This is a genomic window from Streptomyces armeniacus (genome assembly GCF_003355155.1).
Lineage (GTDB): Bacteria > Actinomycetota > Actinomycetes > Streptomycetales > Streptomycetaceae > Streptomyces > Streptomyces armeniacus.
Genome location: NZ_CP031320.1, coordinates 8,033,414 through 8,083,249, shown reverse-complemented (window position 1 = coordinate 8,083,249; position 49,836 = coordinate 8,033,414). Strand labels below are relative to the sequence as shown.

Sequence of the window (49,836 nt, the reverse complement as noted above, 5' to 3'; positions counted from 1 at the left end):
AGTAGCGCCGTCCGCCGAAGGCGGTGCCCACGGCGTCCGGCGCGTGCAGCTGCAAGGCGGAGTGCCGTCCTCGTAGTGGGCTACTCGGACGGTGCGACAACGCAGCAGATGTGCGTGCAGGGCGTCGCGGGCAAGGCGGGACTTTGACGACAGGCCCTAGTCTTCTGAGTCGGGAATTCCGTTCAGATGTGTAGGGTTGCCTGGTGGCGCGTATTGGGCGGCCGAAGGCCGAGTTGATTCTGTCGGAGGAGGAGCGGGCGGCACTGGAGGGGTGGGTGCGGCGCCGTTCCACGCCGCAGGCATGGGCCCGACTTACCCTGGGCAGATCAGCTTGACCCAGGAACCCTTAGTCAATCGGCGCACACGTTTCCCACGTGCGTATCGCTACTCATGCCTGCATTCTCACTCGCGAACCGTCCACAACTACCTTACGGTGCTGCTTCACCCGGCACACGACGCTCCCCTACCCATCACAACCCTCGTTAAAGGTAATGCTGCAATGACACGACTTCGGCGGTGTGCTTGAGCCCCGCTACATTATCGGCGCGGAATCACTTGACCAGTGAGCTATTACGCACTCTTTCAAGGATGGCTGCTTCTAAGCCAACCTCCTGGTTGGGAGCATGACGATGGAGTCCTTGCCGCCGGAGTAGAGGATCACCGGGCGTTCGAACTCCCCGGCGACCTCCCGGAAGACGTGCACCGCCTCCGACTCCAGCGCGTCCAGATGCGACAACGCGTACGGCTCCAGCGGCGTCGCCGCCGCGGCCTCCGCTTCCGGCTCCCGTTCCGGGCCGGTGCCGTCCGTCGTCCGGTCCGTGCCGCTCATGCCAGTCCCCTCTCAGCGAGCAGCGCGTACAGTGCGGCCGCCGACTCCTCGGCCGTACGGCCCTGGGTGTCGATCCGCAGGTCCGGGTCCTCGGGCAGCTCGTACGGGTCGTCCACGCCGGTCAGCCCCCGACCCACTGCGCCCCCTGACCCGGGAACACAAACACCGGACCACGCCCCGCACCGTCCTCCGGCACCGCACGCGACGGAGCAGCAGCCACCTCACCCAGACGCGCCACCAACGCATCCAGATCAGACCCCGCCACCACCGCACGATGCTCAAACACCGCACGCGAAGTCAGCAGCGAAAACCCAACCCCCGCCACATCCACACCACGCTCCGACACAAACACAGCCAACCGCTCCGCCTGCGCCCGCAACGCCTCCCCCGAACGCGCCGACAACACCCACGGAACCACCCCACCAGAAGCAGAGACCCCAACAGCCTCCACCCCCACCACCGGCGGCTCCTCAACAATCAAATGCGCATTCGTACCGCACGACGAAACCCTGGAGACCCGCCAGGTGCGCTACCGCACCGTCGGCGACATGTCCTGCACCGGCGCCGTCGACTCCGACGCCGACACCGTGGACAAGGTCATCACCGAAATCACCGCCTCCCGCCTGACCGAACGCGGCGCCACCCGCGCGGATGACAAACTCTCCGAAGCCGCCATGGAAGACCGCAAACGCGAGGGGTACTTCTGACCATGACCTCCACGAGCACCATCGACACGGGCGACGCCGCGCTGGCCGCGACTTCGCTGCTGCGTTTCGCCACGGCCGGGAGTGTGGACGACGGGAAGTCCACGCTCGTGGGCAGGCTGCTGCACGACTCCAAGTCGGTCCTCAGCGACCAGCTCGAAGCCGTCGAACGCGCCAGTCCCCTCTCAGCGAGCAGCGCGTACAGTGCGGCCGCCGACTCCTCGGCCGTACGGCCCTGGGTGTCGATCCGCAGGTCCGGGTCCTCGGGCAGCTCGTACGGGTCGTCCACGCCGGTCAGCCCGGACAGGTCGCCCGCGGCCTGCTTGGCGTACAGGCCCTTCACATCCCGCCGGGAGCAGACCTCCACCGGGGTGGCCACGTGCACCTCGAGGTAGCCGGTGCCCGCCTCCTGGTGCCGCTTGCGCACGGCCTCGCGGCTGTGCGCGTACGGCGCGATGACCGGCACCAGGGCCTTCACGCCGTGCGAGGCCAGCAGTTCGGCGACGAAGCCGATCCGCCGCACGTTGGTGTCCCGGTCCTCGGCGGAGAAGCCCAGCCCGGCGGAGAGGAACGTGCGGATCTCGTCCCCGTCCAGTTCAACCGCTCCCACCCGGAGGAGCAGACCTGCTTCGCCGGGCAGGAGCTGTTCGAGCAGGCCCTCGCCGCGCCGCCCACGACGGATCCCGAGTACCGGGCGATGCGCGCCGAGTTGAAGGACCTCTCCCGGCGTTCCATCGACGAGACGATGAACGAGCACCGGCTGGACGCCATCGCCTCACCGACGAACCCGCCCGCCTGGACGACCGACTGCGCGCGGGGCGACGACGACGTGATCCCGTCGTCCACGCCGGCGGCCGTGGCCGGGTACCCGTCGCTGTCGGTGCCGGCCGGGTTCGTGGACGAACTGCCCGTCGGCGTCCTGCTGATGGCGGGCGACCGGCAGGACGCGAAGCTACTGTCCCTGGGCGCGGCGGTGGAGCACCGCCTGGACGCCTGGCGGGCCCCGCGCTACCTCCCCTCGGAAGATCCAGGTGGGGCCGGTGGCCGTGGGTGGTGACGCGCCGGTGTCCGTGCAGTCGATGACGACGACGCAGACCGCGGATGTGGGTGCGACGTTGCAGCAGATCGCGGAGTTGACGGCGTCGGGCTGTCAGATCGTGCGGGTGGCGTGTCCGACGCAGGATGACGCGGACGCGCTGGCGACCATCGCGCGGAAGTCGCAGATTCCGGTGATCGCGGATATTCATTTCCAGCCGCGGTATGTGTTCGCGGCGATTGATGCCGGGTGTGCGGCGGTGCGGGTGAATCCGGGGAACATCAAGCAGTTCGACGACAAGGTGAAGGAGATCGCGGACGCGGCGTCGGCGGCGGGGACGCCGATCCGGATCGGGGTGAACGCGGGGTCGCTGGACAAGCGGCTGCTGCGGAAGTACGGGAAGGCGACTCCGGAGGCGCTGGTGGAGTCGGCGTTGTGGGAGTGCTCGCTGTTCGAGGAGCACGGACCTCGGCCAAGATCGTGGTGGCTGGTGGGTTCGGCGTGGGTAAGACGACCTTCGTCGGCGCGGTTTCGGAGATCAATCCGCTGCGTACCGAGGCTGTGATGACGTCGGCTTCGGCGGGGATCGATGATCTGACGCATACGGCGGACAAGACCACCACGACGGTGGCGATGGACTTCGGCCGGATCACGTTGGATCAGGATCTGATTCTGTATCTGTTCGGTACGCCGGGTCAGGACCGTTTCTGGTTCATGTGGGATGACTTGGTGCGGGGTGCCATCGGTGCGGTGGTGCTGGTGGATACGCGCCGGTTGGCGGACTGTTTTCCGGCGGTGGATTACTTCGAGAACAGTGGTCTGCCGTTCGTGATCGCGTTGAACGGTTTTGACGGGCATCAGCCGTATACGCCGGAGGAGGTGCGGGAGGCGTTGCAGATCGGGCCGGACGCGCCGATCATCACCACCGACGCCAGGCACCGCGCCGACGCCAAGAGCGTCCCGCGCCAGCCCCACCACCGCACGATGCGTGACCGCCACACCCTTGGGCACACCCGTCGAACCCGACGTGTACATCACATACGCCAACGCATCCGCCGACACCGCAGGCATCTCGACCAACGGCCTGGCGGACTCCACCGCCGCCGCCGTCTCCGCCGCATCCAGCACCACGAACGGACAGAAACCCCCCGGCAACCGCCCCGCACTCGCACGATCCGTCACCACCAACGCCGGCGACGCGTCAGTCAGCATGAACTCCAGCCGCTCCACCGGATACTCCGGATCCACCGGCACATACACACCCCCCGCCTTCACCACCGCCAGCAACACCGCGACCACATCCACCGACCGCGGCAACGCCACACCCACCACCGACTCCGGACCCACACCCCGCGACACCAACACCGCCGCAAGCCGGTCCGACCACGCCCCCAACTCCCCATACGTCAACGACGCCCCACCGCACACCACCGCCACCTCATCCGGCACCGCGGCCACCCGCGCACCGAACAACTCCGGGATTACGGCGACACCCGAACTCCCCACCGCGCCCTTCGTCGGCGGCGTCAGGTGTGTATAAGCGACAGTCCCCGGTGTCCGCTTCCGCCCTCCGCCCCGGCTGTGGTTGAGTTGAAAACGCAGCTGGTTCGCGCCGCCCGCCAGGCGGAGGCGACGACAAGAGGGAACCCGGTGCGATTCCGGGACTGCCCCGCAGCGGTGAGTGGGAACGAACGCCGTCACGTGCACTGGGTGCGAGACCTGGGAAGCGACGGCCAGTAGGCGCCGGACCCGTCCGGTGTGCCCGCGAGTCCGAAGACCTGCCACTGCCCGCGTACGACCCCGTACGCGGTGATCTCGGTGACCTCGAGGGCGGGTCGGCGGATGGGCGGGCACGGCGTTCCGTGTGCCGCTCCGGCTGCCGTCTCTCCCTCCTGACCGGTCCGCCGCGCCCGCCGCCGCAGCACCGCGGCGCACAGGGACCGGCGTGCCCGCACCGAGTCCGTTCCGCGACTCGCGAAGGAGAGTCTGTCCCTTACACAAATCGGACGCCGCCGACGAAGGTCTAGCGCAAGATCATGGCGACTCAGTGCGCACGGAGACGGTGGTGTGGGCGACTGTGGCGTGGCGGGCGAGGACGGCTTCGATCTCGCCGGGCTCGACACGGAAGCCACGGACCTTCACCTGGTCGTCGCTACGGCCCAGATACTCGACCGTTCCCTCTGCCCTCCAGCGGGCCAGGTCGCCGGTGCGGTACATCCGCTCACCCGGGCCGCCGAAGGGGTCGGCGACGAAACGCTCGGCGGTCAGCCCGGGTCGCTCGAGATAGCCGCGCGCGAGCTGCACACCCGCGAGATACAACTCCCCCGCCACGCCCGGCGGTACGGGACGCAGACCTGCATCGAGAACGTACAGACGCGTGTTCCACACCGGGCGGCCAATCGGCACCACCTCGGCACCGGGGCTGAGCTGGATGGCGGTGACGTCGACGGACGCCTCCGTCGGGCCGTAAAGGTTGTGCAGCTCAGCAGACAACAGGGTGTGACAGCGAGCGGCCAGCGAGGCGGACAGTGCCTCACCACTGCACAGCACACGCCGCAGACCCGTGCACCGGGCGACAGTCGACTCCTCCAGGAACAGCTGAAGCATCGACGGCACGAAATGCACCGTCGTCACAGCCCGTTCCCGGCTGATCTGGATGCGTTGGTGGCGCGTCTGGGTGAGGTGGCTGCTGCTCCGTCGCGTGCGGTGCCGGAGGACGGTGCGGGGCGTGGTCCGGTGTTTGTGTTCCCGGGTCAGGGGGCGCAGTGGGTCGGCATGGGGCGTGAACTCCTCGACAGCAGCCCCGTGTTCGCGGCGCGGTTCGCTGAGTGTGATGCGGCGCTGGCCCGGCATGTGGACTGGTCGCTGTCGGGTGTGTTGCGGGGTGTGGACGGTGCGCCTGGTTTTGACCGGGTGGATGTCGTGCAGCCGGTGCTGTGGGCGGTGATGGTGTCCCTCGCGGAGGTGTGGCGCTCTCACGGTGTGCAGCCTGCTGCTGTGGTGGGTCATTCGCAGGGTGAGATCGCCGCCGCGTGTGTGTCCGGTGCGCTGTCGCTGGAGGACGGTGCTCGTGTGGTGGCGTTGCGGAGCCAGGCCATTACGGCGCTGGCGGGTCGTGGCGGGATGGTGTCGGTCGCGCAGCCGCGTGCGGATGTGGATGGGCTGATCGCCGCGTGGGACGGCCGTATCTCGGTCGCCGCCGTCAACGGGCCGTCCGCGGTGGTCGTTTCCGGTGACGCGGACGCTCTGGATGAGCTCATGGTGACGTGTGAGCGGCGGGAGATCCGGGCGCGCCGTATCGAGGTGGACTACGCCTCCCACTCCGCTCACGTGGAGGAGATCCGCGAGGCGATCCTGACGGCTCTGGCGCCGTTGGAGCCCAGGACTCCTGTGGTGCCGTTCCCGTACGCGTTGTCGCATCTGGACGCGCTGGAGTCGGAGGCGGTGCACGTCTTCCGGGAGGTCGCCGGGGAGTTCGAACGCCCGGTGATCCTCTACTCCGGCGGCAAGGACTCCATCGTCATGCTCCACCTGGCACTCAAGGCCTTCGCCCCCGCACCACTGCCCTTCGCCCTGCTGCACGTGGACACCGGCCACAACTTCCCCGAAGTCCTCCACCACCGCGACCACACCGTCACCACCCACGGCCTGCGCCTCCACATCGCCCACGTCCAGGACTACATCGACGACGGACGCCTGCGCGAACGCCCCGACGGCACCCGCAACCCCCTCCAGACCGTCCCCCTGCTGGACGCCATCACCGGCAACCGCTTCGACGCCGTCTTCGGCGGCGGACGCCGCGACGAAGAGAAAGCCCGCGCCAAAGAACGCGTCTTCTCCCTCCGCGACGAATTCGGCGCCTGGAACCCCCGCCGCCAGCGCCCCGAACTCTGGCAGCTCTACAACGGCCGCCACTCGCCGGGCGAGCACGTCCGCGTCTTCCCGCTGTCCAACTGGACGGAGCTGGACGTGTGGCAGTACATCGCCCGCGAGAAAATCGAACTCCCCGCCATCTACTACGCCCACCAGCGCCCCGTCTTCCACCGCGCCGGCATGTGGCTCGCCCCCGGCGACTGGGGCGGCCCCACCGACGACGAAACCCTGGAGACCCGCCAGGTGCGCTACCGCACCGTCGGCGACATGTCCTGCACCGGCGCCGTCGACTCCGACGCCGACACCGTGGACAAGGTCATCACCGAAATCACCGCCTCCCGCCTCCGCGCAGAACGGGCGGGACGTACGGCGCGGGGCAAGGCCCGAACGGCGGTCGCGCTCGTACACGCGCGTGGCCGAACACGCGCGGGTGACCGTACAGCGGGCGTGCGTACGCGTGGCCGTACGACAGGCGCACATACAGCGCCCGACACAAGTCAACGGCACGTCGACGCAAACATACGCGGCACAGCCGACAACACCACGACCGACGGGCCCGGTTCCGCCAGCGCCGCAGCCAGATCTGCACACAACCGCGCGGGCCGGGTGCGGACCGCGGGGACGCCGAACGACTCGGCGAGGGCCGCGAAGTCCGGGCGTGCCAGCTCGGTGCCGGTGGCCGCGCCGAACGACTCGTTCATGTACTCCCGGAGGATGCCGTAGCCGCCGTCGTCGACGATGAGCCAGGTGACGGGGAGGGCGTGCTGGCGTGCGGTGGCGAGTTCGGCGAGGGAGTACATGGCACCGCCATCGCCGGAGACCGCCAGCACGGGACGGGGCGCGGCGGCATCAGCCGAACGCCCCCCGACCGCCGCCGACTCCGCCACCGCCGCACCGAGCGCCGCGGGAAACGCATAGCCGAGGCCGCCCGCCCCCTGCGCGGAGTGCATCGCTCCGGCGCGCGGGTCGAAACCGGACCAGGCCCAGTAGCCCAGGATCGTCATGTCCCAGAAGCTGGGCGCGTCGTCCGGCAGCGCAGCCCGCACTGCGGCCAGCAACTCCCGTTCCAGCGCCAGGTCCTGGGCCTGTCCCTTATACCCCTCTCCCGCCCCCCCCCTCCTGATAGGCTACGATCCAGTAGGGAGGGGCGTCACGCAAGAATCTTCACCGGACGGCTCGCCCTCGACACCCACCCCTGGCTCGCCGACCACGCCGTACTCGACACCGTCATCCTCCCCGGCACCGCCTACGTCGAACTCGCCCTCCACGCCGCCCACCACACCGGCTGCGACCGGATCGAAGACCTCACGCTCCAGGCACCGCTCGTACTGCCCGAACAGGGCGCCCTGGACTTTCAGGTCGTCACCGGACCGGTCAGCGACGCCGGATTCTGCGGCGTCACCATCCGTTCACGGCGCGCCAACGCCGACGGCGCACGCGAGGCGGCCTGGACGCAGCACGCCACGGGCAATCTGGGCCCGGCCGGCGAGCCGCAGCCGCAGCCCGCCGCGTACGAGGCGGCGTGGCCGCCCGCAGGTGCGCAGGCGGTCAGTACCGAGGGCCTGTACGAGCGCCTGAGCAGGTGCGGTCTCGACTACGGCCCTGCCTTCCAGGGCCTGCACACCGCCTGGCAGCACGGCGACACCCTCTACGCCGAAATCAGCCTCACCAACGACACCAACCCCACCCACTACACACTCCACCCCGCACTCCTCGACGCAGCCCTCCACACCCTCTTCCTCCACCCCGACCACCAACTCGACCCCACCAACTCCAACATCCCCCTCCCCTTCGCCTGGAACGGCGTCACCCACCACACCCCGACCAGCAACCAGCCCACTCACCACCTCCGCGTCCAACTCACCACCAGCACCCACCACACCGCCCTCCACCTCACCACCACCACAAACCAACCCCTCGCCACCATCACCAACCTCACCACCCGCACCATCACCCCCCAACAACTCCAGCAGGCCACCTGTTGCGGATCCGGATTGTGCGGTGCGGGATGTGGAGGTGCTGGCGGATTCCGAGCGGCGTGTGGTGGTGGGGGAGTGGAATGCCACCGGGCGTGTTGTTGAGGCGGTGACGTTGCCGGAGTTGTTCCGGGCGCAGGTGGCTCGTACGCCGGATGCGACTGCCGTGGTCTTCGAGGATCAGGTGGTGACGTACGCGGAGTTGGATGCGCGGGTGGAGCGTATGGCTCGGGTGCTGGCGGGGTCGGGTGTGGGTCCGGAGAGTGTGGTGGGGGTTGGGCTGTCGCGTTCGGTGGAGCTGGTGGTGGCGTTGCTGGCGGTGCACCGTGCGGGCGCGGCGTATGTGCCGGTGGATCCGGAGTATCCGGTGGAGCGTCGGGAGTGGATGCTGCGGGACGCGGGTGCGGTGTGCGTGCTGGACGGGGTGCTTCCGGCGGGGCCGGAGGGTGAACTGCCGGTGTTTTACGATCCGTTGAGTGCGGCGTATGTGATCTACACGTCCGGTTCGACGGGGACTCCGAAGGGTGTGGTGGTTCCGCATCGGGGGATTGTGAACCGGTTGCTGTGGATGCAGGACACCTACGGGCTGGACGCCGGGGATCGTGTGTTGCAGAAGACGCCGTCCAGTTTTGACGTGAGTGTGTGGGAGTTCTTCTGGCCGCTGATCACGGGTGCGGGTCTGGTGCTGGCGAAGCCGGAGGGCCACAAGGACCCGGCGTATCTGGCCGGGCTGATCCGGGAACGGGCTGTGACGACGGTGCATTTCGTGCCGTCGATGCTTCAGCTGTTCCTGGAGGAGTCGACTGTCGCCCGGTGCACGGGTCTGCGGCGTGTGCTGTGCAGTGGTGAGGCACTGTCCGCCGCGCTGAGTGAGACCGGGTTTACGCAGCCTGCGTTGTTCGCGTTCGAAGTCGCCCTGTTCCGGCTGGTGGAGTCTTGGGGTGTGCGTCCGGACTTCCTGGTGGGTCATTCCATTGGTGAGTTGGCGGCGGCGTATGTGGCGGGTGTGTGGTCGCTTGCGGATGCGTGTCGCTTGGTTGCTGCGCGTGGGCGGTTGATGCAGGCGCTTCCGTCCGGTGGCGGAATGGTGGCTGTGGAGGCGTCCGAGGGTGAGGTGCTGCCGCTGTTGGAGGGCCGTGCCGATCGGGTGTCGATTGCCGCTCTGAACGGGCCCTCTTCGACGGTGGTTTCCGGTGCCGAGGACGCGGTGGAGGAGATCGCGGGGTACTTCCGTTCGGAGGGTCGCCGTACGAGTCGTCTCTCTGTCAGCCATGCGTTTCATTCGCCGTTGATGGAGCCGATGCTGGCGGAGTTCCGTCGGGTGGCGGATTCGGTGTCCTATGGGGTTCCTTCCGCTGCTGTGGTGTCGAATCTGACGGGTGGGCTGGCCTCTGCGGAGGAGTTGTGTTCGCCGGAGTATTGGGTGCGGCATGTGCGTGAGGCGGTGCGCTTCGCGGACGGTGTGACCACGCTGGCGGAGCGCGGCGTGCAGCGGTTTGTGGAGATCGGCCCGGACGGCACGCTGACGGCGATGGCGCAGGCGTCGGCTCCGGCCGAGGCGGCCCTCGTGCCGCTGCTGCGGAAGGACCGTCCGGAAGCGGAGGCGTTGCTGACGGGTGTCGGCCGGCTGCATGTGGATGGTCTGTCGCCGGACTGGGGTGTGCTGTTCGCGGGTGCCCGTACGGTTGCGCTGCCCACGTACGCCTTCCAGCGGCAGCGTTTCTGGCTCCCATCGTGTTCCTGACGGCGTATTACGCGCTGGTGGATCTGGGTGGTGTGCGTCGGGAGGAGTCGGTGCTGGTGCATGCGGCTGCCGGTGGTGTGGGCATGGCTGCCGTGCAGTTGGCCCGTCATCTGGGTGCGGAGGTGTTCGGTACGGCGAGTCCGGGGAAGTGGGACACCCTCCGGGCGTCGGGTCTGGACGAGGCGCATATCGCGTCGTCGCGTGATCTGGAGTTCGAGGAGCGGTTCCTGGCGGCTACGGGTGGCCGTGGTGTGGATGTCGTGCTGGATTCGCTGGCGCGGGAGTTCGTGGACGCGTCGTTGCGGCTGCTGCCGCGTGGTGGCCGGTTCCTGGAGATGGGCAAGACCGATGTCCGGGAGCCGGAGAAGGTCGCCGCCGACCACGAAGGCGTCGCCTACCGCGCCTTCGACCTGTGGGAGGCCGGACACGACCGCATCGGCGAGATGCTCGGCGAACTCGTCGCCCTCTTCGAAGCGGGCGTCCTCCGCCCCCTCCCCGTCGCCACCTGGGACGTACGGCGCGCCCCGGAGGCGTTCCGCTTCCTGTCGCAGGCGCGGCACGTGGGCAAGGTCGTGCTGACCGTTCCGGCGCCGCTCGACCCGGCGGGCACGGTGCTCGTCACCGGCGGCACCGGGGGTCTGGGCGCGCTGGTGGCCCGCCACCTGGTCACCGAACGCGGCATGCGGCACCTCGTACTCGCCTCCCGGCGCGGCGAACAGACGCCGGGTGCGGCCGAGTTGGCGCAGGAGCTGCGTGCGGCGGGTGCGGAGGTCACCCTGGCGGCCTGCGACGCCGCTGACCGTGACGCGCTGAAGGGTCTGCTCGCGGGCATTCCCGCCGACCGTCCGCTGACGGGCGTCGTGCACACGGCGGGCGTTCTGGACGACGGCGTGATCGGCTCGCTGACCCCCGACCTAGATGAATGAGTCCGATGTTCTTAGTGGTCGTAGGCGATGAGAGATCGTTTGCTTCGGGCTCCGGTGGTCCAGTTGTGCCAGATGGCCGTGGCCAGGGCGAGGAGGCGTTGACCGGTGCGGGCGAAGACTCCGGCGGGGGTTCTGCCGCCGTGGTCTTCCAGACTGAGCTGGCCTTTGAGGGTGTCGAAGACGGCCTCGATCCACTGCCGGGAGCGGGCGAGACGGCCATGCCTGGCGGTTTCGTCCCGGCGGTCGGGACGGACGAGATGCACGCCGAGGTCCTCGGCGAGGAACGCCTCGAACTCCCGGCCGGCGAAGCCCTTGTCCGCGAGGATGACCTGTCCCGCGCGCATGAGGTGATGCTCGCGGGTCAGCAGGGCGGTCATGACCTCGCGCTCGCCGAGTTTCGGGTTGGCCAGGCACCAGGTGATGGGCATGCCCTCGGCGGTGGTGACCAGGTAGAGCCGCAGGCCCCAGAAGAAGCGGGAGTGGCTGCGGCAGAAGCCGTATCCGGCCCACCCGGCCAGGTCGGAGCGCTTGACCGTCTCCCGGGATGCGGCGCAGGGCACCGGCGTGGAGTCGATCAGCCGCAGATCGTCACTCCAGGTGGGAACCTGCCGGGCCAGAGCCTCGATGACCTGGGAGATCAGTGGTCCCGCCGCGTTCAACCGTTTGGTGTAGCCGGACTGTTGGGGCAGATACCGGAAGAGGTGCGGCAGCCGGGCGTGGGCGAAACGGAGCCAGTGCCGGGCCGAGGAGAAGCCGAGGAGGACTTGCGCCACCGCCAGGCACAACAGTTCCGCGTCCGTCAGTTTCGGGGGTCGCCCGATCCGGCGACAAGGAGCCACGTGGTCGTCGATGAACACGTACAGTGCCGCCAGAAGGGCGTCCAGGTTTGTCTTCACACACTGACCAACGGGCGCCCTTCGCCATGGTCGCGACCAGCACCGACATCGGACTCATTCATCTAGTAGGGCGGTGATAGACAAAGGCGAATGTAGGGTGTGACAATGATGGGGGCACTGATAGGATCGAGCAGGTGACCGAGGGTCCGAAGGAGAAAGAGGCGCACGCAGAAATAGATAAGGATTTGATCGTGACAGAGGATGGGACAGCTAATGGTTGTATTTTTTTTTTTTCAGCGCACGGCAGGCCCTCCGGGGTGACGGGGCGGTGACGGGGCGGGCGGGATACGGGCCCCCTACCCAACTCCCGCCGTCAGCCGGAGGACACGCGCGCGCTCGGCACGCCTCCGGCGCGCGTCCGGCACGCGCCCGTCCCTGGCGCCGGACCGCGAGGGGCGCGCGTACGCCGTGGCGCACAGGCGCGGCGACGGTCGTACGGGCGCGTGCCGCGCGCCGCCCGGACCCCGAGCGCCGCTTCACCCGTAACCGGGACGCCCCTCACCCGTCAGCGGGTCGTCGGCGCCGGGCGTCACCCGTAGCCGAGCGCGTGCAGCCGTTCGTCGTCCATGCCGAAGTGGTGGGCGATCTCGTGTACGACCGTCACCTCGACCTCCTCGACGACGAGTTCATGGTCGCCGCCCTCGGCGGCGACCATGCGGAGGGTCGGACCGCGGTAGATCGTGATCCGGTCCGGCAGCACCCCCGCGTACCACTCCCCGCGCTCGGTGAGCGGCGTCCCCTCGTAGAGGCCCAGCAGGTCGGGATCGTGGGCCGGCGGCTCCTCCTCGACGAACACCGCCACGTTGTCCATGAGCCTCGTCAGCTCGGGCGGGATCCGGTCAAGGGCCTGGGACACCAGTTCCTCGAACTCCTCGCGCGTCATCTCCAGCACCCGCCCATTGTCGGGTACGGAGCCCTGGCGGCGCACGGCCCCGGCCCTGTCTCTTATACAACTCTCTCTCTTCCCCCCCACGAAGAGGTGCCGCCCGCTGTGTCCTGACTACTAGTTGAACAACTCCGGCAACGTCACCGCCTCAACAACACGCCCGGTGGCATTCCACTCCCCCACCACCACACGCCGCTCGGAATCCGCCAGCACCTCCACATCCCGCACCGCACAATCCGGATCCGCAACAGCCCCCTCCAACAACCGCACCAGCCACCCCGCAAACCGCTCCGCCGTACCCTCGTCACACAGGTCGGCGGCGTACTCCAGGAGCAGCACCAGACGGTCGCGGCCCGCCTCGTCCACGAAGGTGAAGTGGAGGTCGAACTTGGCCATTCCGGTGTCCATGTCGAACCACTCGGTGGCCATGCCGAGTACGTCCGGGTCGCCGTCGGGGCGGTAGTGGTAGCCGAGCATGACCTGGAACAGCGGGTTGCGGCCGGCCAGGCGGGGCGGGTTGAGGGCCTCCACGACCTGGTCGAAGGGCAGGTCCTGGTGCTCGAACGCCGCCAGCGCCGATTCGCGTACGCGGGCGAGGAGTTCGCGGAAGGTGGGGTCGCCGGTCAGGTCGGTGCGCAGGACGAGGGTGTTGACGAAGAACCCGACGAGTTCGCCGAGCGCGTCGTCCGTACGGCCCGCGATGGGGGCGCCGAGCGGGATGTCCTCGCCCGCCCCGAGCCGGTGCAGCAGGCTCGCGGTGGCGGCCTGGAACAGCATGAACATGCTGGTTCCGGTCTCCGTGGACAGGTCGCGCAGCGCCTGTCCGGTGGCGGCGGGCAGCTCCAGGAGCACCTTGCCGCTGCGGCCCGGCGCGTCGGCGGTGTGCGTGCGGGTTGGCGCCGTGCTCGCCGGGGTCGGCGTCGAGCGGGTTTACGTGGGGAGGATGGCGGTGGGCGCGGTGCCGAGACCCGAACGCGGCCGGCTGGTAGGGGTGCGCGGCGTGGCGGAGGCGGAGGCCCGAGGCCGGAGGGGGGCGGAGGGGACGCGGGAGGAGCGGCGGGCGGTGGCAGACGTGGTGATCGACAACGACGGCCCGCTGGAGGGGCTGGCACCGCAGGTGCGCAAGATCTGGCACGGGCTGCGGGGTGCCGGGGGCCGGTCTTGATCACGGCGAAGACCTCCGGTGTGGTGGAGGTGTCTAGGCTTCACCGCACACGGAGGTCTTCGTGTCCCACCGTAATGCCCGGCTGACCGTTCACGGCAGGAGGATCCTGGTCGAACGCGTCCTGTCCGGTCGCCCGGTCGCGCATGTCGCTGCGGAAATGGGCATATCCCGGCCCACGGCCCACAAGTGGGTCCGTCGCTGGCATTCCGAGGGCGATGCCGGCCTCGCTGACCGTTCCAGCCGGCCCCGCACGACCCCGCACCGGACGTCGGCCGCCATCGAAAGCCGTGTCTGCCGGCTGCGGACCGAACGCAAACTCGGTCCGGCACGCATCGGCCCGATCCTGGGCCTTCCCGCCTCGACCGTGCACCGCATCCTTCTCCGGCACGGCCTGAACCGACTGGCCTGGCTCGACCGGCCCACCGGCGAACCGATCCGCCGCTACGAACGGGCCAGGCCAGGAGAGCTGATCCACATCGACATCAAGAAGCTCGGCAACATCCCCGACGGCGGCGGCTGGCGAACCCTCGGCCGCACGGCCGGTGACCGCAACCGCCAGGCCACCACCACCAAGCGCAAGAGCTCCACCCCGGTGATCGGCTACAGCTACATCCACTCCGCCGTCGACGACCACTCCCGCCTGGCCTACAGCGAAGTCCTGCCCGACGAACGACAGCACACTGCCATCGCCTTCTGGCAGCGCGCGAACGCCTTCTTCACCGCTCACGGCATCACCGTCGAACGCGTACTGACCGACAACGGCGCCTGCTACAAATCCAAGCTGTTCACCCAGACCCTCACCGCGGCCGGCATCACCCACAAGAAGATCCGGCCCTACCGTCCCCAGACAAACGGCAAGGTCGAACGCTTCAACCGCACCCTCCTCGACGAATGGGCCTACCCGCGGCCCTACACCTCGAACACCGAGCGAACCGCAGCCCTGGCAAACTTCCTCCACACCTACAACCACCACCGCTGCCACACCGCACTCGACGGACACCCGCCCATCACCCGCGTCAACAACCCTGCGGGTCAATACAGTTCGGGGGTGAGGTTGGTGAGGGTGGTGTCGTCGAGGACGCCGGCGGTGTGGAAGACGGCGGTGAGGGGGTGTGCGTCCGGGACCGTGTCCAGGAGGCTGGCCAACGCGTCCCGGTCTGCCGTGTCACATGCGGTGATCGTGACGCTGGCGCCCAACGCCTGCAGTTCGGCGTGTAGTTCGGTGGCTCCGGGTGCGTTGGGTCCGCTGCGGCTGGTCAGCAGCAGGTGGCGGGCGCCGTACTCCCGTACGAGATGGCGGGCAAGCAGGCTGCCGAGGGTGCCGGTGGCTCCGGTGACCAGTACGGTGCCGTCCGGGTCCAGAGCCGGGGCCTCGCCCCGCTCGTCGGCGGATACGCGCGTCAGACGCGGCGTGTAGGGGGAGCCGTCACGCAGGGCGAGTTGAGTCTCCCCGGCGTCGGTGGCGGCGGCCAGCGCGGTGGACAGGGCGTCCCACGAAGCCGACTGGTCGTCGAGGTCCACCAGGAGCAGCCGGTCCGGGTGCTCGTTCTGCGCGCTGCGGACCAGGCCCCATACGGCGGCGCCTGCCAGGTCCCGTACGTCTCCCTCGTCCGATGTGGCCACCGCACCGCGCGTCACCACCACCAGCCGCGAGTCGGCGAACTCCTCGTGCGCCAGCCACTCCTGCACCAGGGTCAGGGCGCGTTCTGCCGTGCCGTGGACGGCCGAGGGGACCGGCATCGCGGCATCTGCTTCGGCGGCGGAGCAGCGGACGAGCACGGTCGCCGGTGCCTGCCCCTGCTCCTGCGCGGCGACGTCCTCGCGGAGCGCGTCCAGGTCGGCGTACGTGCGCTCGGCCCCCGGCTCCTCCCCGTACCAGCCGCCCGCCGTCCCGCCGCCCAACTCGGTGTCCAGCAGCGCCCACGGCGCGAGATGAGGCGCGTGCGCCGGACTCGTGAGCGGCGTCCAACGGAGGACGTGCGCGGGGACGGCGTTCTCGGTGGCCTGCTGGAGTTGTTGGGGGGTGATGGTGCGGGTGGTGAGGTTGGTGATGGTGGCGAGGGGTTGGTTTGTGGTGGTGGTGAGGTGGAGGGCGGTGTGGTGGGTGCTGGTGGTGAGTTGGACGGTTCAGATGTGTAGGGTTGCCTGGTGGCGCGTATTGGGCGGCCGAAGGCCGAGTTGATTCTGTCGGAGGAGGAGCGGGCGGCACTGGAGGGGTGGGTGCGGCGCCGTTCCACGCCGCAGGCATGGGCTCTGCGGTGCCGGATCGTCCTGGAGTGCGCTACCGGCGCGACGAACAAGGATGTTGCGGCGCGGTTGGGTGCGACACCGCATGCGGTGGGCCGGTGGCGGGCGCGGTTTGTCGAGCACCGGATCGCCGGGCTGGGTGACATGCCGCGCCCGGGTGGTCCCCGGACGGTCACGGACGAGCAGGTCGCCGCAGTGGTTCAGCGGACACTGGAGAGCACGCCGAAGAACGCTACGCACTGGTCGACGCGGGCGATGGCGCGCGAGATGGGCCTGTCACAGTCGGCCGTCTCGCGGATCTGGCGCGCCTTCGGCCTCCAGCCGCACCGCACGGAGTCCTTCAAGCTGTCGACGGACCCGTACTTCATCGACAAGGTGCACGACGTGGTCGGCCTGTATCTGGACCCGCCCGAGCGGGCGTTGGTGTTCTGCGTGGATGAGAAGTCGCAGATCCAGGCCCTGGATCGCTCCCAGCCGGTGTTGCCGATGATGCCGGGTGTCCCGCAGCGGGTCACCCACGACTATGTGCGCGCGGGCACGACCACCCTGTTCGCCGCGCTGGAGGTGGCCACCGGCAAGGTGATCGGTTCTCTCCACCGCCGGCACCGGGCCGAGGAGTTCAGGAAGTTCCTGATCAAGCTGGAAAAGGAGATCCCCGCGGGGCTTGAGGTGCACCTGGTGCTGGATAACTACGCCACCCACAAGACACCGGCGATCAAGACCTGGCTGCTGGCCCATCCCCGCTTCCACCTGCATTTCACGCCCACCGGGTCGTCCTGGCTGAACCTGGTGGAGCGCTGGTTCGCCGAGCTGACGAACAAACAGATACGGCGCGGCGTCCACAAGACCGTCCACGCCCTGGAGAAAGACATCCGTGCCTGGATCACCGCATGGAACACCGACCCCAAGCCCTACGTGTGGACCAAGACCGCAGACGAGATCCTCGAACGCCTCGCCAGCTATCTGAACAGAATTCCCGACTCAGAAGACTAGTTATGTTCTGTTTAGCTGCTCCCCACACCGCCTGGGCATACACCTAAGCGCTCCGCCGGGACCGCCGTAGGTGTTTAGGGCCGGCCCCCCGGCCCACGGCCCGGTCCCCCCGCCCTGGCGCCCGCCGCGCACGACGGCCAACCGCCCCCCTCCCGCCGCGACGGCGGCCAGCCACGACGCCGCGGGTCCGGCGGAATTCGCGACGGCCTGTGGCGCCTGTGCGCGACGGCGGTCAGGGGGGGCGCGGCGGGGAACCGCCACGCCCCTCCCGCCGCGACGGCGATCGGCCACGACACGCCGGGTCCGGCGGAATCCGCGGCGGCCGCAGCCGCAACGTACGGCTACACAGGATCCGCAGGATGCGGCGCCAGCAGCGGCAGTTGGGAGGAGAGGCGCTCCGCGCACAGTTCGGCGAGGCGCTCGTAGCCCGCGGGGCCCATCAGTTCGATGAGTTCCGGGCGGTATGACTCGTACACCGCCTTGCCCGCGCCGTGTGCCGACGGCGCAGACGTGCACCACCAGTGCAGGTCGTGGCCGCCGGAGCCCCAGCCGCGGCGGTCGTACTCGCCGATGGAGACGTAGAGCAGCTGCTCGCCGTCCGGCAGTTCCACCCACTCGAAGGTGCGCCGGATCGGCAGCTGCCAGCAGACGTCGGGCTTGGTCTCCAGGGGCTCGCGCCCTTCGCGCAGGGCGAGGGTGTGGAGGGCGCAGCCCGTGCCGCCGGGGAAGCCGGGGCGGTTGTGGAAGATGCAGGCGCCCTTCCAGCGGCGGGTCTGGCGTTCGCCGTCGTCGTCGAGCTGGGTCCAGCCGGACTTGGTGCCGACGTCGTGGAACTGCCAGGTCTCCGGCGTCAGCCGGGCCGCGTGTTCGGCGACGCGGCGTTCGTCGTCCTCGTCGGAGAAGTGCGCGCCCAGCGTGCAGCAGCCATCCGTGTCGCGGCCTTCCTGGATGCCCTGGCAGCCGCGTCCGAAGATGCAGTTCCACTTGGAGGTCAGCCAGGTCAGGTCGCAGCGGAAGACCTGTTCGGGGTCGGCCGGGTCGGGGAACTCCACCCAGGCGCGGGCGAAGTCCAGCCCGGTCTCCTCGGCGCGCGGCCCCGCCTGAGCCCCAGGCCCCGCGGACCCCCCGGGCTGAGGACGGTGTGTCAGGGCTACGTGGAGCTCTCAGTAAGTAAGTGTACGGCGACCATCAGGATCTACACAGAGGCCTTCAGCGGCATCGTCAGCAGTGTAGAAGCGACAGCGGGGGAACCGGGGGAGGCGGGGAAGTCCGGGGAAGCGTCCCGTACGGATTCGGGTACGGACTCCGACACCGCTTCCGGTTCCGGCGCTGCTTCCGGTTCTGGTTCCGGTTCCGATCCGGGGTCCGCTTCCGCCCCGCCCCCCGCCGCGGCCGAGCCGATCGACCTGCTGCGCACCGCCGGCACCCCGGTGCTCAAGCGCGCCGCGGCGGCGGTGGCCGCGGTGGTGGCCGTCGGCGTCGTGTTCTCGCGCCTGCGCCGGATGCGCCGCCGCAGCTGACGACGTCGCTGCCACCGGGTGCGGCCCGGTGGTGGGCCGGGGTTCGTCCTCAATCGCCGGACGGGCTTGATTTGGCGGGTGTTCGACCTTGCCTGCGGCGGTACTGGCAGTTGTGCGCCGCTACTACGTTCTGGCTGTCGCGCGACTGCGGTCGAAGTGTCGCTGCAACGGGTTCGTTCCAGCCCGTGTGCACGGCTGTTGGGTTACCGCCGCTGCGACTGCCGTCAGCGCGTCACCGTCATGAGCCCAATCCAGCCGGTCCGGCGATTGAGGACGGCCCTCCGCCACGGCGAAAGGCGCACCGTGCCACGGGGCTGTCGGCCCGCTGACGGACAGCGGTCGTCCAGCCACGCGGACGCCGTACGGACACCCGAGGTTGGCCGGAACGCCACCGGCAAGGGGTTGCCGCGGGCATGCGCGGGCTGAAGAATCGCCCCCGTGACATCGTTGTCGCATCCGGTGCGTATCTCCCGTACGGGCCGGGCGACTCAGGGGGCGGAGCGCACCGACTCCGCACGATCCGCGGAAGGTTGGTGCGTGATGCGCGCAGACTTCGGGGCAAGAGCCGGCGCAAGATCCCACAGGACGGCACAGGCGTGGCGGCGAACGCGCCGCGCCGCCACCGTTGTCGCCGTCCCCGCTCTCACCCTGGCCGTGGCCGTCGTCCCCACGGCCTCCGCCGCCCCCGGCGCACAGGCCGCGCCCACCGCACCGGCCGCGCCGGCAAGCAGCGCCCCCACCCCGGACGCGAAAGACCGCTTTACTTATTTATTGTTTAATGCTCCGACGACAGCGAGGACCACACCTCAGCCGTTCGTCGGCACAGTCAGCGGTGTATAAGGGACAGGGCGGGGACGCCGGGGGGAGTGAGCCCGTCCGCTGGCGTACGGCGATGGAGCGGGCGCTCTACGGGCCGCGCGGCTTCTTCGTACGCGAGGAGCCCGGGGCCCACTTCCGTACGTCCGTGCACGCCTCACAGCTGTTCGCGCAGGCCGTCGCCCGGCTGGCGGCCCGCGTGGACGCCGCGCTCGGCCGGCCCGCCGAACTGGCGCTGCTGGACGTGGGCGCGGGCCGCGGTGAGTTGCACACGGGGGTGCTCGACGCGGTGGACGAACCCCTCGCGCGCCGTCTGCGCCCGTACGCGGTCGAGCGCGCCCCCCGGCCGCCCGCGCTCGACGCCCGCGTCGAGTGGCGGGACGCGCTGCCAGCGGCCGGCTCGGTGACCGGCCTGGTGTTCGCCAACGAGTGGCTCGACAACGTGCCGCTCGACGTCGCCGAGGTGGACGACGCGGGCGTCCCCCGCTACGTCCTCGTGGACCCCGCCGGCCGCGAACGGCTCGGACCGCCCGTCGACGGCGCGGACGCCGAGTGGCTGGAGCGCTGGTGGCCGCTGGACCCCGAACCCGGACTGCGCGCGGAGATCGGCCGCCCTCGGGACGCCGCGTGGGCGGCGGCAGCGGGCACGCTGGCGCGCGGCCTCGCCGTCGCCGTCGACTACGCGCACACGCGCGACGCCCGGCCGTCCTTCGGCACCCTTACCGGCTACCTCGACGGACGCGAGGTACGCGCCGTCCCCGACGGCACCCGCGACCTCACCGCGCACGTCGCGCTGGACGCGTGCGCCGCCGCCGGCGCGCACGCGGGGCGCGGCGGCACGCCGCACACCCAGCGTGCGGCGCTGCACGCCCTCGGCGTGCACGGCGGCCGCCCTCCGCTGTCCTGGGCGTCCACGGACGCTGCGGCGTACGTACGCGCACTGCGCACGGCGGGCGAGGCCGCCGAACTGACCGACCCGGCCGGCCTGGGCGCCTTCACCTGGCTGGTGTGCCCGGTGGGAATGGGCGACCCCTTCGCCTGAGCCGTACGCACTCCCGCACTCGTACGCCACCCGCCCCCGTACGCGCCAGGCCCGCGTACGCGCCGGGCCCCCGTACGCGCCGGGCCAAGGTGTTGGCGGCGGCGTAGTTGGCTTGTCCGGGGTTGCCGAGGGTGCCTGCGATGGAGGAGTAGAGGACGAAGGCGGTGAGGTTCTTGTCCTGGGTGAGGGTGTGGAGGTGCCAGGCGGCGTCGACCTTCGGACGCAGGACGGGGTGGAGGCGTTCGGGGGTGAGGCTGGTGAGGGTGGTGTCGTCGAGGACGCCGGCGGTGTGGAAGACGGCGGTGAGGGGGTGCTCGTCCGGGATCGCGTCGAGTACCTGGGCGAGGGCGTCGCGGTCGGCGGTGTCGCAGGCGGTGATCGTGACGTGGGCGCCCAACGCCTCCAGTTCGGCGTGTAGTTCGGTGGCGCCGGGTGCGTTGGGTCCGCTGCGGCTGGCCAGCAGGAGGTGGCGGGCGCCGTGTACCCGTACGAGGTGGCGGGTGAGGTGGGTGCCGAGGGTGCCGGTGGCTCCGGTGACCAGTACGGTGCCGTCCGGGTCCAGGGCCGGGGTTTCGCCTACGGTGCCGTCCGGGTTCAGGGCCGGGGTTTCGCCGCTTTCGTGAGCCGGGCGGACGAGGCGGGGGGTGTGGGCTGCGCCGTCCCGCAGGGCGAGTTGGTTCTCGCCGGTACCAACAGCCGAGCGGAGCGCGTGCCATGAGGCGTCCGTGCCGTCTGTGTCGATGAGCAGCAGTCGGTCGGGGTTCTCGTTCTGGGCGGTGCGGATCAGGCCCCATACGGCGGCTGCCGCGAGGTCTCGTACGTCCTCTTCGGGCCTGGTGGCGACCGCGCCCTGGGTGAGGATCACCAGGCGGGTGTCGGCAAGCTGTTCCGCCGTGAGGTAGTCCTGCACTGTGCGCAGGACGTGTTCGGTTACGGCGTGTGCGGCCTCGTGCGGGGCGTCATCCGGCTCGTTGAGGCAGGGCAGGAGCAGCACTTCCGGGGCGTCTGTCACGGAATTGATGTCCGTACGGTGTGCGAAGCCGTGGCCGTCCTCTCCCAGCACCATCCACCCCGAGGTGTCAGAGGCGCCGGTCTGCGGGAGCGCGTACGGCTCCCACGCCAGCTGGAACAACGCGTTCCGGTGCGAGGTGGCCTGCTGGAGTTGTTGGGGGGTGATGGTGCGGGTGGTGAGGTTGGTGATGGTGGCGAGGGGTTGGTTTGTGGTGGTGGTGAGGTGGAGGGCGGTGTGGTGGGTGCTGGTGGTGAGTTGGACGGCCGCGACTTCGCTGCTGCGTTTCGCCACGGCCGGGAGTGTGGACGACGGGAAGTCCACGCTCGTGGGCAGGCTGCTGCACGACTCCAAGTCGGTCCTCAGCGACCAGCTCGAAGCCGTCGAACGCGCCTCCCACGACCGCGGCCAGGACGCGCCCGACCTCGCCCTGCTCACCGACGGCCTCCGCGCCGAACGCGAACAGGGCATCACCATCGACGTCGCCTACCGCTACTTCGCCACCCCCCGGCGCCGCTTCATCCTCGCCGACACCCCCGGCCACGTGCAGTACACCCGCAACATGGTCACCGGCGCCTCCACCGCCGAACTCGCCGTCGTCCTCGTCGACGCCCGCAACGGCGTCGTCGAACAGACCCGCCGCCACGCCGCCGTCGCCGCCCTCCTCCGCGTCCCCCACGTCGTCCTCGCCGTCAACAAAATGGACCTCGCCGGCTACCAGGAGACCGTCTTCGCCACCATCGCCGACGAGTTCACCCGCTACGCCGCCACCCTCGGCGTCCCCGAAATCACCGCCATCCCCATCTCCGCCCTCCAAGGCGACAACGTCGTGACCGCCTCCCCCCTCATGGACTGGTACGGCGGACCCACCGTCCTGGAACACCTGGAGACCGTCCCGGTCTCCCACGACCCCTCCGGCGACCCCGCACGCTTCCCCGTGCAGTACGTCATCCGGCCCCAGACCCCCGAACTGCCCGACTACCGCGGCTACGCCGGCCAGATCGCCTCCGGCGTCTTCCACACCGGCGACCGCGTCACCGTCCTGCCCTCCGGCCGCACCAGCACCATCGAGGCCATCGACGCACTCGGCCAGTCCGTCGACTCCGCCTGGGCACCCCAGTCGGTCACCCTCCGCCTCACCGACGACCTCGACATCTCCCGCGGCGACCTCATCGCCCCCGCACAGGCCGCCGTACGCCCCAGCCAGGACCTCACCGCCACCGTCTGCCACGTCGCCGACCGCCCCCTGAAACCCGGCGACCGCGTCCTGCTCAAACACGCCACCCGCACCGTCAAAGCCATCGTCAAGGACATCCCCTCCCGCCTCACCCTCGACGACCTCTCCCAGCACCCCGTCCCCGGCGAACTCCTCGCCAACGACATCGGACGCGTCGTCCTGCGCACCGCCGAAGCACTGCCCATCGACCCCTACGCCGACTCCCGCCGCACCGGCTCCTTCCTCCTCATCGACCCCGCCGACGGCACCACCCTCACCGCCGGCATGGCCGGCAACGCCTTCGCCGAACGGGCAAGACGGTGTTCGTCTTCCCCGGCCAGGGCTCGCAATGGCCAGGCATGGCACGCGAACTCCTCACGAGTTCCCAGGTGTTCGCCCAGCACCTGCACGCCTGCGCCGACGCCCTCGCCCCGCACACCGACTGGTCACTCATCGACGTACTGACCCATCCGGAGGAGCACGCGGAGACCCTGGAACGAGTCGAAGTCATCCAGCCCGTCCTCTTCGCGGTGATGGTCTCCCTCGCCCGCCTCTGGCAACACCACGGCATCCAGCCCGACGCGGTCATCGGCCACTCCCAAGGCGAGATCGCCGCAGCCCACATCGCCGGAGCCCTCACCCTCAACGACGCCGCCAAGACAGTCGCCCTGCGCTCCCGCGCGCTGGTCGCCCTGGCCGGTACGGGAACCATGGCCTCCATCCCGCTGCCCGCAACCGGCGTCGACCTCACCGCCTTCGGCGAGCGAATCACCATCGCCGCCCACAACGGCCCGAGTTCGACGGTCATCGCCGGAGAGACGGCGGCCGTGGAGGAGTACGTCACCACCTGCCGCACCGACGGCATACGCGCCCGCACCATCCCCGTCGACTACGCCTCCCACTCCCCCCACGTCGAACCCATCCGCGAACACATCCTCACCGAACTCGCCGACCTCACCCCCACCACCAGCACGGTGCCGTTCTACTCCACCGTCACCGGAGCCCTTCACCAGACCGACCGGTTGAACGCCGACTACTGGTACACCAACCTCCGCAGCACCGTCCGCTTCCACGACACCCTCACCGCACTGAATGCCGACGGCCACCAAGTCTTCATCGAAACCAGCCCACACCCAGTCCTCACCACCGCCATCCAAGACGCGCTCGAAGAACTGGACACCCAGGCCACCATCACCGGCACCCTCCGCCGCGACCACCACAGCCCCACCCAATTCCTCACCGCACTCACCACCACCTGGACGACGACCCACGACACCACCCCCAACTGGGCTGCGCTCTACCCCCACCAGCCCACCCGTCCCGTAGAACTCCCCACCTACCCCTTCCAGCACCAGCCCTACTGGCTTGCCGCGCCCGCAGCCTCCAACGTCGGCACCGCCGGGCTGGACGACGCCGGGCACCCGCTTCTCGGCGCCTCCGCCGAACTACCCGACGGCGGCCACCTCTTCACCGGACGGCTCGCCCTCGACACCCACCCCTGGCTCGCCGACCACGCCGTACTCGACACCGTCATCCTCCCCGGCACCGCCTACGTCGAACTCGCCCTCCACGCCGCCCACCACACCGGCTGTGTACTTGTAGGGGAGGTAGTCGTTTTGTTTTTTACATGGTCCTGCAACTACCGACCCTACCACCGATGCCTTCGTCGGCAGCGTCAGAAGTGTATAAGCGACAGGTTCTGGCCGCCGCAGCATCCGATTGTTTCAGCGTCACCGAAATCGCCAAACGACTCGGGCATTCCGGCGGAGCGGTGGGGAACGCGTGCGAGACCCTGGTGGCACGCGGGGAAGCGGAACGCGTAACGCAGTCCCCCCGCACCTACCGGGCGACAGCCACCACCGCAGCAGCCGCGCAGTGCGCCGTCGTCACGGTGCCCAACCCCAGCGCCCCCAGTACCCCGGGCCCGCCCGCGCCACGGCGCAGCCCGAAACCGGCCGGTCCCACGACGAGCACGTCGTCCGGAGCACGGCCCGCCCCGGTGACCCGCCCGAACGGGCAGCAGTACCACCCCAGAGCGCTGGCGGAGTTGCCGGACACGGAGGCGTTGCGGCGGCTGCGCGAGGCGGGGGTGCCGGTGCTGCTGTACGGGCCGCCGGGAACGGGCAAGACCTCCCTGATCGAGGCAGCCTTCCCCGACCTGATCACGGTTGCCGGTGACGGTGACACCGAGGTCGGCGACCTCATCGGGGAGTACACCCAACGCGCCGACGGCGGTTACGAGTTCGTCTACGGGCCCCTGGTCGAAGCCATGCAACAGGGCCGCGCCCTCCTGCTGGACGATGCGACGCTGATCTCCCCGAAGGTGCTGGCAGCGCTGTATCCGGCCATGGACGGCCGTCGCCAGATCCAGGTCAAAGCCCACAAGGGCGAAACCATCACGGCTGCCGACGGCTTCTACGTCATCGCCGGTCACAACCCGGGCGTACACGGTGCCGTACTGACCGAGGCCCTCTCCAGCCGCTTCTCCGTACAGATCCAAGTGGGATCCGACTACGACCTCGCCGCCTCCCTGAAGATCAACCGCACCGCCGTACGCGTGGCCCGGCAGATCGCCCGGCGACAGGAAGTCGGAGAACTGGGCTGGGCCCCCCAACTCCGCGAACTGATCGCCTTTCAGAAGATCGCCGACGTCCTCGGCACCACCGCAGCCTTCGCCAACCTCGTCGGCATCGCCCCGCTGGAAGACCGCGACACGGTAGCCGAACTGGTCAGCAAGAACACCGGCAACCCCGTGAACGCCCTCGCCCTGTCTCTCATACACAGCTGACGCCGCCGACGAGTCCCGCGGAGTGGCCCCCGCTGCGCGCAGTACAGTTGCAAACACACAACGGTCAGTCACCCCTCTAGCCATTCACACCAGCGATCACCAACATCATGGTGCAGCGTGTTCGTGGGTTGGTGGCTCCGGGTCGGGATGAGCCGGTGCGGGTGGAGACGGTGGTGGTGCCGGATCCGGGGCCGGGTGAGGCGGTGGTGGCCGTCCAGGCGTGCGGGGTGTGTCACACGGATCTGCATTACAAGCAGGGCGGGATCAATGACGAGTTCCCGTTCCTGCTGGGGCATGAGGCCGCGGGGGTGGTGGAGTCCGTGGGTGAGGGCGTCACCGAGGTCGAGGCCGGGGACTTCGTGGTCCTCAACTGGCGTGCGGTGTGCGGCCGGTGCCGTGCGTGTGCCCGGGGACGTCCCTGGTACTGCTTCGACACCCACAACGCCTCCCAGCCGATGACGCTCACCGATGGGACGGTGCTCTCGCCGGCGTTGGGGATCGGGGCGTTCGCGGAGAAGACCCTGGTCGCGGCGGGGCAGTGTACGAAGGTGGATCCGCTGGCGGCGCCTGCGGCCGCGGGGCTGCTGGGGTGCGGGGTGATGGCCGGGATCGGTGCGGCGATCAACACCGGGCAGGTCGGGCGGGGTGACTCGGTCGCGGTGATCGGCTGCGGCGGTGTCGGCGACGCCGCGATCGCCGGGGCCCGGCTGGCGGGGGCCGCGAAGGTCATCGCGGTGGACATCGACGCCCGGAAGCTTCAGGCGGCCCGGTCGATGGGGGCGACCCACACCATCGATTCCAGCGCGCAGGACCCGGTGGAGGGGGTGCGGGAGCTGACCGGGGGGTTCGGTGCGGATGTGGTGATCGAGGCGGTGGGGCGTCCGGAGACCTACCGGCAGGCGTTCTACGCCCGGGACCTGGCCGGCACGGTCGTCCTGGTCGGAGTGCCCACCCCGGAGATGACCCTGGAACTCCCGCTGCTGGATGTGTTCGGCCGGGGCGGGTCGTTGAAGTCCTCCTGGTACGGGGACTGTCTGCCCTCGCGGGATTTCCCGATGCTGATCGATCTGTACCGGCAGGGGCGGCTGGATCTGGACGCGTTCGTGACGGAGACGATCGGCTTGGGGGATGTGGAGTTGGAGAAGGCGTTCGGGCGGATGGAAGCGGGCGAGGTCCTGCGTTCGGTGGTGGTCCTGTGACCAGCGCACACGCCGCGGGTGCCGGGAGCGGGCCGCGTATCGAGCAGGTGGTGACCTCCGGGGTGTTCGAGCTGGACGGCGGCAGCTGGGAGGTGGACAACAACGTGTGGCTGCTCGGTGACGACCGGGAAGTCGTGGTCATCGACCCGGCCCACGACGCCGACGCCATCACCACCGCCATCGCCGGCCGCACCCTCCGCGCCATCCTGTGCACCCACGCACACAACGACCACATCAACGCCGCACCCACCCTGTCGACCTGCTGGATGCGGGGGAGCGGGAGCGGGTGCTGGTGGAGCTGGCGGGTGGTGTGGCGGTGCGGCCGGAGGTGTCGGTTGCGGGGTTGGTGGAGCGTTGGGCGGTGTCGTCGCCGGGTGCGGTGGCGGTGGTGTGTGGTGATGAGGCGTTGTCGTACGGGGAGTTGGATGCGCGTGCGGAGCGGGTGGCCGCGGGTCTGGCCGGGCGTGGTGTGGGTGCGGAGTCGGTGGTGGGTCTGGCGTTGCCGCGGTCGGTGGATCTGGTGGTGGCGATGCTGGGGATCTGGAAGGCCGGTGGGGCGTATCTGCCGGTGGATCCGCGGTATCCCAGTGCGCGGCTCGACTACATCCTTGAGGACGCGGCGCCCGTGCTGGTGCTGACCGATGAGGAGACGGCGGGGATCCTGCCCGGCTCCGGTGCCCCGGTGGCGTACGTCGCCGAGGTGGAGGCCGCGGGTGAGCGTACGGGCGGGCTTGCGCCCGTGTTGCCGTCGCAGGCGGCGTATGTGATGTACACGTCCGGTTCGACGGGTGTGCCCAAGGGTGTGGTGATCACGCACCGGGGTGTCGTCAACGGTGTGCAGGGGCTGGCGGCTTCGGTGGGTGTGGACGGTTCGACGCGGATGTTGGCGGGGACGTCCGTCAATTTCGATGTGTCGGTGTTCGAGGTGTTCACGACGCTGGGCGTGGGCGGGTGTGTGGAGATCGTCCGCGATGTGCTGGTGGTGGGTGAGCGGGGTGGCTGGTCCGGTGGTGTGATCAGCACGGTGCCGTCGGTGTTCGCGGAGCTGCTGGATCAGGTGTCGGGGAAGGTCGCCGTGGATGCGGTGGTGTTCGCGGGTGAGGCGTTGTCCTCGACGCTGGTGGAGAAGGTGCGGGAGGCCATTCCGGGTGTGCGGGTGGTCAACGCGTATGGGCAGAGCGAGAGTTTCTATGCTTCCGTCTTCCCCCTGGAGGCCGGGCGTGAGGGTCCGGCTGCCGGGAGTGTGCCGGTGGGTGCGCCGTTGGAGAACATGCGGGCGTACGTGCTGGGGCCGGGGTTGGTGCCCGTTCCTGCCGGTGTGGTGGGGGAGTTGTATGTCGGTGGGGAGATCGGCCGTGGGTATGCGGGCCGTGGTGGGCTGACGGCGGAGCGGTTTGTGGCCGATCCGTTCGGTGAGCCGGGTGCGCGGATGTATCGGACGGGTGACCTGGCGCGGTGGACGGACGCGGGGGTGCTGGAGTTCGCGGGCCGTGATGACTCGCAGATGAAGGTGCGCGGCTTCCGTATCGAGCCCGGCGAGGTCGAGGCCGCGCTCTGCGCGCACCCGGGCGTCGCGCAGGCCGTCGTGACCACGCACAAGGCACGGGAGGGCGGCGGCACACAACTCGTCGGCTACGTCGTTGTCGGCTGTCAGCGAGCTCTTCACCGTCGTCTGCTTCGGCGGCTTGGTGTTGTTTGTAGAGACGGGGGTGGGGGCGACGTGGCGTTCGAGGGCGGTGGCGTCTTCGGGGGAGGTGTTGAAGAAGATCTTGTTTCGTGCGTTCGCGGAGATGCCCTCGCGCAGGTCGCGCGGTAGTTGGGCCAGGTGCTGGTGGGCCAGGAGCATCGCGAGGCGGTAGCCGCGGGCCTCGGCGAGCATGTCCTCCAGCGGGTAGGGGAGGGTGAGGAAGTTGTGCGCTTCGTCGACGTTGAGGGTGGCGTCGATGCGCTGCGTTTCGGGGGTACGGGTGCGGGCCGCGGCGGCCTGCCAGACGCCGGCGACCAGGAACGAGCCGAGCAGCCGGGCGGTCTCCTCGCCCAGGGCGCCTTTGGGCAGTCGGGCCAGGAGGACGCCGCCGTCCAGAACGTCGGCCAGGTCGAAGGTGGAGTGGCCGGAGGAGATGGCGCGGCGGGCGAAGTCGCGGAGCAGGAAGGCGCGGAGCTTGTTCATGATCGGTCCGACCACGGCGGCCCGGGAGGGCTCGGACAGGGACTCGTACCAGTGCCAGAAGCCGCGCAGCACCGGGTCCTTGAGCGTGGGGATGATCCGCAGCCGGTAGGCGGGCTCGCCGAGGAGGCGGGGGACGTCGGCGAGGGTGACCAGCTGCCCGGTACGGCGGGAGTGCTTGAGGAGGGTCAGGCACGCGGCGCGCATCAGGTCGTCCGTTCGGGGGCCCCAGAACGCGGTGAAGATCCGGCGGAAGATGCCGGTGATGTTGTCGACGACGACGTCGATGTCGGCGCCCTCCAGCACGTTGAGGCAGGGCGGGGTGTGCGGGTCGTCGGGGTCGATGAGGACGAGGCGCTCGGCGCAGGTGTCGGGGAGGCGGTCCAGTAGATCGTTGACGAGGTCGCCCTTGGGGTCGATCACGATGGCGCCGCGGTGCTGCCGTACGTCGTCCAGTACGAGGTTGGCGATCAGCGTGGACTTGCCCGATCCGGTCGCACCCATCAGGTGAAGATGCTGGCGGCCGTCCGCTACGCCGAGTCCGACCGGGCGGCGGGCACCCGTATCGGCACGGCCTACGGGTTTGATGCCGCTTCCCGGTGCGGGGAGGGGTACGGACGCTGTCTCTTATACACATTCTAAAAAAAAAAAAAAAATGTAAATACTAATCACTAACGAAACATAAAACGTTGTACACTATCAACTATGTACCTCATAATCGGTACTAGGTGCGATATAGTCTACGTATATCATAAAGCTGAGTGTGCCTCACTAGTGTGTACGAGTCATCTCAGCCGTATGCACACGTCAGCACATACGGTCATTCAAACGGGACACCTCCTCATGTTGTTGTCAAGCGGCGGTCGTGACGGAAGGCGGAGCGTGGTAGCACTGTCGGTCACGGATCATGGCGAAGAGAACGTTGACGCGGCGGCGGGCGAGCGCGAGGACGGCATGCTTGTGTGTCTTGTTCTCGGCTCTCTTGCGGTCGTAGAAGACCCGGGACTCCGGACAGCTGCGGATGCTGATCATCGCGGAGCGGTAGAAGACACGCTGCAGGCCCCGGTGGTAGCGGCGGGGGCGGTGCAGGTTGCCGTTCACGTTGCCGGAGTCCCGGGGAACCGGGGCGACGCCAGCGAAGGTGGCGAGCCGGTCCGCACTGGCGAACCGGGTCAGGTCGCCGCCCGTCGCGGCGAGGAACTCGGCGCCCAGCAGAGGGCCGATGCCCGGCATGCTGGAGATCACCGGGGCGAGTTCGTGCTCGTGAAACCGGGTCTCGATGAGCTTGTCCAGCTCATGAATCTTCTCGTGGAGACCGATCACCTCCAGCGCCAGACCACAGACCACACGGGCAATCGCGGCTTCGCCGGGCAGCTGGGTGTGCTGCCGCTCCGCGGCGTCAACGGCGGCAGCGGCCAGGACCTCCGCGCTGCGGACCTTGCGGTGACGCAGCCACGCCGTCAGCCGCTTGCGGCCCGAACGCCGCAGTGCAGCCGGCGTCTGGTAGCCGGACAGCAGTACCAGCGGCCCAATGTTCGTCAGTTCCAGAGCGCGCTCCAGAACTGGAAAGATGCTCAGCACCTGCGCATGCAGACGGTTGGTCTTCCGCGTTCGCTCCTGGACCAGGTCAGCGCGCCGGTCGGTCATCACCCGCAGCTCAGCGGCCAGGTCGCTTTCGGGAGTCAGGATGTGCAGGTCACGCCGCATACGCGCCTGATCTGCGATGACCCGGGCGTCTTTCGCGTCGGTCTTGCCCAAGCCGCGGTAGCCGACGGAAGCCCGGTTCACGGCGAGGCCGGGCAGATAGACGATCGTCTGCTCGTGATTGAGTAGGAGATCGACCAGCAAGGCGGCCATGCCGTCGGCAACGTCGACGGCCCACACCACATCGCCGAACTCCAGCACATCCCTGATCAGACTCAGCAGTTCCGGCTCGTCATTGACCACTTTCCGCGAGAGCAGCACTTCACCGTCGCTGTCAAGGACGACGGTGTGGTGATGAACCTTGCCGATATCGGTTCCCGCCCAGTTCCGGGCCATGCCTGCCTCCGGTCGTTCGACGCGCTCAGTGCATCCGGACGACCCCGCCAGCATGGTCCTACTCAGCGATACCCGTGGGCCCGCAACTCCTCATCAGTGGTCGAGTCGCCGTACGGCCCCGGGCGGCCAGGTGTCACAGGGAGCCATCACAAGGCAACCACCCCCAAGCCATACCCAGGGCCACTGGATCCTCCGGACCGTACGACAGCCCATCCGACCCATCAACAACGTAGGACCACCCCGGGGGGGGTGCCTCTATGTCTTTCGTCAAGCGAGGCGTGGGGTTCTGGGTTCGTAGAAGGCGCCGTCGCGGAGCATCGCGAAGAGCACGTTGATCCGTTGTCGGGCCAGGCGGAGGAGGGCTTGCGTGTGGGTTTTTCCTCTCGCTCGGCATTTGTCGTAGTAGGTGCGGGAGGCGGGGTCGTGCAGGGCGGCGAAGGCGGAGAGGAACATTGCGCGTTTGAGCTGCCGGTTGCCGCCTCGCGGGGCGTGTTCGCCGTGGATCGAGGTCCCGGACGACTTCGTGGTCGGGGCGAGGCCGGCGTAGGAGGCGAGGTGGGCGGCAGTGGGGAAGCTGGCGCCGTCGCCGACGGTGACCAGCAGCGTGGCGGCGGTCCTGACCGCGACCCCGGGCAGCGAGGTCAGGACCGCGGAAAGAGGGTGAGCCTCCAGCAGGGTGCTGATCTGGGCTTCTGTCGCTCGTCGTTGTTCGTGGACGGCGCCGAGCGAGCGGGCCAGCGACGGGATCACGATGTCGAGAGTGCCGGTGCCAGGGACGGTGACGGTCTGCTCGTCGAGCGCCTCGAAGACGTCGTCGATCAGCCGCGTTGCCATGCGTGGCGCCTTGGGCCGGATGACCTCGACGAGCCTGCGGCGTCCGGCTTTGCGCAGTGCGGCGGGGGATCCGTAGCGTTCCAGCAGCCAGGTCACGGCCTGATGGTCGAGCCGGGGGCCCAGGACGCGTTCCAGGGACGGGTGGAACTGGGTGAGCAGGCCACGGATCCGGTTGCTGGTGCGGGTGGCCTCGGCCGCCAGATCCTGGTCGAAACCGACGAGGACCGTGAGTTCGGCGGTGATCTCGTCGGTCAGTCCCAGCGAGCGCAAGGTGTGTGGCATGGTGCGGGCGGCGTCCGCGATCACGGCCGCGTCGCGGGCGTCGGTCTTCGCCTCGCCCGGGTAGAGGTCGGCGATCCGCCGCATCGACAGGCCCGGCAGATAGGCGACCTTGCAGCCCGCATCCCGGGCGACCGTCAGGGGCAGAGCGCCGATCGAGGCGGGCTGGTCCACGATGACCAGGACGGTGCCGAACTTCGCGGTCAGCTTGTCGAAGACCTGCCTCAACTTCGGTTCGGTGTTGGGCAGCTGCTTGCTGAAGACCTTCTTGCCGGCCGGGGTGAGGCCGTGGCCGTGGTGGGCGCTCTTGCCGACGTCCAGGCCGAGGAAGACGCCCACGTCGTCGCTGTCGTTCAAGCCGTCCTCCCGAACGGGTTCGTGCTGTGCTGGCCGGGGCGTTGGCGTCGTGCGCGCATCCACGTTATGCAGACCTGCCGCCCACCAGGTGCCGGGCGTTGCGCTCGGCCGGGCGGTAGTCGGACCTCTCATCAGCGTCTCCAACGGCGCCTCTCGGGCCCGGTGGCACCACCCCCCAGGTCATCGGTTCGACAGGGGGGAACAGCCATGCCAGGCCCGGAGGCCAGCGGCCCTCTTGCAGGACCGCAGAAAACATAACGGGGGGGGTCGCGGGGTTGTTTGAGGGGTGTGTGGTGGCGTCGCCGGGTGCGGTGGCGGTGGTGGGTGTTGATGGTGTGGCGGTGTCGTATGGGGAGTTGAACGCGCGGGCGAATCGGTTGGCGTGGGGGTTGATCGGGCGTGGTGTGGGGCCTGGTGTGTTGGTGGGGGTGGTGTTGCCGCGGTCGGTGGATGCGGTGGTGGCGCTGTTGGCGGTGGTGAAGTGTGGTGCGGGTTATGTGCCGGTGGATGTGGCGTGGCCTGTGGGCCGGGTGCGTGCGGTGCTGGGGGATGCCGGGCCTGGGGTGGTGCTGACCGACGGGGAGCACGCTGGGGAGCTTGCGGGCTGCGGCGAGTTGGGGTTGGTGGCGGAGGTGCTGTCGGCTGCGGCTGGTGAGGTGCGGGGGAATCCCGGGGACAGTGACCGGACGGCCCGGCTGTCGCCGTTGGATGTGGCGTATGTGATCTATACGTCCGGTACGACGGGTGTGCCGAAGGGCGTTGTGATGCCGGTTGCGGGTGTGGTGAATCTGCTGGGTTGGCATCGGGGTTTGTTCGGCACCGGCTCCGGCTCCGGTGGGCGGGTGGCGTTGTTCACGTCGTTGGGGTTTGACGTGTCGGTGCAGGAGGTTCTGGGGTCGCTGGTGTCGGGGCGTTCGTTGGTGGTGTGTCCGGAGGGGGTGCGGGCGGACGCGGACCGGTTGGTGGAGTGGCTGGCGTGTTGGGAGATTGCGGAGCTGCATTGTCCGAATCTGGTGCTGCATGCGGTGGCGGAGTCGGTGTTGGAGTCCGGGCGCCGGTTGCCTGCGTTGTGTGAGGTGGCGCAGGCGGGTGAGGCGCTGACGGTTACGGATGCGGTGCGGGAGTGGTGTGCCGGGGACGGTGTACGGGTCTCGAACCATTACGGCCCCGCCGAAACCCACATCGTCACCTCCACCGCCCTCGAAGGCGACCCCGGTGAGTGGCCGGGTGCGGCGCCCATCGGTTCCCCGATCGCGAACGCGCGGACGTACGTCCTGGACGCCGGGCTGCGGCCTGTCGCACCCGGTGTGGTGGGGGAGTTGTATGTGGCGGGTGTGGGTGTGGCGCGTGGTTATCTGGGGCGTGCGGGGCTGACCGCGGAGCGGTTCGTGGCCGATCCGTACGGGCCTGTGGGCGGGCGGATGTACCGCACGGGGGATCTGGCCCGCTGGACTCACGAGGGTGAGTTGGTCTTTGCGGGGCGTGCGGATGACCAGGTGAAGATCCGGGGTTTCCGTATCGAGCCGGGGGAGATCGACGCGGTGCTGGCCACGCACGGCTCGGTGGCCGATTCGGTGGTGGTGTCGCGTGAGGATGCCGTTGGTGGCCGGTCGTTGGTGGCGTATGTCGTCGCGGCCTCGGGTGGTTTCGACGCGGAGGAGGCGCGGGCGTATCTGGCGGCCCGGCTGCCGGAGTACATGGTGCCCGCCGCGTTCGTGGCGCTGGATGCGCTGCCGCTGACCACGACCGGCAAACTCGACCGCCACGCCCTCCCCGAACCCGACCTCTCGCGGGGGTTCCTTGGGGCGCGGCCCTGCGGGGCCGCCGCGTAGTCGGGTGCGGGGAGTGCCCGGGTGTCGGTCTTGCCGTTCGGGGTGAGCGGCAGCGCGTCCAGCTCAACGAACGCGGCAGGCACCATATAGGCGGGCAGCCGGGCGGCGAGATACTCCCGCAGCTCCACGACAGCTGTGCCGCCGGTCGTGGCGGTCTCGCGCACGACATACGCGGCCAGCCGCCTGTCCCCCGCCGCATCCCCGTGCGCGACGACCGCGCACTGGGCAACGGACGGATGCGTACGCAGCACGGCCTCGATCTCACCGAGCTCGATACGGAACCCGCGGATCTTCACCTGGTCATCCACCCGCCCCAGGAACGCCAGACGCCCGTCGCGGCCCCAGCGGGCCATGTCCCCCGTGCGGTACATCCGCGTCCCCGCGCGCCCGTGCGGGTCGGCGACAAACCGCTCGGCGGTCAGCGCGGGCCTGCCCAGATAGCCCCGTACGACGCCCTCACCCGCGATGTACAACTCACCCGCCACACCCGGCGGCACCGGACACAGACCCGCATCCAGCACATACACCCGCGTGTTCGCGATCGGACCACCAATCGACGGCCCGCCCTCGTCACTCCCGTCAAGCCTGCGCGCCGTCGACCAGACCGTGGTCTCCGTCGGACCATAAAGATTGGTCACCGACGACGCCCGCGCCAGCAACCGAGCCCCCAGATCACCCGGCAGCGCCTCACCACCCACAAGGACCCGCACACCGCGCAGATCAAGATCCCCCGGGCCGTCATCCAGCAGCGACCGCCACAGACTCGGCGTCGCCTGCATCACCGTGACACCCGACGCCGCAAGCTCCCCACCCAGCGCGAGAGGGTCACGCACCGTCTCACGGTCCGCCAGCACCACACTGCCGCCCGCGATCAACGGCCCGAACAACTCCAGCCCAGCAATATCGAACCCGACCGTCGTCACCGCCAACAACCGATCGGCAGAGGTCAGTTCGCAGCGCACCACCATGTCCCGCAGGAAATTCACCAACGCACGATGGTGCACAACGACACCCTTGGGCCGCCCCGTGGAACCAGAGGTGTAAATGACATACGCGCACCCCGCACCCCTGGCGGCGGCCGTCCGCTCATCCGGGAAGGGGTCAGCGGGGAACCCCGCCAGCTCACGCTCGCACTCCGGGGTGTCGAGCAGCACCGTCTCCACGCCCCCCTCCGGCAGCAGCCCCTCCAACTCCTCCCGCCGCGTCAGCAACAGCGCAGGCGCCGCATCACGCAGCACATACCGGACCCGCTCCGCCGGATAACCCGGATCCACCGGGATATAACCCGCACCACACCTCAGCACCGCCAGCAACGCCACCAACAGAGCCTCCGTACGCGGCAGCAACACCGCCACCAGCGACTCCGGCCCCACACCACGCCCCGCCAGCAACCAAGCCAACCGCCCCGCACGCGCGTCCACTTCCGCATACGAGAGAACGCGACCGCCGCACACCACGGCAGTCGCCTCCGGGGCACGGGGCAGGGGCGGGCTCTGGCGCCTCTGGGCGGCGGGCGCCTGTGTGGGCGTCGGCGGCGCCGCCTTCCGCGTGGCCCTGCTCGCCCGCGCGCTCGTGCTCCGGCTGCCGTACGGGCTGCTGCTCCGTCCGTCGTACGGCCCGCTGTTCCGCGTCCCGTACGGTCTGCAGCACCGCCTCGCGCACCGCCTGCGGGTCGGTGTCGCGTACGGAAGGGCTCCCGCCCGCTCCTCTGGGCTGCGGCACCCGCGGCTCGGTGCCGCCGCCCTGCGCCTGCCGCGCGGCGCCCGAACCGACCGGGCGTATCGGGGTGACGGGGCGGCTGGGCCTCGGTGTGTCCTCGCCGCCCGGCTGCGGCCGTACGCGCTCCCGCGCGGCGGGAGACGGCGCCCCACCGTCGTCCGCGGGGCCGCCGGACCGGCCGTTCTGTCCGTCTTGTTGGGAATCGCCCGTGCCCGCGCCCTGCGAGTCCTGCGCACCTTGCGTGCCTGCGGGCGCCTCCGTGCCCTTACGGGCCGGGGCGGGGGCGAACCAGCTCCAGTCGCCACTGCCGTCGCTGCCGCCGTCGCCAGCAGAAGTGCCGTTATCGGCCGACGTGGTGGTCATTAACTCTGCCTCGCCTCGAACGTCTTCCGGTCGGACCACAACTTCCCGTAGGGGGAAGGCGCCTGCAAATGAGACCCCTTGAGACATCGGTCACGGAGCCCACTAGCCCGGCGATGCGGAGTCGACCATACCGTTATGGCATCGATCCACAAGCCCCGTCCCGGGTACACCGGATTCCCTTGATTCGGACCACCGGGGGGAATTAGCGGCGGTACCGTACAAGGTCGTACACTTCCCGCAGATCGCGCCCCGCGTAGTCGAACGAGGCGAGGCCGCGCAGATGGTCGTCGGCGTTCACGGCCACGGACACGGGTACGGCGGCGAAGAGTTCCGCGTCCGACATCGAGTCCCCGTAAGCCACACATTCGTCGGGGCTCACCCCGAATTCGGCACACAGCCCATACGCAATGTTCACTTTTGCCGCCGGTGACAGGATCCCGGCGGGGTCGACCGGGGTGCGGAACGGCACGTCGGGGAAGCGCGAGCCGTACGCGGCGTCCGCGCCCCAGGCCAGCAGCCTCCGTACGAAGAAGTCGGGCGACAGGGACACCACGGCGCACCGCTCACCGCGCGCCCGTATCTCCGCCCACACCTCCGCTATCCCCTCCAGCCAGGGCGCGTCCCGGAACGCGGCCCCGACATGCGCCTCGGTCAGCTCGGACCACAGAGTGTGAACGCTCTGTGCAAAGCCGACGGGGCTCAACTCCCGTGCGGCGAAAGCCCGTTCGAGCTCGACGATCTCGGTCTCGAGGCCGAGCTGGCGGGAGATCTCCACGGGGGCGGCGGTGCCGTGGAGGAGGGTTCCGTCGAGGTCGAAGAGGTGGAGACGGGTCATGCCCGCGAGGGTAGGCGGTACCGGGCGCCGGCGTACGGGGGCGGGGGGCTGTCGCCTATACACATCTGACGCGGCCGACGAAGGCGCGGGGGGAAGCCTCGGTGGTCGGCGGTTCGTTGACAACTAACACAGGTATGGGAGGCGGAGGGCGCCGTGCTGGTCGTCACCGGCGACCCCGACCTCTACACCGACACCGTCGGCGCCCGCAGCAAGCTCGGCCCCGCCCACGTCTTCGACCCGGCCCAACTCACCACCGCCCCCACCCGGTTGCGCTGGGCGCCGCACCGCGACTGCGAGGACATGCCGACCGCCCGTACGCGCGCCGCCGCGCTCCTCGCCCCCGTCCGCAGCCCCGCCCGCGGCGACTCGGCCGTGCACGACGCCGCCGAGACACTCCTGCGCTGCTGGCTGCACGCGGCGGCGGTGGCGGGGGAGCCGTTCCGGCAGGTGCACCGCTGGGCGCTCAGCGGCTCGTCGAAGGACGCCGTCCGCATACTCCGTACGGACACCGCCGCCACCGCCGGCGCCGCAGGCGAACTGGAGGCCACCCTCACCGCGCACGCGGAACGCCGCGAGGCCGCCACCGTCCTCGTGCGCCGCGCCCTCAACGCCCTCTCCCAGCTGCACATCCGGAACGCCTGCACGCCATCGCGTGCCGACCGGATCGCATGGGATTCCTTCATTCCCGAAGGGGGAACGCTCTACGTCGTGGGCACGCCCATCGAGGCACCGCACCGCGCCGATCCGGGCGCGATGCCCCTCGTCACCGCGCTCACCTCAGCCGTGGTCGAGCACGGCCGCCGCATGGCCGAACGGTCGTCCGCCGGCCGGCTCGACCCACCACTCACCGTCGTCCTGGACCACCCGGCGACGGTCGCTCCCGTTCCGGAACTGCCCGCGCTGCTGGCGGACGGCACGGCGGCGGGGCTGCACACGCTCGCGCTGACCCGTTCCGAGGAGCAGGTCCGCACGTGGTGGCCGGAACTGCTGCGCGGCCGCCCCTAGCCACCCGCACGTACGGACGCCCGCTCCCGTACGTACACGTGGGCACGGCCGTACGGCGGCCTGTGGTGCGGGTCGGACTCGCCGGTCGGGACGAAACCAAGGCGCTCGTAGAAGGCGCGGGCGCGGTGGTTCTGCTCGTGCACGTGGAGTTGGAGCCGTTCGACGTCGTCGCGCGCCCAGGCCCACTCCTCCGCCGCCCGGAACAGTTCACCGCCGAGTCCGGAACCGCGGTGCTCGGGGCGGAGGTAGACGCCGACGACGGACGCGGTGCCGTCCTGTACGACGACAGTCAGCATCCCCGCCCAGCGGGCGTCATCCGTATCCGCCGGAACGGGCGCGGCGGCGAACGTGGTGACGGGCCACCCGTCGTCCGTACGTCCCGTACGGCCCTGCGCAGCCCGCTGTCGCCAGAAGCTGTCCGGGCGCGCGGCGGCCACCTCGTACCGCTCGGTGAACGCCACCGACGCCACCGGGTCCGCGAGCGCTGCCAGCCGCAGCTCTCTCAACTGCCGCCAGTCCTCCTCGCGCACCTGCCTGATCTGGAAGCCGTCCTTCATCTGCCCATCGTGGCGCGTACGGCGCCGTCGCGCCGCCCGGTTTTCCGGCAAGGGCCACGGGGACAAGTGGGCATGCAAAAAAGGGGCCTTGCCAGCTTCAAGCCGGCAAGGCCCCTTCTCTCAACAATAGTTCGGCGGTGTCCTACTCTCCCACACACTCCCGTATGCAGTACCATCGGCGCAGAAAGGCTTAGCTTCCGGGTTCGGAATGTAACCGGGCGTTTCCCTCACGCTATGACCACCGAAACACAACGAAACCAGCACCCAACACCAGCACACCCCACGCATGGGTGGTGATAGGGGGGTGGGGGGGGGGCGGGCGGGGGGCGGAGAGAGGCGGTCGTGGTCGGCGAGGAGGGCGAGGAGGGCGCGTTCGGCGGGGTGGTCGTAGGCGTAGTCGCCCGCCCCGGCCTCGGGCCGTACGCCGAGCGCGGCACCGCCGCGCAGGAGCGCGCGGGCACGGGCGTGGGCGTACTGCACGCGGAACAGGGGGCTGGCGGCCGTACGTACGAGCAGCGCGGCGTCGGCCCCGGTGGCTGCCTGGGCCGCCTGGACCGCCTGGGTCGGCTCGGTCGCCTGGGTCGCCTGGGGGGTCGCAGCGCGGGCGGCCGTGCCACCGGCGCGTGCGCCCCCGGCCTCCGCCGTGGCGGCGGCCCAGCGGGCCGAGTCGCGGGCGGGATCGTCGGCGGCACTCGGGGCGTACGCGGGGCGCGCCAGCTCCAGTACGAGCGCGGCGCGCCCGTGGCCGTCCAGCGTGATGTTGACGAACCCGGCCCCGGCGACGTCCGTACGCGCGACCCCGGGGAGCCGCGCGAGCCGGTCACCGAGGAGACGGGCGAGTTCGAGGGAGGTGGGAGCGGGCCGGCCGTCACCAGCGCCCGCGCCCGCGCCGGTCCGGACGGCCTGGGCGCGGCGGGCGAGCTGGAGGACGACACCGGTCCCGTAGTCCCCGCCCCCACGCCGCGGCGGCGACTCGACGACCACCCGCTCGGGCAGCTCCACCCCGCGCAGTCCGGCGTCGCCGACTACGCCGTGCAGCGAGAGCAGCACGGTGCGGGAGAGCTGGGCGGGTGTCACGATGCAAGCGTATGGGAGGAGCCACGGGCCCACGCGAACGGGTTTCTCACACGGCCCCGCCACAGCCCCGGTGACCTGCGCCGGAACGCCCTCCCGCCCCTGGGGTGGCCCGGCGCACGGCCTCGGGACCCTCAAGAGTGCACCGCCCCACGAACTGGGCCATCCGGCACGGGGTGAGCGAGCCGTACCGCTCGGACCGCGGACCATGGGCGCGGGCAGAGGGCCGGGAATGTGGGCGAGGGCCGCCGCACGACCGGCGCTCTTCGACGCAGCGAGGACCGAACAGCCACCCACTCCGCTCAGGTGACTCCGGCCCACCGCGACCGTTGTGCCCCTGCCTCGCTCAGCGGAGGGGCCGTACCGGGGACTCGGAGCCGCCCTGCACCGGCGGCTCGGTACGCCCGCCGTCAGCCCCACCGCCGCCGGGTTCGCCGTACGCCGCCAGGCCACGCACCATGCGTACGAGCGCGGCGGGATCGAAGGGCTTCGCGAGCACCGCGTCGACACCGACGGCACCTTCGGCCTCGATCTCCGCCTGCGTACAGGCGGACACGATGGCGACGGCGATGTGGCGCGTACGGGGGTCGGCACGCAGGCGCTCGGCCGTACGCAGACCGTCGAGCCGCGGCATCACGACATCGAGCGTGATCACGTCGGGCCGCACCCGGTGCACGATCTCCAGGCACTCGGCACCATCGTCCGCGGTCACGACCTCGAAGCCCTCCAGCTCGAGGTTGACCTTGATCAGCTGCCGGATGACCTTGTTGTCGTCGACGACGAGGACCCGGCCGGAGACGCCTTGCACACCACAGAGCCTAGGCGCGCGGCACGGACTGCGTCCGGGTTTTGCCCATTTCCACCCGTGCGTGGAGCAGCCGTCGCCATGCTGACGCGGCCCCTCGCCTCCCTCTGCTCCTTATACACATCTCACACTCCCCACCACCCCCCACCGCCGACGCCTGCTTGGGCTCGCATCATTGCACGAACACTTGCCTCGACCGGCGTTCGACCAGGATCCTCCTGCCGTGAACGGTCAGCCGGGCATTACGGTGGGACACGAAGACCTCCGTGTGCGGTGAAGCCTAGACACCTCCACCACACCGGAGGTCTTCGCCGTGATCAAGACCGACCAGTGTCAACAACGCTCATGATCAATACACCTAACCGGCGTCCGGGCACAGTCGAGGGCCATGAGTGCAGCCCGCCAGCCCCGGCCCCATCTTGTAGTTCGAGTGTGTCGGCCGGCGCCCGTCTGCGGGGGTGCCTCTATGTCCTTCGTCGAGTCCGAGCTGGTCATGCGGTGGCTGTTTCGGGGGTGCGTGGTTCGTAGAAGGTGCCGTCGCGGAGCATGGCGAACAGGACGCTGACGCGGTGGCGGGCGAGGCGGAGGAGGGCTTGGGTGTGTGTCTTTCCCCGGGCCCGGCATTTGTCGTAGTAGATGCGGGAGGCGGGGTCGTGCAGGGCTGCGAACGCGGACAGGAACATCGCGCGTTTGAGCTGCCGGTTTCCGCCTCGTGGTGCGTGTTCGCCGTGGATCGAGGTCCCCGACGATTTCGTGGCCGGGGCGAGGCCGGCGTAGGAGGCCAGATGGGCGGCGGTGGGGAAGCTGGTGCCGTCGCCGACGGTGACCAGCAGTGTGGCGGCGGTCCTGACCGCGACCCCCGGCATCGAGGTCAGGACCTTGGAAAGAGGGTGGTCCTCCAGCAAGGCCTTGATCTGGACTTCCAGGGCCCGGCGCTGTTCGTGGACTGCGGCCAGGGACCGGGCCAGGGACGGGACCACGGTGTCGAGGGTGCCGGTCCCGGGGACTACCACGGTCTGTTCGTCGAGTGCGTCGAAGACGTCATCGATAGGCGGGCGGCCATGCGCGGGGCCTTGGGCCGGATCACCTCGACGAGTCTGCGGCGGCCGGCTTTCCGCAGGGCGGTCGGGGAACCGTGGCGTTCCAGCAGCCAGGTGACGGCGGGGTGGTCCAGGCGGGGGCCGAGGACGCGTTCGAGGCTGGGGGGGAACTGGGTGAGCAGGCCGCGTATCCGGTTGGAGGTGCGGGTGGCTTCGGCCGCGAGGTCTTGGTCGAAGCCGACCAGGACCGTGAGTTCGGCGGTGATCTCGTCGGTGAGTTCCAGCGAGCGCAGGGTGTGGGGCATGGTGCGGGCGGCGTCCGCGATCACCGCGGCGTCCTTGGCGTCGGTCTTGGCCTCGCCTGGATATAGGTCGGCGATCCGGCGCATGGCGAGTCCGGGCAGGTAGGCGACCTTGCAGCCCGCGTCCCGGGCGACGGTGAGCGGGAGGGCGCCGATGGAGGCGGGCTGGTCGACGATGACGAGCACGGTGCCGAATTTGGCGGCCAGCTTGTCGAAGACGGCCCGCAGTTTCGGCTCGCTGTTGGGCAGTTGCTTGTCGAAGACCTTCTTCCCGGCCGGGGTGAGCCCATGGCCGTGGTGAGCGGTCTTGCCGACGTCCAGGCCGAAGAAGACGCCCACGTCGTCGATGTCGAACATCGTGCTCCCGATGACTTCGGTGCGGTGCTGGCCGGGGAGTCGGCGCCGTACGCGCGCATCCACGTTATGCAGACTTGCCGCCCGTGGGATGCCGGGCATTGCGCTCGGCGGAGCGGTAGTCGGACCTCTCATCAGCGTCTCCAACGGCACCCCTCGGACCCGGCGACACCTCCTCATGTTGTTGTCAAGCGGCGGTCGTGACGGAAGGCGGAGCGTGGTAGCACTGTCGGTCACGGATCATGGCGAAGAGAACGTTGACGCGGCGGCGGGCGAGCGCGAGGACGGCATGCTCGGACGCTGTTGGCTAATTCGGGGGTCTGATCACTTCGCCCCGCCGAGTGTGAGCTCGGCGGGGCGAAGTGCTGTGAAGTGGCTGGTGCGGGTGCGGGCTCGGGGCGTGTCGGTGAGGTGTGCGTCGATGCGGGCGAGGTTGATGGCGGCGCCGGTGAGCTGGTGTTGGAGGCTGGTCTTCGTGAGGCCGCGGTAGCGGGATCTGCGCAGGCCGCAACGTTGGACCCCCTGGGAGATGGTGCTCTCGACACCGGCGCGGGTTTTGTAGCGCTCCTTCCAGGTATCGGTGTCCTGGTCGGCGCGGGCTTGGCGGAGGGCCTCGTGTTCCTCGCGGGGCCGCAGGGTCAGTCGCCGGCCGACGCTGGAGGTGGTGCACTGCTCGCGGACCGGGCAGGGCTGGCAGTCACTCTTGTTGAAGCGCACCCGGATCACGGGAGTGCCCTCGGGTGAGCGGTCGGGATTCCACCGGGCCGTTGTTCTGTCTCCAGGGCAGCTGACCTGCTCGTTTTCCCAGTCGATGGTGAAATCGTCGCCGGTGAAACCGCTGCCCGAGGCGGTCTGAGGGCTGATGGCCAAGGCGGCCGGACCGGTGAGTGTGATGCCGTACTTGCGGCGGGCACGAACGAGCACATGCGCGTCGACGTATCCGGCGTCGACCAGGTGCTCGTCGGGCAGACGGCCCGTATCGGCGAGCCGGGCATGCACGGGCTCGGTCATCGAGATGTCGGGAACCGTCGCGTCGGTGGTGGCCACGTTCGTGATCAGGTTCGGGGCGTCCGCTTCGCAGGTCTCGGTGAGGTGAACCTTGTATCCCGCCCAGGCCGTGTCCCGCTTGACGCTGTTGCGCGCCTCACGGTCATAGGGACTGACCAGGCACTTCGCGCCTGGCGGGCGGTCTTTGGGGGCTCGTCTCCTCACCTCGCCCTCAACCTGGTGGAAGTTCTGCACCCACATCTGCCGCAGGTGCTCCACCTGCCCAAGCGTCCGCAGCACTCGCGGTGCCTGCCGGGACCGGACGGCGTGAAGCAGCCGTGTCCCATCCCGGCCGATCCGCAGCCCCAACTCCTCCCGCGCAGCGCGGGACTTGGGGAACCGGGAGTCCTCGGCCCGGGTGGCGTAGTGCCTGAACCACTCCAGCTCGGCGACCTCGACCAGCCAGTCGGGGGCAGCCTGAGCCACCGCGTTCAACGCCGACCGTAATGTCTCTGACACCCGCTCCAGCCAGCACACATCCCGGGCCGCCGTCAGCACGTGGGTGGAGTCGGTCCTCGCCCGACCAGCCGTCTTGAGCAGTCCCTTGTCCCTGGCCGCAACCAGGACACCGTCCAGCACCCGTCGCCCGGCATCCGCCTCCGCCAGCCGGTCCCTGAACTCCGACAGCACCGAGAAGTCGAACCCCGGATCACTCAATTCCAGACCGAGGGCATACTTGAAGTCGATCCTCGCCCGCACAGCCTCCGCCGCCTGCCGGTCGGTGAGCCCTTCCATGAACTGCAACACCAGCACGAGCGCCAACCGCCCCGGTGACCAGGCAGGCTTCCCCCGCGCCGGGAACAGGTCCGCGAACTCCTCGTCACAAAACAACGGCCCCAATTCGTTCCTGACCCGGATCGCCAGGCTGCCCTTGGGAAACGCGGCCCGAGCCACCCCCACCGTCTCCGCCGGGACCTCGCTCGGCCTGCTCGGCTGCATCGACACCCGCACCCACCCCATACGACAACGTCGGCCTTCAAGACCACAACCGGGTCTTGAAGGCCGACGTCACGCGAGCCCCCGAATTAACCAACAGCGTCGAACAACTCCGGCAACGTCACCGCCTCAACAACACGCCCGGTGGCATTCCACTCCCCCACCACCACACGCCGCTCGGAATCCGCCAGCACCTCCACATCCCGCACCGCACAATCCGGATCCGCAACAACCCCCTCCAACAACCGCACCAGCCACCCCGCAAACCGCTCCGCCGTCCCGTGGTCGAAGAGGTCCGCGCTGTACTCGATCCAGCCCTCGATGCCCTCTCCGTCGCCCTGCTCGACGAAGTCGAAGCTCAGGTCGAACTTGGCGCCCTGCTGCCCGAGCGACTCGCGCCGCGCGGTCAGCCCGGGGAAGTCGGGCGTGGTTCCGGGGGTGTTGAGGTAGACGACCATGACCTGGAACAGCGGGTGCCGGGCGAGCGAGCGCGTGGGGTTGACGGCTTCCACCAGCCGTTCGAACGGCAGGTCCTGGTGCTCGTACGCGGCCAGGTCGGCCTCCCGTATGCGTGCCAGCAGTTCCGCGAAGGTCGGCGTGCCCGACAGGTCCGTACGCAGGACGAGGGTGTTGACGAAGAACCCGACCAGGTCCTCCAGCTGCTCGTCCGTACGCCCTGAGACGGGGGCGCCGAGAGGGATGTCGTCCCCGGCGCCGAGCCGATGCAGCAGGGCGGCGACGGCGGCCTGGGCGACCATGAACATGCTGACGCCGTGGGCGTTCGCCAGCTCCCGCAGGGCGCGTTCCAGGCCGGCGTCGAGGGTCAGGCCGACGGCGCCGCCCCGGTGGCTGCTCTCCTGGGGGCGCGGCCGGTCGGCCGGGAGGGGCAGTTCCTCGGGGAGACCGGCCAGGGCCTCGGTCCAGTACGCGAGCTGGCGCGCGTGCGGGCTGCCCGGGTCGTCGCCGTCGCCGAGGAGCCGGTGCTGCCACTGGGCGTAGTCGGCGTACTGCACGGGCAGCGGCGCCCACTCCGGCGCCGCGCCCTCGCAGCGCGCCCGGTAGGCCGTCGCCAGGTCGCGCCACAGCGGGCCGTCGGACCACTCGTCGGTGGCGATGTGGTGTACGACGAGCAGCAGCACGTGTTCCTCGGGCGCCACCTCGAAGAGGTGGGCGCGCAGCGGGACTTCGCGGTCGAGGGCGAAGCCTGCGCCGGTGGCCTCGGCCAGCCGTACGGTCAGCCGCTCCTCCGTGACCTCCTCATGCCGTACGAGGGTGCCGACCTGCGCCGGGTCCAGTACGAGCTGGTGGGCGCGGCCGTCGCCCCCGCGTTCGGGGAACACCGTACGGAGGCTCTCGTGGCGCGTCACCACATCCCGTACGGCGGACGCCAGCGCGTCCCGGTCCAGCGGGCCGTTGAGGCGCCAGGCGGCGGGGTTGTTGTAGGTGCCGCCGGGGCCCTCGATGCGGTTCAGCAGCCACAGGCGCTGCTGCGCGAAGGACAGCGGGAGGACGTCCGGGCGGTCGGCGGGGGCGAGTACGGGCAGAGCCCGGCCGTACGTACGCACGTCCAGTCGGGCGGCGAGGCGTACGGCCGTAGGGGCCTCGAAGATCTCCCGTACGGTGAGCTCGGCGCCGAGCACCGTACGGACGCGGCTCGCGAGGCGCATCGCGAGCAGGGAGTGGCCGCCGAGGGCGAAGAAGTCGTCGTCGGCGCCGACGCGTTCGAGCCCGAGGACATCGGCGAACAGGCCGCAGAGGATCTCGGCGCGCGGGCTGCGCGGGGCGGTGGCGGATGCTCCGGGGGCGAAGGCGGGGGCCTGTCGCTTATACACAGCTGAGGCAGCCGAAGAGGGCGTGGGGGTGGAGGCGGGGGGGGGGGGGTAGAAAGAAAAAAAAAAAGTGCGGACCACACCCCTCACGCCCGATCCCCCACCCGGCCCCAAGCGGCATGAATCCCCGCGGCACAGGGCATACGGGGCGACATGGCCGGAAGGGAAGGCAGGCATCCGCTCAAGCTGCTCCAGAACGCCGTGACCCGCTCCGCCCGTTCCGCGGTGCGAGCCGTCCGCTTCGCCGCCCGCACCGCGGTCCCGCGCGCCGCCCGCACCGCGGTCCCGCGCGCCGGCCGCCGTATGACCCGCTCCGCGGGCCGCACCCTCGGCCGCTCGGCGGACCGGACCCGGCGGTTCCCGGACCCGTTCGTACGCCGCTACCGCTCGCACGACACCACGCCCACCCTGTCCCTCACCCGCACCCCGCACCCGTACGGGCGGGCACTGGGCATGGTGGCGGTGACGCTGCTCGGGGCCTGGCTGGGGCTGCTGATCGTGGGCAGCGTCCGTACGCCCGTCGGGCCGATGGAGACGACGATGACGCTGCGGCCGTCGCTCACGGGCGGCACGAAGATCAACGTGTCGCCCCTCGGCTCGCTGCGGCTGGAGAGCCACCACGCCCCCGTACGCCTCGACGTCAACGTCGATCAGCTCGACCCCGTACGCGCCACCGCCCTCGTCGACCATCCGGAGCGGATCGAAGGGCTCGAGGAGGAGGTCGGCCGCGACGTCGTGGCCGGCACCGCGGACCTGGCGCTGCGTTCCGTCGTCGCGGTGGTCTCCGGCGCCACGGCGCTCGGGCTCGCCGTATACCGGCGCCCGCGCCGCGCGCTCGGGGCGGGCGGCCTGGCCCTCGCGCTGCTGACGGCCTCGACGGCAACGGCGTTCGCGACGTGGAACCCGAAGTCCGTCCTCGAACCGAAGTTCTCCGGACTCCTCGCCAGCGCCCCCTCGGTGGTCGGCGACGCCCGCAGCATCGTCACGGACTTCGACATCTACCAGCAGGAGCTGGCCCGCCTCGTCACCAACGTCACCAAGCTGTACGACGCGACCTCCACCCTCCCCACGTACCAGCCCGATCCGGCCACCACCCGCGTCCTGCACGTCTCCGACATCCACCTCAACCCGGCGGCCTGGAGCATCATCAAGTCGCTGGTCGAGCAGTACCGGATCGACGTGATCATCGACGCCGGCGACACCATGGACCACGGCACCACCCCCGAGAACGGCTTCCTGGAACCGATTCCCGACCTCGGCGCCCCGTACGTGTGGGCCCGCGGGAACCACGACTCGATAGAGACCCAGGACGCGATGGCCGACCTCGGCGACAACGTCCACGTCCTCGACAACGGGAGCCCGGTCAACGTCGCCGGCCTCCGCATCGCGGGCATCGGCGACCCCCAGTTCACGCCGGACCGCTCGGTCGAGGCGGAAGGCGACCCGGAGGAACGGGACGCCGGCCGGGAACTGGCCTTCGCCCTCCGCCTCCAGGAAACGGCGGGCACACCCGTCGACATCGCGGTCACGCACAACCCGGTCGCCGCCAAGATGACCGACGGCGCGGTGCCCCTCGCCCTGGCCGGCCACACGCACAACCGCAGCAACGAGGTCCTGGACCTCGGCACCCGCCTGATGACCGAGGGCACCACGGGCGGCGGCGGCCTGCGCGCGGTGGAGGGCGACGAACCGCAGAAGGTGCAGGCGTCGGTGCTGTACCTGGACGAGGAGACGGACCGGCTGCAGGCATGGGACGAGATCACGCTCGGCGGGCTGGGCCTGAGCACGGCGGAGGTCAGCCGGCACCTCCCCGGCGACCCCACCCCTGTCCACTATACACAGCTGACGCAGCCGACGCAGGCATAGGTGGAGAAGTCGGTGGGCGGAGTAACCGTAAGGTAGTTGTGGACGGTTCGCGAGTGAGAATGCAGGCATGAGTAGCGATACGCACGTGGGAAACGTGTGCGCCGATTGACTAAGGGTTCCTGGGTCAAGCTGATCTGCCCAGGGTAAGTCGGGGCCTAAGGCGAGGCCGACAGGCGTAGTCGATGGATAACCGGTTGATATTCCGGTACCCGCTGTGTGGCGACCAACGCTGAATCAGGTGATGCTAAGTCCGTGAAGCCGCCCTGGATCCTTCGGGTGATGGGGAGTGGTGGAGCCGACGGTCCGAGTCTGTAGTAGGTGAGTGATGGGGTGACGCAGGAAGGTAGTCCAGCCCGGGCGGTGGTTGTCCCGGGGTAAGGGTGTAGCCCGTTGTGCAGGTAAATCCGTGCAACACACAAGGGTGAGACCTGATGCCGAGCCGATTGTGGTGAAGTGGATGATCCTATGCTGTCGAGAAAAGCCTCTAGCGATGTCATGTGGCGGCCCGTACCCTAAACCGACTCAGGTGGTCTGGTAGAGAATACCGAGGCGTTCGGGTGAACTATGGTTAAGGAACTCGGCAAAATGCCCCCGTAACTTCGGGAGAAGGGGGGCCATTTCTGGTGATCCACTTTGCGTGGTGAGCTGGGGGTGGCCGCAGAGACCAGCGAGAAGCGACTGTTTACTAAAAACACAGGTCCGTGCGAAGCCGTAAGGCGAGGTATACGGACTGACGCCTGCCCGGTGCTGGAACGTTAAGGGGACCGGTTAATCATGCTTTGGTGTGGTGAAGCTGAGAACTTAAGCGCCAGTAAACGGCGGTGGTAACTATAACCATCCTAAGGTAGCGAAATTCCTTGTCGGGTAAGTTCCGACCTGCACGAATGGCGTAACGACTTCTTGACTGTCTCAACCATAGGCCCGGTGAAATTGCACTACGAGTAAAGATGCTCGTTTCGCGCAGCAGGACGGAAAGACCCCGGGACCTTTACTATAGCTTGATATTGGTGTTCGGTTCGGCTTGTGTAGGATAGGTGGGAGACTGTGAGCCCGGTACGCCAGTATCGGGGGAGTCGTTGTTGAAATACCACTCTGGTCGTGCTGGATGTCTAACCTGGGTCCGTGATCCGGATCGGGGACAGTGTCTGGTGGGTAGTTTAACTGGGGCGGTTGCCTCCTAAAGAGTAACGGAGGCGCCCAAAGGTTCCCTCAGCCTGGTTGGTCATCAGGTGGTGAGTGTAAGTGCACAAGGGAGCTTGACTGTGAGACTGACGGGTCGAGCAGGGACGAAAGTCGGGACTAGTGATCCGGCGGTGGCTTGTGGAAGCGCCGTCGCTCAACGGATAAAAGGTACCCCGGGGATAACAGGCTGATCTTCCCCAAGAGTCCATATCGACGGGATGGTTTGGCACCTCGATGTCGGCTCGTCGCATCCTGGGGCTGGAGTCGGTCCCAAGGGTTGGGCTGTTCGCCCATTAAAGCGGTACGCGAGCTGGGTTTAGAACGTCGTGAGACAGTTCGGTCCCTATCCGCTGCGCGCGTAGGAGTCTTGAGAAGGGCTGTCCCTAGTACGAGAGGACCGGGACGGACGGACCTCTGGTGTGCCAGTTGTTCTGCCAAGGGCATGGCTGGTTGGCTACGTTCGGAAAGGATAACCGCTGAAAGCATCTAAGCGGGAAGCCTGCTTCGAGATGAGGGCTCCCTCCAACGTGATTGGTTAAGGCTCCCGG

Annotated in this window: 20 protein-coding genes, 2 rRNA genes, 25 pseudogenes, 1 riboswitch and 2 other annotated features; of the genes and pseudogenes, 22 read left to right on the top strand and 25 right to left on the bottom strand. The window is 69.4% G+C overall.

The window, feature by feature from the left end; genetic code table 11:
* From DVA86_RS35070 to DVA86_RS36425, 3 genes and pseudogenes are all read right to left on the bottom strand, one after another.
* A 23S ribosomal RNA gene (locus tag DVA86_RS35070) occupies nt 1-771 on the bottom strand; the annotation flags it as partial.
* 54 nt (nt 772-825) lie between these two features.
* Nucleotides 826-957: pseudogene (locus tag DVA86_RS34920) on the bottom strand (adenylyl-sulfate kinase); the annotation flags it as partial.
* Entirely contained in the window at nt 951-1,235 is a 285-nt protein-coding gene (locus DVA86_RS36425) for a CurL C-terminal domain-containing protein (RefSeq protein ID WP_425471019.1), read from the bottom strand. The gene DVA86_RS36425 and the pseudogene DVA86_RS34920, both read right to left, overlap by 7 nt.
* Nucleotides 1,236-1,332: 97 nt before the next feature.
* On the opposite strand from DVA86_RS36425, the pseudogene DVA86_RS34915 reads away from it, so the two are divergent.
* Nucleotides 1,333-1,536, top strand: a pseudogene (locus DVA86_RS34915) (sulfate adenylyltransferase subunit CysD); the annotation flags it as partial.
* A 2-nt stretch (nt 1,537-1,538) separates the two neighbouring features.
* Nucleotides 1,539-1,766: pseudogene (locus DVA86_RS36420) on the top strand (hypothetical protein); the annotation flags it as partial.
* Here DVA86_RS36420 and cysC read toward each other — a convergent pair.
* Nucleotides 1,706-2,128, bottom strand: a pseudogene (cysC, locus tag DVA86_RS34905) (adenylyl-sulfate kinase); the annotation flags it as partial. The pseudogenes DVA86_RS36420 and cysC overlap by 61 nt on opposite strands.
* On the opposite strand from cysC, the pseudogene DVA86_RS34900 reads away from it, so the two are divergent.
* The 3 pseudogenes from DVA86_RS34900 to DVA86_RS34890 form a co-directional block, all read left to right on the top strand.
* Nucleotides 2,123-2,590 (top strand): annotated as a pseudogene (locus DVA86_RS34900) (amidase family protein); the annotation flags it as partial. The pseudogenes cysC and DVA86_RS34900 overlap by 6 nt on opposite strands.
* Nucleotides 2,559-3,041: pseudogene (locus DVA86_RS34895) on the top strand (flavodoxin-dependent (E)-4-hydroxy-3-methylbut-2-enyl-diphosphate synthase); the annotation flags it as partial. The pseudogenes DVA86_RS34900 and DVA86_RS34895, both read left to right, overlap by 32 nt.
* Nucleotides 3,005-3,526 (top strand): annotated as a pseudogene (locus DVA86_RS34890) (GTP-binding protein); the annotation flags it as partial. The pseudogenes DVA86_RS34895 and DVA86_RS34890, both read left to right, overlap by 37 nt.
* A 57-nt stretch (nt 3,527-3,583) precedes the next feature.
* On the opposite strand, the pseudogene DVA86_RS35885 reads toward DVA86_RS34890, so the two are convergent.
* A pseudogene (locus DVA86_RS35885) lies at nt 3,584-3,997 on the bottom strand (AMP-binding protein); the annotation flags it as partial.
* 157 nt (nt 3,998-4,154) lie between these two features.
* Nucleotides 4,155-4,369: riboswitch (cobalamin riboswitch) on the top strand.
* A gap of 243 nt (nt 4,370-4,612) precedes the next feature.
* Nucleotides 4,613-5,215, bottom strand: a pseudogene (locus DVA86_RS34885) (AMP-binding protein); the annotation flags it as partial.
* Here DVA86_RS34885 and cysD point away from each other — a divergent pair.
* Nucleotides 5,189-6,907 (top strand): annotated as a pseudogene (cysD, locus tag DVA86_RS36065) (sulfate adenylyltransferase subunit CysD); the annotation flags it as partial. The pseudogenes DVA86_RS34885 and cysD overlap by 27 nt on opposite strands.
* A 32-nt stretch (nt 6,908-6,939) precedes the next feature.
* Here cysD and DVA86_RS34875 read toward each other — a convergent pair.
* Nucleotides 6,940-7,527, bottom strand: a pseudogene (locus DVA86_RS34875) (thiamine pyrophosphate-dependent enzyme); the annotation flags it as partial.
* Between DVA86_RS34875 and DVA86_RS35875 the strand changes: the two are divergent.
* From DVA86_RS35875 to DVA86_RS36410, 3 genes and pseudogenes are all read left to right on the top strand, one after another.
* The gene (locus DVA86_RS35875; protein ID WP_245997835.1) at nt 7,522-8,523 is read left to right on the top strand and encodes a polyketide synthase dehydratase domain-containing protein; all 1,002 of its coding nucleotides are present in this window, start codon (nt 7,522-7,524) and stop codon (nt 8,521-8,523) included. The pseudogene DVA86_RS34875 and the gene DVA86_RS35875 overlap by 6 nt on opposite strands.
* Nucleotides 8,453-10,162, top strand: a pseudogene (locus DVA86_RS36415) (AMP-binding protein); the annotation flags it as partial. The gene DVA86_RS35875 and the pseudogene DVA86_RS36415, both read left to right, overlap by 71 nt.
* 50 nt (nt 10,163-10,212) lie before the next feature.
* Nucleotides 10,213-11,076 (top strand): annotated as a pseudogene (locus DVA86_RS36410) (SDR family NAD(P)-dependent oxidoreductase); the annotation flags it as partial.
* Nucleotides 11,077-11,099: 23 nt separating this feature from the next.
* Here the strand turns inward: DVA86_RS36410 and DVA86_RS34860 are convergent.
* The 3 genes and pseudogenes from DVA86_RS34860 to DVA86_RS34850 form a co-directional block, all read right to left on the bottom strand.
* Nucleotides 11,100-11,984, bottom strand: a complete 885-nt coding sequence (locus tag DVA86_RS34860; RefSeq protein WP_208884234.1) for an IS982 family transposase — start codon at nt 11,982-11,984, stop codon at nt 11,100-11,102.
* A gap of 529 nt (nt 11,985-12,513) precedes the next feature.
* Nucleotides 12,514-12,876: a metallopeptidase family protein gene (locus tag DVA86_RS34855; RefSeq protein ID WP_208884233.1), complete on the bottom strand. Its 363-nt coding sequence runs from the start codon at nt 12,874-12,876 to the stop codon at nt 12,514-12,516.
* Nucleotides 12,877-12,993: 117 nt separating this feature from the next.
* Nucleotides 12,994-13,743, bottom strand: a pseudogene (locus tag DVA86_RS34850) (condensation domain-containing protein); the annotation flags it as partial.
* 353 nt (nt 13,744-14,096) lie between these two features.
* On the opposite strand from DVA86_RS34850, the pseudogene DVA86_RS34845 reads away from it, so the two are divergent.
* A pseudogene (locus DVA86_RS34845) lies at nt 14,097-15,077 on the top strand (IS481 family transposase); the annotation flags it as partial.
* Here DVA86_RS34845 and DVA86_RS34840 read toward each other — a convergent pair.
* A pseudogene (locus DVA86_RS34840) lies at nt 15,077-15,763 on the bottom strand (beta-ketoacyl reductase); the annotation flags it as partial. The pseudogenes DVA86_RS34845 and DVA86_RS34840 sit on opposite strands and share 1 nt — an antisense overlap.
* 429 nt (nt 15,764-16,192) lie before the next feature.
* On the opposite strand from DVA86_RS34840, the gene DVA86_RS34835 reads away from it, so the two are divergent.
* Nucleotides 16,193-17,275, top strand: coding sequence for an IS630 family transposase (locus DVA86_RS34835; protein ID WP_425471018.1), 1,083 nt, complete (start codon nt 16,193-16,195; stop codon nt 17,273-17,275).
* Between the two features lie 341 nt (nt 17,276-17,616).
* Here the strand turns inward: DVA86_RS34835 and DVA86_RS34830 are convergent, their stop codons facing one another.
* Nucleotides 17,617-18,423 carry a DUF3109 family protein gene (locus tag DVA86_RS34830; RefSeq protein ID WP_245997834.1) on the bottom strand — a complete coding sequence of 269 codons (807 nt, stop codon included), beginning with the start codon at nt 18,421-18,423 and terminating at the stop codon, nt 17,617-17,619.
* Nucleotides 18,424-18,429: 6 nt separating this feature from the next.
* Between DVA86_RS34830 and DVA86_RS35870 the strand changes: the two genes are divergently transcribed.
* Together DVA86_RS35870 and DVA86_RS34820 are read left to right on the top strand one after the other, a co-directional pair.
* A complete protein-coding gene (locus DVA86_RS35870; protein ID WP_245997501.1) occupies nt 18,430-18,795 on the top strand; it encodes a hypothetical protein in 366 nt (121 codons plus the stop codon).
* Nucleotides 18,796-19,687: 892 nt separating this feature from the next.
* Nucleotides 19,688-20,653 (top strand): SAM-dependent methyltransferase, encoded by a 966-nt coding sequence (locus tag DVA86_RS34820; RefSeq protein WP_245997833.1) that lies wholly within the window; start codon nt 19,688-19,690, stop codon nt 20,651-20,653.
* A gap of 88 nt (nt 20,654-20,741) precedes the next feature.
* Here the strand turns inward: DVA86_RS34820 and DVA86_RS34815 are convergent.
* Nucleotides 20,742-21,719: pseudogene (locus tag DVA86_RS34815) on the bottom strand (beta-ketoacyl reductase); the annotation flags it as partial.
* Between the two features lie 193 nt (nt 21,720-21,912).
* On the opposite strand from DVA86_RS34815, the gene DVA86_RS34810 reads away from it, so the two are divergent.
* The 6 genes and pseudogenes from DVA86_RS34810 (at nt 21,913) to DVA86_RS34785 (ending at nt 28,681) form a co-directional block, all read left to right on the top strand.
* The gene (locus DVA86_RS34810; protein WP_245997499.1) at nt 21,913-23,343 is read left to right on the top strand and encodes a sulfate adenylyltransferase subunit 1; all 1,431 of its coding nucleotides are present in this window, start codon (nt 21,913-21,915) and stop codon (nt 23,341-23,343) included.
* A complete protein-coding gene (locus DVA86_RS34805; RefSeq protein WP_208884227.1) occupies nt 23,238-24,701 on the top strand; it encodes an acyltransferase domain-containing protein in 1,464 nt (487 codons plus the stop codon). The genes DVA86_RS34810 and DVA86_RS34805 overlap by 106 nt, the downstream gene beginning before the upstream one ends.
* Nucleotides 24,617-25,666: an AAA family ATPase gene (locus DVA86_RS34800; RefSeq protein ID WP_245997832.1), complete on the top strand. Its 1,050-nt coding sequence runs from the start codon at nt 24,617-24,619 to the stop codon at nt 25,664-25,666. Before DVA86_RS34805 ends, DVA86_RS34800 begins: the two co-directional genes overlap by 85 nt.
* 107 nt (nt 25,667-25,773) lie before the next feature.
* Entirely contained in the window at nt 25,774-26,865 is a 1,092-nt protein-coding gene (locus DVA86_RS34795) for an S-(hydroxymethyl)mycothiol dehydrogenase (RefSeq protein ID WP_208884226.1), read from the top strand.
* A pseudogene (locus DVA86_RS34790) lies at nt 26,862-27,122 on the top strand (MBL fold metallo-hydrolase); the annotation flags it as partial. The gene DVA86_RS34795 and the pseudogene DVA86_RS34790, both read left to right, overlap by 4 nt.
* A gap of 35 nt (nt 27,123-27,157) precedes the next feature.
* Nucleotides 27,158-28,681, top strand: coding sequence for a non-ribosomal peptide synthetase (locus DVA86_RS34785; RefSeq protein WP_425471017.1), 1,524 nt, complete (start codon nt 27,158-27,160; stop codon nt 28,679-28,681).
* Here DVA86_RS34785 and DVA86_RS36460 read toward each other — a convergent pair.
* The 3 genes and pseudogenes from DVA86_RS36460 to DVA86_RS34770 all read right to left on the bottom strand — a co-directional run.
* Nucleotides 28,661-29,620, bottom strand: a pseudogene (locus DVA86_RS36460) (type IV secretory system conjugative DNA transfer family protein); the annotation flags it as partial. The gene DVA86_RS34785 and the pseudogene DVA86_RS36460 overlap by 21 nt on opposite strands.
* Before the next feature lie 264 nt (nt 29,621-29,884).
* Nucleotides 29,885-31,072 carry an IS110 family RNA-guided transposase gene (locus tag DVA86_RS34775; RefSeq protein ID WP_208884224.1) on the bottom strand — a complete coding sequence of 396 codons (1,188 nt, stop codon included), beginning with the start codon at nt 31,070-31,072 and terminating at the stop codon, nt 29,885-29,887.
* Between the two features lie 267 nt (nt 31,073-31,339).
* Nucleotides 31,340-32,542: an IS110 family RNA-guided transposase gene (locus tag DVA86_RS34770; RefSeq protein ID WP_208884223.1), complete on the bottom strand. Its 1,203-nt coding sequence runs from the start codon at nt 32,540-32,542 to the stop codon at nt 31,340-31,342.
* Nucleotides 32,543-32,832: 290 nt separating this feature from the next.
* Between DVA86_RS34770 and DVA86_RS36405 the strand changes: the two are divergent.
* Nucleotides 32,833-34,326, top strand: a pseudogene (locus tag DVA86_RS36405) (amino acid adenylation domain-containing protein); the annotation flags it as partial.
* Nucleotides 34,327-34,328: 2 nt separating this feature from the next.
* Here DVA86_RS36405 and DVA86_RS34760 read toward each other — a convergent pair.
* Nucleotides 34,329-35,846, bottom strand: a pseudogene (locus DVA86_RS34760) (amino acid adenylation domain-containing protein); the annotation flags it as partial.
* Between the two features lie 812 nt (nt 35,847-36,658).
* Nucleotides 36,659-37,291, bottom strand: a complete 633-nt coding sequence (locus DVA86_RS34755) for an HAD family hydrolase (RefSeq protein ID WP_208884220.1) — start codon at nt 37,289-37,291, stop codon at nt 36,659-36,661.
* Nucleotides 37,292-37,423: 132 nt separating this feature from the next.
* On the opposite strand from DVA86_RS34755, the pseudogene DVA86_RS34750 reads away from it, so the two are divergent.
* A pseudogene (locus DVA86_RS34750) lies at nt 37,424-38,296 on the top strand (type VI secretion protein); the annotation flags it as partial.
* On the opposite strand, the gene DVA86_RS34745 reads toward DVA86_RS34750, so the two are convergent.
* The 7 genes and pseudogenes from DVA86_RS34745 to DVA86_RS34715 form a co-directional block, all read right to left on the bottom strand.
* Nucleotides 38,293-38,853, bottom strand: a complete 561-nt coding sequence (locus tag DVA86_RS34745) for a GNAT family N-acetyltransferase (RefSeq protein WP_208884217.1) — start codon at nt 38,851-38,853, stop codon at nt 38,293-38,295. The pseudogene DVA86_RS34750 and the gene DVA86_RS34745 overlap by 4 nt on opposite strands.
* A 129-nt stretch (nt 38,854-38,982) precedes the next feature.
* Nucleotides 38,983-39,099, bottom strand: a 5S ribosomal RNA gene (gene rrf, locus DVA86_RS34740).
* A gap of 564 nt (nt 39,100-39,663) precedes the next feature.
* Nucleotides 39,664-40,137: pseudogene (locus DVA86_RS36400) on the bottom strand (hypothetical protein); the annotation flags it as partial.
* Nucleotides 40,138-40,273: 136 nt separating this feature from the next.
* Nucleotides 40,274-40,735, bottom strand: coding sequence for a response regulator (locus DVA86_RS34730; RefSeq protein ID WP_208884215.1), 462 nt, complete (start codon nt 40,733-40,735; stop codon nt 40,274-40,276).
* 488 nt (nt 40,736-41,223) lie between these two features.
* A pseudogene (locus tag DVA86_RS34725) lies at nt 41,224-42,431 on the bottom strand (IS110 family RNA-guided transposase).
* A 321-nt stretch (nt 42,432-42,752) separates the two neighbouring features.
* On the bottom strand, nt 42,753-44,420 hold the full coding sequence (locus tag DVA86_RS34720; RefSeq protein WP_208884213.1) for an IS1182 family transposase: 1,668 nt from the start codon (nt 44,418-44,420) through the stop codon (nt 42,753-42,755).
* A gap of 89 nt (nt 44,421-44,509) precedes the next feature.
* A pseudogene (locus tag DVA86_RS34715) lies at nt 44,510-46,228 on the bottom strand (condensation domain-containing protein); the annotation flags it as partial.
* Nucleotides 46,229-46,693: 465 nt separating this feature from the next.
* On the opposite strand from DVA86_RS34715, the gene DVA86_RS34710 reads away from it, so the two are divergent.
* A complete protein-coding gene (locus tag DVA86_RS34710) occupies nt 46,694-48,106 on the top strand; it encodes a metallophosphoesterase family protein (RefSeq protein ID WP_245997831.1) in 1,413 nt (470 codons plus the stop codon).
* A 67-nt stretch (nt 48,107-48,173) separates the two neighbouring features.
* Nucleotides 48,174-49,038 (top strand) — a sequence feature (23S ribosomal RNA rRNA prediction is too short).
* Between the two features lie 2 nt (nt 49,039-49,040).
* Nucleotides 49,041-49,836 (top strand) — a sequence feature (23S ribosomal RNA rRNA prediction is too short).

Excerpts from the sequence above, each read along its gene's own strand:
- DVA86_RS34820 (WP_245997833.1), top strand. The coding sequence starts at position 19,688 with ATGGAGCGGGCGCTCTACGGGCCGCGCGGCTTCTTCGTACGCGAGGAG.
- DVA86_RS34805 (WP_208884227.1), top strand. The coding sequence starts at position 23,238 with ATGGCACGCGAACTCCTCACGAGTTCCCAGGTGTTCGCCCAGCACCTG.
- DVA86_RS34795 (WP_208884226.1), top strand. The coding sequence starts at position 25,774 with ATGGTGCAGCGTGTTCGTGGGTTGGTGGCTCCGGGTCGGGATGAGCCG.
- DVA86_RS34775 (WP_208884224.1), bottom strand. The coding sequence starts at position 31,072 with ATGGCCCGGAACTGGGCGGGAACCGATATCGGCAAGGTTCATCACCAC.
- DVA86_RS34755 (WP_208884220.1), bottom strand. The coding sequence starts at position 37,291 with ATGACCCGTCTCCACCTCTTCGACCTCGACGGAACCCTCCTCCACGGC.
- DVA86_RS34745 (WP_208884217.1), bottom strand. The coding sequence starts at position 38,853 with ATGAAGGACGGCTTCCAGATCAGGCAGGTGCGCGAGGAGGACTGGCGG.
- DVA86_RS34710 (WP_245997831.1), top strand. The coding sequence starts at position 46,694 with ATGGTGGCGGTGACGCTGCTCGGGGCCTGGCTGGGGCTGCTGATCGTG.